Annotated in this window: 59 protein-coding genes, 1 tRNA gene, 1 other RNA gene and 1 pseudogene (1 of these 62 only partly in view); 29 read left to right on the forward strand and 33 right to left on the reverse strand. The window is 66.8% G+C overall.

The features are described 5' to 3' along the window. Positions 1-1,109, forward strand: a 1,109-nt coding sequence (gene tgt / locus ON23_RS00865) for a tRNA guanosine(34) transglycosylase Tgt (RefSeq protein ID WP_039775333.1), incomplete at its 5' end; no start/stop codon positions are given. A 28-nt stretch (positions 1,110-1,137) separates the two neighbouring features. On the opposite strand, the gene ON23_RS00870 is transcribed toward tgt, so the two are convergent. After that, positions 1,138-1,911 carry a queuosine precursor transporter gene (locus ON23_RS00870; RefSeq protein WP_039775335.1) on the reverse strand — a complete coding sequence of 258 codons (774 nt, stop codon included), beginning with the start codon at positions 1,909-1,911 and terminating at the stop codon, positions 1,138-1,140. Between the two features lie 49 nt (positions 1,912-1,960). Here ON23_RS00870 and ON23_RS00875 point away from each other — a divergent pair, with 49 nt between their 5' ends. Then, on the forward strand, positions 1,961-2,500 hold the full coding sequence (locus ON23_RS00875; protein ID WP_039775337.1) for a DUF4190 domain-containing protein: 540 nt from the start codon (positions 1,961-1,963) through the stop codon (positions 2,498-2,500). Between the two features lie 42 nt (positions 2,501-2,542). Here the strand turns inward: ON23_RS00875 and gluQRS are convergent, their stop codons facing one another. Next, entirely contained in the window at positions 2,543-3,463 is a 921-nt protein-coding gene (gene gluQRS, locus ON23_RS00880; RefSeq protein ID WP_039775339.1) for a tRNA glutamyl-Q(34) synthetase GluQRS, read from the reverse strand. Beyond that, a complete protein-coding gene (locus ON23_RS00885; RefSeq protein ID WP_086006815.1) occupies positions 3,460-3,930 on the reverse strand; it encodes a DUF309 domain-containing protein in 471 nt (156 codons plus the stop codon). The genes gluQRS and ON23_RS00885 overlap by 4 nt, the downstream gene beginning before the upstream one ends. A 397-nt stretch (positions 3,931-4,327) precedes the next feature. Here ON23_RS00885 and ON23_RS00890 point away from each other — a divergent pair, with 397 nt between their 5' ends. After that, entirely contained in the window at positions 4,328-4,537 is a 210-nt protein-coding gene (locus ON23_RS00890) for a DUF397 domain-containing protein (RefSeq protein WP_039775343.1), read from the forward strand. 84 nt (positions 4,538-4,621) lie between these two features. Here ON23_RS00890 and qcrB read toward each other — a convergent pair whose 3' ends face one another. Beyond that, the gene (gene qcrB, locus ON23_RS00895) at positions 4,622-6,208 is read right to left on the reverse strand and encodes a cytochrome bc1 complex cytochrome b subunit (RefSeq protein ID WP_039775345.1); all 1,587 of its coding nucleotides are present in this window, start codon (positions 6,206-6,208) and stop codon (positions 4,622-4,624) included. Between the two features lie 127 nt (positions 6,209-6,335). Between qcrB and ON23_RS00900 the strand changes: the two genes are divergently transcribed. Together ON23_RS00900 and helR are read left to right on the forward strand one after the other, a co-directional pair. Next, positions 6,336-7,757 (forward strand): WS/DGAT/MGAT family O-acyltransferase, encoded by a 1,422-nt coding sequence (locus tag ON23_RS00900; protein ID WP_039775347.1) that lies wholly within the window; start codon positions 6,336-6,338, stop codon positions 7,755-7,757. Between the two features lie 209 nt (positions 7,758-7,966). Continuing rightward, positions 7,967-10,168: an RNA polymerase recycling motor ATPase HelR gene (gene helR, locus ON23_RS00905; RefSeq protein ID WP_051041766.1), complete on the forward strand. Its 2,202-nt coding sequence runs from the start codon at positions 7,967-7,969 to the stop codon at positions 10,166-10,168. Positions 10,169-10,184: 16 nt separating this feature from the next. Here the strand turns inward: helR and ON23_RS00910 are convergent, their stop codons facing one another. The 5 genes from ON23_RS00910 to ON23_RS35665 form a co-directional block, all read right to left on the reverse strand. Next, complete coding sequence (locus ON23_RS00910; protein ID WP_143859931.1) at positions 10,185-10,520, reverse strand: hypothetical protein; 336 nt, start codon at positions 10,518-10,520, stop codon at positions 10,185-10,187. Between the two features lie 63 nt (positions 10,521-10,583). Then, positions 10,584-11,585 carry a methyltransferase gene (locus ON23_RS00915; RefSeq protein WP_039775349.1) on the reverse strand — a complete coding sequence of 334 codons (1,002 nt, stop codon included), beginning with the start codon at positions 11,583-11,585 and terminating at the stop codon, positions 10,584-10,586. A 74-nt stretch (positions 11,586-11,659) separates the two neighbouring features. Next, positions 11,660-12,550 (reverse strand): RNA polymerase sigma-70 factor, encoded by an 891-nt coding sequence (locus ON23_RS00920; protein ID WP_039775351.1) that lies wholly within the window; start codon positions 12,548-12,550, stop codon positions 11,660-11,662. Positions 12,551-12,719: 169 nt separating this feature from the next. Beyond that, positions 12,720-12,804: transfer RNA gene (locus ON23_RS00925), tRNA-Ser, on the reverse strand. A 44-nt stretch (positions 12,805-12,848) separates the two neighbouring features. Next, positions 12,849-13,835: a hypothetical protein gene (locus ON23_RS35665; protein ID WP_051041767.1), complete on the reverse strand. Its 987-nt coding sequence runs from the start codon at positions 13,833-13,835 to the stop codon at positions 12,849-12,851. Positions 13,836-13,942: 107 nt separating this feature from the next. Between ON23_RS35665 and ffs the strand changes: the two genes are divergently transcribed. After that, positions 13,943-14,037, forward strand: an RNA gene (gene ffs, locus ON23_RS36455) — signal recognition particle sRNA small type. Positions 14,038-14,162: 125 nt separating this feature from the next. Then, positions 14,163-15,449, forward strand: coding sequence for an aspartate aminotransferase type Ic (locus ON23_RS00935; RefSeq protein WP_039775354.1), 1,287 nt, complete (start codon positions 14,163-14,165; stop codon positions 15,447-15,449). A gap of 51 nt (positions 15,450-15,500) precedes the next feature. On the opposite strand, the gene ON23_RS00940 is transcribed toward ON23_RS00935, so the two are convergent. Continuing rightward, positions 15,501-16,340 carry a methyltransferase domain-containing protein gene (locus ON23_RS00940; protein WP_039775355.1) on the reverse strand — a complete coding sequence of 280 codons (840 nt, stop codon included), beginning with the start codon at positions 16,338-16,340 and terminating at the stop codon, positions 15,501-15,503. Between the two features lie 140 nt (positions 16,341-16,480). Between ON23_RS00940 and ON23_RS00945 the strand changes: the two genes are divergently transcribed. Further along, positions 16,481-17,068 (forward strand): HhH-GPD-type base excision DNA repair protein, encoded by a 588-nt coding sequence (locus ON23_RS00945; RefSeq protein WP_036497177.1) that lies wholly within the window; start codon positions 16,481-16,483, stop codon positions 17,066-17,068. A 15-nt stretch (positions 17,069-17,083) separates the two neighbouring features. Here the strand turns inward: ON23_RS00945 and ON23_RS00950 are convergent, their stop codons facing one another. Continuing rightward, on the reverse strand, positions 17,084-17,839 hold the full coding sequence (locus ON23_RS00950; RefSeq protein ID WP_039775400.1) for an SDR family NAD(P)-dependent oxidoreductase: 756 nt from the start codon (positions 17,837-17,839) through the stop codon (positions 17,084-17,086). A gap of 131 nt (positions 17,840-17,970) precedes the next feature. Continuing rightward, on the reverse strand, positions 17,971-19,122 hold the full coding sequence (locus ON23_RS00955; protein ID WP_039775402.1) for an LLM class flavin-dependent oxidoreductase: 1,152 nt from the start codon (positions 19,120-19,122) through the stop codon (positions 17,971-17,973). Positions 19,123-19,296: 174 nt separating this feature from the next. Between ON23_RS00955 and ON23_RS00960 the strand changes: the two genes are divergently transcribed. Both ON23_RS00960 and ON23_RS00965 read left to right on the forward strand, forming a co-directional pair. Further along, positions 19,297-19,992: a DUF8020 domain-containing protein gene (locus ON23_RS00960; protein WP_039775357.1), complete on the forward strand. Its 696-nt coding sequence runs from the start codon at positions 19,297-19,299 to the stop codon at positions 19,990-19,992. A 240-nt stretch (positions 19,993-20,232) separates the two neighbouring features. Further along, positions 20,233-20,943 (forward strand): DUF8020 domain-containing protein, encoded by a 711-nt coding sequence (locus ON23_RS00965; protein ID WP_210744167.1) that lies wholly within the window; start codon positions 20,233-20,235, stop codon positions 20,941-20,943. A 98-nt stretch (positions 20,944-21,041) separates the two neighbouring features. Here ON23_RS00965 and bla read toward each other — a convergent pair whose 3' ends face one another. Continuing rightward, entirely contained in the window at positions 21,042-22,040 is a 999-nt protein-coding gene (bla, locus tag ON23_RS00970; protein ID WP_039775360.1) for a class A beta-lactamase, read from the reverse strand. 141 nt (positions 22,041-22,181) lie between these two features. Between bla and ON23_RS36625 the strand changes: the two genes are divergently transcribed. The 8 genes from ON23_RS36625 to ON23_RS01010 all read left to right on the forward strand — a co-directional run bounded on the left by ON23_RS36625 (position 22,182) and on the right by ON23_RS01010 (position 31,341). Further along, positions 22,182-23,282 (forward strand): LysR family transcriptional regulator, encoded by a 1,101-nt coding sequence (locus tag ON23_RS36625; protein WP_244970171.1) that lies wholly within the window; start codon positions 22,182-22,184, stop codon positions 23,280-23,282. After that, complete coding sequence (locus ON23_RS39050; RefSeq protein WP_444543683.1) at positions 23,210-24,046, forward strand: serine hydrolase; 837 nt, start codon at positions 23,210-23,212, stop codon at positions 24,044-24,046. The genes ON23_RS36625 and ON23_RS39050 overlap by 73 nt, the downstream gene beginning before the upstream one ends. A gap of 84 nt (positions 24,047-24,130) precedes the next feature. Further along, entirely contained in the window at positions 24,131-25,351 is a 1,221-nt protein-coding gene (locus tag ON23_RS00985) for an acyl-CoA dehydrogenase family protein (RefSeq protein WP_039775362.1), read from the forward strand. Beyond that, positions 25,348-26,778 (forward strand): LLM class flavin-dependent oxidoreductase, encoded by a 1,431-nt coding sequence (locus ON23_RS00990; protein ID WP_039775411.1) that lies wholly within the window; start codon positions 25,348-25,350, stop codon positions 26,776-26,778. The genes ON23_RS00985 and ON23_RS00990 overlap by 4 nt, the downstream gene beginning before the upstream one ends. A 78-nt stretch (positions 26,779-26,856) precedes the next feature. Continuing rightward, positions 26,857-28,236, forward strand: a complete 1,380-nt coding sequence (locus tag ON23_RS00995) for a styrene monooxygenase/indole monooxygenase family protein (protein WP_039775364.1) — start codon at positions 26,857-26,859, stop codon at positions 28,234-28,236. A gap of 186 nt (positions 28,237-28,422) precedes the next feature. Further along, on the forward strand, positions 28,423-29,541 hold the full coding sequence (sfnG, locus tag ON23_RS01000; protein ID WP_039775413.1) for a dimethylsulfone monooxygenase SfnG: 1,119 nt from the start codon (positions 28,423-28,425) through the stop codon (positions 29,539-29,541). Then, positions 29,538-30,779 (forward strand): SfnB family sulfur acquisition oxidoreductase, encoded by a 1,242-nt coding sequence (locus ON23_RS01005; protein ID WP_039775365.1) that lies wholly within the window; start codon positions 29,538-29,540, stop codon positions 30,777-30,779. Before sfnG ends, ON23_RS01005 begins: the two co-directional genes overlap by 4 nt. A gap of 37 nt (positions 30,780-30,816) precedes the next feature. Beyond that, a complete protein-coding gene (locus tag ON23_RS01010; protein WP_036497209.1) occupies positions 30,817-31,341 on the forward strand; it encodes a flavin reductase family protein in 525 nt (174 codons plus the stop codon). On the opposite strand, the gene ON23_RS35670 is transcribed toward ON23_RS01010, so the two are convergent. Both ON23_RS35670 and ON23_RS01020 read right to left on the reverse strand, forming a co-directional pair. Then, positions 31,324-31,950 (reverse strand): hypothetical protein, encoded by a 627-nt coding sequence (locus ON23_RS35670; RefSeq protein ID WP_157170129.1) that lies wholly within the window; start codon positions 31,948-31,950, stop codon positions 31,324-31,326. The genes ON23_RS01010 and ON23_RS35670 overlap by 18 nt on opposite strands. A gap of 154 nt (positions 31,951-32,104) precedes the next feature. Next, on the reverse strand, positions 32,105-32,725 hold the full coding sequence (locus ON23_RS01020; RefSeq protein ID WP_039775367.1) for a DUF8020 domain-containing protein: 621 nt from the start codon (positions 32,723-32,725) through the stop codon (positions 32,105-32,107). 302 nt (positions 32,726-33,027) lie between these two features. Here ON23_RS01020 and ON23_RS35675 point away from each other — a divergent pair, with 302 nt between their 5' ends. Next, positions 33,028-33,708: an LppU/SCO3897 family protein gene (locus ON23_RS35675; protein ID WP_051041769.1), complete on the forward strand. Its 681-nt coding sequence runs from the start codon at positions 33,028-33,030 to the stop codon at positions 33,706-33,708. Here ON23_RS35675 and ON23_RS01030 read toward each other — a convergent pair. Continuing rightward, complete coding sequence (locus tag ON23_RS01030) at positions 33,702-34,559, reverse strand: SDR family oxidoreductase (protein ID WP_039775368.1); 858 nt, start codon at positions 34,557-34,559, stop codon at positions 33,702-33,704. The genes ON23_RS35675 and ON23_RS01030 overlap by 7 nt on opposite strands. A gap of 137 nt (positions 34,560-34,696) precedes the next feature. Between ON23_RS01030 and ON23_RS35680 the strand changes: the two genes are divergently transcribed. From ON23_RS35680 to ON23_RS01055, 4 genes are read left to right on the forward strand one after another with little or no spacing between them, the layout of a single operon-like run. Next, positions 34,697-35,248, forward strand: coding sequence for a DUF3558 domain-containing protein (locus ON23_RS35680; RefSeq protein WP_051041770.1), 552 nt, complete (start codon positions 34,697-34,699; stop codon positions 35,246-35,248). A gap of 24 nt (positions 35,249-35,272) precedes the next feature. Beyond that, a complete protein-coding gene (locus ON23_RS01045; protein WP_039775371.1) occupies positions 35,273-35,656 on the forward strand; it encodes a hypothetical protein in 384 nt (127 codons plus the stop codon). A 5-nt stretch (positions 35,657-35,661) separates the two neighbouring features. Further along, a complete protein-coding gene (locus tag ON23_RS35685) occupies positions 35,662-36,960 on the forward strand; it encodes a hypothetical protein (RefSeq protein WP_051041771.1) in 1,299 nt (432 codons plus the stop codon). Positions 36,961-36,988: 28 nt separating this feature from the next. Beyond that, complete coding sequence (locus ON23_RS01055) at positions 36,989-37,762, forward strand: ESX secretion-associated protein EspG (protein WP_039775373.1); 774 nt, start codon at positions 36,989-36,991, stop codon at positions 37,760-37,762. A gap of 11 nt (positions 37,763-37,773) precedes the next feature. On the opposite strand, the gene ON23_RS01060 is transcribed toward ON23_RS01055, so the two are convergent. The 3 genes from ON23_RS01060 to ON23_RS39725 all read right to left on the reverse strand — a co-directional run bounded on the left by ON23_RS01060 (position 37,774) and on the right by ON23_RS39725 (position 39,151). Next, the gene (locus ON23_RS01060; protein WP_039775426.1) at positions 37,774-37,962 is read right to left on the reverse strand and encodes a hypothetical protein; all 189 of its coding nucleotides are present in this window, start codon (positions 37,960-37,962) and stop codon (positions 37,774-37,776) included. Positions 37,963-38,126: 164 nt separating this feature from the next. Next, complete coding sequence (locus tag ON23_RS35690) at positions 38,127-38,672, reverse strand: hypothetical protein (protein ID WP_143859933.1); 546 nt, start codon at positions 38,670-38,672, stop codon at positions 38,127-38,129. Between the two features lie 242 nt (positions 38,673-38,914). Next, positions 38,915-39,151: an HNH/endonuclease VII fold putative polymorphic toxin gene (locus ON23_RS39725; RefSeq protein ID WP_083903605.1), complete on the reverse strand. Its 237-nt coding sequence runs from the start codon at positions 39,149-39,151 to the stop codon at positions 38,915-38,917. On the opposite strand from ON23_RS39725, the gene ON23_RS01070 reads away from it, so the two are divergent. Both ON23_RS01070 and ON23_RS01075 read left to right on the forward strand, forming a co-directional pair. Next, the gene (locus ON23_RS01070; protein ID WP_167331834.1) at positions 39,107-39,391 is read left to right on the forward strand and encodes a Scr1 family TA system antitoxin-like transcriptional regulator; all 285 of its coding nucleotides are present in this window, start codon (positions 39,107-39,109) and stop codon (positions 39,389-39,391) included. The two genes, ON23_RS39725 and ON23_RS01070, sit on opposite strands and share 45 nt — an antisense overlap. Continuing rightward, positions 39,381-39,626, forward strand: coding sequence for a DUF397 domain-containing protein (locus tag ON23_RS01075; RefSeq protein ID WP_083903606.1), 246 nt, complete (start codon positions 39,381-39,383; stop codon positions 39,624-39,626). Before ON23_RS01070 ends, ON23_RS01075 begins: the two co-directional genes overlap by 11 nt. Before the next feature lie 116 nt (positions 39,627-39,742). On the opposite strand, the gene ON23_RS37650 is transcribed toward ON23_RS01075, so the two are convergent. The 5 genes and pseudogenes from ON23_RS37650 to ON23_RS01085 all read right to left on the reverse strand — a co-directional run bounded on the left by ON23_RS37650 (position 39,743) and on the right by ON23_RS01085 (position 42,894). Further along, positions 39,743-39,961 carry a hypothetical protein gene (locus tag ON23_RS37650; protein WP_143859934.1) on the reverse strand — a complete coding sequence of 73 codons (219 nt, stop codon included), beginning with the start codon at positions 39,959-39,961 and terminating at the stop codon, positions 39,743-39,745. A 70-nt stretch (positions 39,962-40,031) separates the two neighbouring features. Continuing rightward, positions 40,032-40,514 (reverse strand): hypothetical protein, encoded by a 483-nt coding sequence (locus tag ON23_RS37655; protein WP_157170130.1) that lies wholly within the window; start codon positions 40,512-40,514, stop codon positions 40,032-40,034. Positions 40,515-40,518: 4 nt separating this feature from the next. After that, a complete protein-coding gene (locus tag ON23_RS36635) occupies positions 40,519-41,811 on the reverse strand; it encodes an RHS repeat-associated core domain-containing protein (RefSeq protein WP_083903611.1) in 1,293 nt (430 codons plus the stop codon). A 151-nt stretch (positions 41,812-41,962) separates the two neighbouring features. Continuing rightward, positions 41,963-42,415 (reverse strand): annotated as a pseudogene (locus ON23_RS40040) (WXG100 family type VII secretion target); the annotation flags it as partial. A 152-nt stretch (positions 42,416-42,567) separates the two neighbouring features. Next, positions 42,568-42,894, reverse strand: coding sequence for a type VII secretion target (locus ON23_RS01085; protein WP_051041776.1), 327 nt, complete (start codon positions 42,892-42,894; stop codon positions 42,568-42,570). Between the two features lie 295 nt (positions 42,895-43,189). On the opposite strand from ON23_RS01085, the gene ON23_RS01090 reads away from it, so the two are divergent. Together ON23_RS01090 and ON23_RS01095 are read left to right on the forward strand one after the other, a co-directional pair. Then, positions 43,190-43,417: a hypothetical protein gene (locus ON23_RS01090; RefSeq protein ID WP_157170133.1), complete on the forward strand. Its 228-nt coding sequence runs from the start codon at positions 43,190-43,192 to the stop codon at positions 43,415-43,417. 245 nt (positions 43,418-43,662) lie between these two features. Beyond that, complete coding sequence (locus ON23_RS01095) at positions 43,663-43,983, forward strand: type II toxin-antitoxin system HicB family antitoxin (RefSeq protein WP_223273316.1); 321 nt, start codon at positions 43,663-43,665, stop codon at positions 43,981-43,983. 39 nt (positions 43,984-44,022) lie between these two features. Here the strand turns inward: ON23_RS01095 and ON23_RS01100 are convergent, their stop codons facing one another. The 7 genes from ON23_RS01100 to ON23_RS01130 form a co-directional block, all read right to left on the reverse strand. Next, positions 44,023-45,237 (reverse strand): arylsulfotransferase family protein, encoded by a 1,215-nt coding sequence (locus ON23_RS01100; protein ID WP_039775381.1) that lies wholly within the window; start codon positions 45,235-45,237, stop codon positions 44,023-44,025. 86 nt (positions 45,238-45,323) lie between these two features. Then, positions 45,324-48,026, reverse strand: a complete 2,703-nt coding sequence (locus ON23_RS01105) for a fumarate reductase/succinate dehydrogenase flavoprotein subunit (protein WP_039775432.1) — start codon at positions 48,024-48,026, stop codon at positions 45,324-45,326. A 114-nt stretch (positions 48,027-48,140) separates the two neighbouring features. Further along, entirely contained in the window at positions 48,141-48,896 is a 756-nt protein-coding gene (locus ON23_RS01110) for an ABC transporter ATP-binding protein (RefSeq protein ID WP_039775382.1), read from the reverse strand. Beyond that, positions 48,893-49,771: an ABC transporter permease gene (locus ON23_RS01115; protein WP_083903608.1), complete on the reverse strand. Its 879-nt coding sequence runs from the start codon at positions 49,769-49,771 to the stop codon at positions 48,893-48,895. Before ON23_RS01115 ends, ON23_RS01110 begins: the two co-directional genes overlap by 4 nt. Continuing rightward, positions 49,768-51,195, reverse strand: coding sequence for an ABC transporter substrate-binding protein (locus ON23_RS01120; protein ID WP_039775384.1), 1,428 nt, complete (start codon positions 51,193-51,195; stop codon positions 49,768-49,770). The genes ON23_RS01115 and ON23_RS01120 overlap by 4 nt, the downstream gene beginning before the upstream one ends. Positions 51,196-51,250: 55 nt before the next feature. Continuing rightward, the gene (locus ON23_RS01125; RefSeq protein WP_030516520.1) at positions 51,251-51,478 is read right to left on the reverse strand and encodes a 4Fe-4S dicluster domain-containing protein; all 228 of its coding nucleotides are present in this window, start codon (positions 51,476-51,478) and stop codon (positions 51,251-51,253) included. Further along, entirely contained in the window at positions 51,453-52,316 is an 864-nt protein-coding gene (locus tag ON23_RS01130; RefSeq protein WP_083903612.1) for a GntR family transcriptional regulator, read from the reverse strand. The genes ON23_RS01125 and ON23_RS01130 overlap by 26 nt, the downstream gene beginning before the upstream one ends. Positions 52,317-52,790: 474 nt before the next feature. Here ON23_RS01130 and ON23_RS01135 point away from each other — a divergent pair, with 474 nt between their 5' ends. After that, entirely contained in the window at positions 52,791-54,071 is a 1,281-nt protein-coding gene (locus tag ON23_RS01135) for an ROK family protein (protein WP_039775388.1), read from the forward strand. Between the two features lie 48 nt (positions 54,072-54,119). Here ON23_RS01135 and ON23_RS35700 read toward each other — a convergent pair whose 3' ends face one another. After that, positions 54,120-54,332 (reverse strand): hypothetical protein, encoded by a 213-nt coding sequence (locus ON23_RS35700; protein WP_157170134.1) that lies wholly within the window; start codon positions 54,330-54,332, stop codon positions 54,120-54,122. 14 nt (positions 54,333-54,346) lie between these two features. Beyond that, positions 54,347-54,784, reverse strand: coding sequence for a class I SAM-dependent methyltransferase (locus ON23_RS35705; protein WP_245555891.1), 438 nt, complete (start codon positions 54,782-54,784; stop codon positions 54,347-54,349). A 49-nt stretch (positions 54,785-54,833) separates the two neighbouring features. On the opposite strand from ON23_RS35705, the gene ON23_RS01145 reads away from it, so the two are divergent. After that, positions 54,834-54,918, forward strand: partial view of a TetR/AcrR family transcriptional regulator gene (locus tag ON23_RS01145; protein WP_039775389.1) — the start only. 404 nt of this gene lie beyond the right edge of the window; only the first 85 of its 489 coding nucleotides appear in the window; the start codon lies at positions 54,834-54,836; its stop codon lies off the right edge, out of view.

A 54,918-nucleotide genomic window follows, 5' to 3' on the forward strand; every position in this document is an offset into this window, starting at 1 on the left:
TCAAGGCGGTCCTGCCGGAGGCGATGGCCGAGATCGGCGCGCAGGCCTTGCTCGCCAACGCCTACCACCTGTATCTGCAGCCGGGTTCCGACATCGTGGACGAGGCGGGTGGTCTGGGCCGGTTCATGAACTGGCCGGGGCCCACTTTTACCGACAGCGGCGGATTCCAGGTGATGTCGCTGGGCGTCGGCTTCAAGAAGGTGCTGGCCATGGAGGCCGTCGGCGTGCAGAGCGACGAGGTGATCGCGAAGGGGAAGGAGCGGCTGGCCGTGGTCGACGACGACGGCGTCACCTTCCGCTCCCATCTGGACGGTTCGAGCCACCGGTTCACCCCGGAGGTGTCGATGGGGATCCAGCATCGCCTCGGCGCCGACATCATGTTCGCCTTCGACGAGCTGACCACGCTGTTCAATACCCGTGGCTATCAGGAGAAGTCGCTGCGCCGCACGCACGAGTGGGCGCAGCGCTGCATCGACGAACACGAGCGGCTCACCGCAGAACGCGCGCACCGGCCGTATCAGGCGCTGTTCGCGGTGATTCAGGGCGCGCAGTACGAAGATCTGCGCCGCAAGGCATGTCGCGATCTCGATGCGATGCGGGGAAGTGGCGGAACGGGTTTCGACGGGTACGGCATCGGCGGTGCGCTCGAGAAGGCCAATCTCGGCACCATCGTGGGCTGGTGCTGCGACGAACTGCCGCCGGAGAAACCGCGACATCTGCTGGGTATCAGCGAACCCGAGGACTTCTTCGTCGCGATCGAGAACGGCGCCGATACCTTCGACTGCGTCAATCCGTCCCGCGTCGCGCGCAACGCCGCCATCTACGTGGCCGCCGGCCGATTCAACATCAATACCAGCCGCTTCCGCCGCGATTTCACCCCGATCGACGACACCTGCGACTGCTACACCTGCGCCCATTACACCCGCGCCTATATCCATCACCTGTTCAAGGCGAAGGAGATGCTCGCCGCGACGCTGTGCACGATTCACAACGAGCGCTTCACGATTCGGCTCGTGGACGATATCCGCGCGAGCATCGAGGGCGGATACTACGACGACTTCAAGGCGGAGTTCCTGGGACGGTGGCAGGGCCGGATCCGCTTCGACTGAACGGAAAGGCCCTGCCCCCGGTTCCGCGTCAGCTGTAGAGCGCGGGCTTGTCCAGCGGTGCGTAGCTGGGTTCGTGCTTCTTCAGGTAGGCGATGCAGCGGTAGCTGATCGGCATGATCAGCACCTCGCACAGCGTCTTCCACACGAAGCCGATGATCACGTAGTTGATGAACGCGCCCCACGTGTTGATCCCGATGGCGGTCGCCGCGATCGAGCAGAACACCAGGGTGTCACCGAATTCGCCGGCGACGGTGGAGCCCAGCAACCGCGCCCACAGATGTTTCTCCTTGGTGCGCTCCTTGATCAGCACCAGGGTCATCGAGTTCAGGAACTGGCCCACCACATAACCGGCGAGCCCGGCGGCGACGAGCTGCGGCGTGGTCCCGGCGACGGTGCGGAAGGCGTCCTGATTCTCGTAGAACCCGGCCGCGGGCAGTCCGATCGCGATCCAGAAGCAGACCACCATCAGGATCAGCATGCCGAAGCCGTAGTAGATGGTGCGGCGAGCGGCCTTGAAGCCGTACACCTCGCTCAGCACGTCGCCGATCACATAGGCGAGCGGAAAGAGGAAGAACGCGCCGTCGGTGGTGATCGGCAGGATTTCGATGGGTCCGAGGGATACCTCGTGGCCGGTGAAGAACTGCACGCCCTTGGTCGCGCAGATGTTGGAAATCATCAGCGTCGCCGTGAACAAGGTCACGATCAACGTGAAGGGACCCCCCGCGGCCTGCGCGAATGCTGCGTGTTCGACCGCGGGGCGTCCAGACTCCCCGGTCGGTGTCGTTTCTTGTGTCTCACTCACGACCTGTGCACGATACCGGCAACCGGGCCCGGTGGAATAGGCTGGACCGATGACGAATCCCGGCGATTCCGACGAATGGTGGAAACAGTACGGCGGCGAAGGTGTCTCGTCCGATTCGGGCGGCCACCAGTCGGTTCCGCCGACCCCGCCGCAGCAGCCCACCCCGCCGCCCAATCCGCAGGCCGGGTACTCCTCGGCCCCCCATCAGCAGTCGTCTCCCTACCAGCAGCCGACCCCGCCGCCGCAACAGCAGCAGTCCTATCCGAGCTATCCGCAGCAGCAGCCCTACGGTCAGCCCGGTTACGGCGGGTATCCGGCCGCGACGCCGTATCAGCCCTACGGCTACGCGGCGCCGCAGCAGGGCACCAACGGCCTGGCGATCGGTTCGCTGATCGCGTCGATCCTGGGGCTGTGCACCTGCATCGGATCGATCGTCGGGATCATCCTGGGTGTGATCGCGCTGAACCAGATCAAGGAGCGCGGCGGCCAGGGCCGCGGTATGGCGCTCGGCGGGATCTGGGTCGGTGCCGTCGGCATCGTGCTCACCATCGTGTGGGTGATCGTCAACATCGCGGCGGCGAACTGGTAGGAACGGCAGTGCGTCCGGACGGCCGGACGCACGTTCGCCGGATCAGCTGTGCCGCAGCGGATCCGGATGTGCGGGATCCAGAATCCACGGTGCGTGCGGCACCGTCGCCGGAGTGAACTGATCCAGGAGTGCTCGCGGTGTCTCGCCGCGCAGGCCGAGCGAGGCCGCGAGCATGGTGAAAACCTGGCGCGGCGTCTCACCGAGAGCGATTCTGTCGCGCAGGGTCACGGCTCCGTCGCGCTTGGCCAGCCGCGCACCGTCGGTGTTGAGCACCAGTGGGACGTGCGCGTACGCGGGCACGGCGAATCCGAGGACGGTCGCCAGATAGGCCTGCCGCGGTGTCGAGGGCAGCAGATCGTCACCGCGGACGACCTGGTCGAAGCCCTGGGCCGCATCGTCCACCACCACGGCGAGGTTGTAGGCCGCCGTGCCGTCGCCGCGCCGCAGCACGAAATCGTCGACCAGCCCTCGGTACCGGCCGTGGATTTCGTCGTTGATCTCGAATTCCGTTGTCCGCGCGCGTAACCGCAGTGCGGCAGGCCGCCCCTCGGCGCGCTTGGCCGCCCGCTGCGCCTCGGTCAGGTCGCGGCAGGTTCCCGGATAGGCGCCCATCGGGCCGTGCGGTGCGGAGACGGCCTTCTGAATCTCTCTGCGCGTGCAATAACATTCGTAGGTCATTCCGGCCGCATCGAGTCGCTCGATCGCCGCCGCGTAGCGGGCGGTGCGGTCCGATTGCCGCACCACCTCGCCGTCCCAGTCCAGTCCGATCGCGGCCAGATCCTCGAGTTGGCGCTGCTCCGCGCCCGCCCGCACCCGGTCCAGGTCTTCGATGCGCAGCCGGAAATTGCGGGCCGTGCTACGTGCGAACAGCCACGCCAGCAGGGCGGTGCGGAGATTGCCCAGATGCAGATCGCCGGAGGGGCTGGGGGCGAAGCGGCCGGCGCCGGCGGTGTGCGGGATCATCCGCGCAGCCGGGGACACAGCGCGCCCTCCGGAATCTCGCGGCCGGCATCCAGATCCGCCAGCAGACCCTCGGCATGTGCGACGAGCCCGGCCACATCGATGCCGTACGGCGGTGCCGGCGTGGCCGACAACCGGCCGATCGCCCGCTCGAGCAGGGTGCGAGCGCCCTTCGGATTACCGCGCTGGATGTGGGTGAGTCCCACCGCGTACTGGGCCAGACCCTGCCACAGCATCCTTTCCGCGAACGGTCCGTTCTTCCATGCCGCCTCCAGCACCTCGTGTGCGTTGAAGGCCAGTCCCTCGTCCAGGAGGCGTTGGGCATAGTCGAGGGTTTCGCCCGGTGGGAGGTCGAGATCATTCGGAATACGGGCGACGCCCACGCTACCGGGCGGTAGTGGTCGCCCGAACCGGTCTCGAGGACGGGCATTTCGGGCGTGTCCGGCATCGTCGCGATCTCGTTCCACCACTACTCCATGATCCATACCGAGCAACCGCACGGTTTATCCGGGGCGGAGCGTGCACGCGGATGCGGGAATTTTCCGGCGCGGTTTTGTTTAGCGGATCATTCTCCGGTCATTTGGCAATTCTCCCGCTATTAGTGAACGGGAATTCTTTACCGGCAATTCGAGTGATTGAAAGTGAAAAGACGCGGGACAGCGATTGTGGGTGCTGCTAGGGTGCTCTCCCGGGGTCAACGCGAGGGCGCACCATGGCGGTGTGTGCCTCGTGAACCAGTCCGTTCATTGAGCAGTTCGTGCGCTATGACCAGGCGCATCGTGGAGCCGTCGAGTCTCGAGAAGTCCGGGTCCGGCGACGAGGAAAGCAGATTGTCGCGTTATCTACGGTGGTAAAGGAGAGGTTGAGGTGAAGGTTGATTCGGCCGGTGCGGTGTGGCGCAAGAGTAAATACAGCGGTCCCGACGGAAACTGTGTCGAGGTCGCATTTCTGGGCGACGGCAATGTCGGGGTTCGCGATACCAAAGACCGCGGCCGCGGGCCGATTCTGGCTTTCACACCCGGCGAGTGGGATGCGTTCGTCTCGGGTGTGACCGACGGGAAGTTGGGCTCCGCCTGACCTTGGGCGACAGGGTGATGGGCCCCGAGTCATCGCCGACTCGGGGCCTCGGTGTGACACCGATGCCGGTCGCCCCGCCCCGGATCAGTGCGGCTGATCCCGGTGCCCGCGCAGCGTGGCCGTGAGCAGGCGTTCCTGTTCGTGGGCGGCCGCATCCAGTTGTTCGCGCTGCCCGGCCGGATCCGGGCGCAGGAAGCTCCCGCTGCCGGGTGCGCCCGACAACCCCAGGCGATTGACCCGCTTCGGCACGGGGGCGCCCTGATATTCCAGCGGCACCGGCCGCCCGGCGCGATCCACCGGTCCGAGCGGCTGATGGATCTCGATGTACTCGCCGTGCGGCAGCCGGCGCAGGATGCCGGTTTCGATGCCGTGCGCCAGGACGGCCCGGTCCGCACGCTGCAACGCCAGGCACATCCGGTACGCGAGAAAGTAGGCGAGCGGCGGAACGAGCAGCAGCGCGATCCGGAAGAACCACGTCGTGGCATTGAGCGAGATGTCGAATTTCAGCGCGATGATGTCGTTGACGCAGGCCAGTGTGAGGACCAGATAGAAGGCGAGGGCCATCGCGCCGATCGCGGTGCGCACCGGCACATCGCGCGGGCGTTGCAGCAGATTGTGTGACGCACGATCGTGTGTGAGCCGCTTCTCGATCCACGGGTAGCCGATCAGCAGGGCGAACACCAGCGTCATCAGCACCGCCACCGCGAATGCGCTCGGCACGGTGTGCCCGAACAGATACAGCTCCCACGGCGGGAACAGGCGCAGGAAGCCGTCGGTCCACATCAGGTAGAAATCGGGCTGGGTGCCCGCCGAGACGTGGGAAGGGTTGTAGGGACCCAGATTCCAGATCGGGTTGATCTGCAGCACCCCGCCCATGGTCGCGACCACGGCGAGAGTGAACATGAAGAACGCACCCTGATCCAGGACGAAGACCGGCACGATCCGCGTGCCCACCACGTTCTTCTCCGTGCGGGCCGGCCCGGGGAACTGCGTGTGCTTCTGATACCAGACGATGGCGATGTGCGCGGCGATCAGCGCCAGCATGATGCCGGGCAGGAGCAGCACGTGCGCGATGTACAGGCGCGGAAGAATGATCGTGCCCGGGAAGTCGCCGCCGAACATCAACCAGTGCAGCCAGGTGCCGATCAGCGGAATACCCATGGTGATTCCGGCGAATGCCGCCCGCAGGCCCGTCCCGGACAGCAGATCGTCGGGCAGCGAGTAGCCGAAGAAGCCCTCGAACATCGCGAGGATCAGCAACAACGAGCCGATCACCCAATTGCCTTCGCGTGGTTTGCGAAACGCGCCGGTGAAGAAGATGCGGCACAGATGTACGACGATCGAGGCGGCGAAAAGCAATGCGGCCCAATGATGCACCTGCCGCACGAACAGGCCGCCGCGCACCTCGAAGGAGAGGTTCAGTGCCGATTCGTAGGCCCGGGACATCGATACGCCGCGTAACGGCTGATAGGAGCCCTGATACACGACCTCGGTCATCGACGGATCGAAGAACAGCGTCAGATAGACACCCGACAGCAGCAGAATGACGAAGCTGTAGAGCGCAATCTCCCCGAGCAGGAACGACCAGTGGGTCGGAAAGACCTTGTTGATGGATCTTTTGAGAAAGGGCGCCGCGCGGAATCTCTGGTCGGCGCCGTCCGCGATTGCCATGGCACTCACCCCGCCCCGGGTGTATGAGAGTGGTCGAGACTGTCTACTACAGAGCGTAGCACTAGAGTTGACCTGCGTCGATAGTGTCGGTGCGGGAATTGCGGACGGTTGTGGATATCGTCGGCGGGTGGATCTACTGACGCCGCAGGATGCCACCAGGTTCTGGCTGTCGCGCCGAGCCTGCACCGACCTGTTCCTGCTCTACTGCTTCGACGACACCGGGTGGTCCGCAGCCGCGCTGCGGGCGGCGGTGATCGCGCGCAGCGCCGAAATCCCGGAGTTGCGCGTCCGGATCCGCGAACAGCGCTTCGCCTATCCCGCCTGGGAGACAGCGGATTTCGACGACGCGCAGATCGTCGTCCACGCGCCGGAGGAGCCGCTGTGGACGACTGTGGAAGCTTCGCTGGGGGAGATTCTCGGGGAATCGGTCCCGGCGCGGCGATACACCTGGCGCGTTCATCTGTATCGCGGAATCCGGGACGCGCCGGGTGGGCCGGGGCCCGCACTCGTTGTGGTGCTGCAACTGTCGCATGCGCTGGCCGACGGGCGGCGGGCCGCGGGCATCGCGCGTGAGTTGTTGCGTGGTCCGGATACAGCGCCGCGGGGGGACGCCGATGTCAGTGGCGGTTCGGGTGATGCGGGATCGCCCGACGGTTCGGCGGTGAACCGGCGTCCCGGCGGGTGGGCCGGCTTCGGGCACGACGCGGAAACCCTTGCTGTCGAAGCGATGTCGCTGATGTCGTTTCTGCCCGGCATGGCGCGCACGGTGCGTCGAGGTCTCGTCGCGGCACGGGCGGACAGGGAATTGCACAGCCTCGCCGAAGCGGGTGAGATCCCGCCCGCCGCACCGAACTTCGCTCCCACCGCCCTGAACCGCCCGCCGGCGCCGCAACGCCGGGTCGTGCGCGTGATCGCGGGGGAGAACCTGCGCGTTTCCGGCTATACGGTCACGGTCGTCGCGCTGACCGCGATATCCGTCGCGCTGAGTCGCTATCTCGCCGGCCACGGCGAATCCGGCGTCCCGTTGGGCGCGCAGGTCTCGATGGCCTTGCCTGTGACCGCCGACCGACAAGCTGTCCCGCACAACAACTATCGCGACCTCGGCGTCGATCTGTACGCCGCGGAACCGGACCTGCGACTGCGGGCGCGTCGCATCGCCGCGGCGCTGGCCGAACGACGAGTCCGCGCCACCCATCCGCTGCAGTCCGCGGGTGACCGCGTCACCGACGCGATCCCGGCCCCGGTTCTCCGTCGCGATATCGCCGGCTACCCGCTGGACCTGGTACCCGAGCGGATATCGGGTCACACGGTGCTGTCGAGTGTCCACCGCGGCGAGGCGGATCTGTCGATCGCCGGCGGCGCGGTCCGATTCACCGCCGGTTTCCCCGCCCTCGGCGCGGTGATGCATCTGACCCACGGACTGCACGGGCTGGGATCGACGATCACCCTGTCCGTCCACGCCGATCCTCGGGTGGTGGAGGTGGACGACTACGCGGACTCGTTGCGGGGCGCGGTCCGCGAGGTGGCCACGCAGCTCACGGAAGAATGATCCGAAGGATGGGAGAGACGGAAGAGGGCCCCGCACCTCTTTCCATATTCAATATATAGCGGAGTGGGGGGCTTGCGGCAAGGCCCCGGTGGTGCCGCACAATGGCCCGCCGAGGCCGTGTACCTGCGAAAACGGAAGGAGACGCGCAGCGGCCGAGACGGACACAGGTGTCCACATGAACCACGTCGAGCCAGGGAAGTGAGGGACACATGTCGGATCCGGGGTACCAGGACGAGTTGCGTGCCGAACAGGACTACGTGTCCGGGCTCTACGCGCGACTCGACGGCGAGCGCGCCGAGGCGAAGCGCCGCTACAGCGCGGCGTTGCGCGGCAACGGCGGTGCGCTGGTCGATCGCGATGTGGAGGTGCGCACGCTGGCGCGCGAGGTGAAGCGGCTGGACGTGGCCGACAACGGGCTGTGTTTCGGCCGGCTGGACAGCGACTCCGGCGAGCGCTCCTATATCGGCCGGATCGGGCTCTTCGACCAGGACGACGATTTCGAGCCGTTGTTGCTGGACTGGCGGGCTCCGGCGGCACGCGCGTTCTACACCGCCACCGCCGCCAGCCCGGAGCAGATGCGCCGGCGCCGCCAGTTCCATTCCCGCGGGCGTCGCGTCGTCGACTACACCGATGAGATCTTCGGTCGCCCGGGCGCCGGGGAGCGCGGGGATGCGGCGCTGCTCGCGGCGGTCGACGCGCCTCGCGGCGAGGGAATGCGCGACATCGTGGCGACCATCCAGGCCGAACAGGACGAGATCATCCGGCTCGATCATCCCGGCGTGCTGGTGATCGAGGGCGGTCCGGGGACCGGCAAGACGGTGGTGGCGCTGCACCGCGTCGCCTATCTGCTCTACACCCAGCGCGAGCAGATGGAACGTCACGGTGTTCTCGTGGTCGGCCCCAATCCGGCGTTCCTGCGCCATATCGATCGGGTACTGCCGTCGCTCGGCGAAACCAACGTCGTCTTCACCACCACGGGCGATCTGGTGCCGGGCCTGCACGTCACCGCCGAGGACACTCCGGACGCGGTGCGCGTCAAGGGTTCGCTGCGGATGCTGGATGTGCTCGCGGCCGCGGTCGCGGACCGGCAATGCCTGCCGGTGGAACCGCTGACCATCGAATTGGCCGATCTCACCGCGCGCATCGACGCGGCGACCGCGGAATGGGCGCGGGAGGAGGCGCGCACGAGCGGTCTGCCGCACAACGAGGCGCGTGCGGTGTTCCGCGAGATCGTCACCTATGTGATCACCGAGCGCGCGATCGCCCGGATCGGCAAGGGCTGGATCACCCGCGACGACCGGGAGGCGTGGGAGAACCTGCGTGCCGACCTCGTCGCCGAACTCGCCGAGAGTGAGCAGTTCACCGCCGCCCTCGACCGGCTCTGGCCCGTGCTCACGCCGGAAGAGCTGCTGGCCGAGCTGTATTCGTCGCCGGAACGGCTGCGCGCGGCGGGCGCCGACCCGGCCCTGTGGCGTGCCGACGGCGCCGCGTGGACGGTGTCGGATGTGCCGCTGCTCGACGAATTGGTCGACCTGCTGGGCCGGGAGAAGCCGGCGGACGACACCGCGGAACACGAACGCGCGGCCGAAGCCCGATATGCCGCAGGCGTCTTGGAGCTCATGACCGGCCGTGAGGACTCGATGGACGACGAGGACCACCTCTTCGCCACCGACCTGCTCTACGCCGAGGACCTCGCCGACCGATTCGCCGATCGTGACACCCGCGATCTCGCCGAACGCGCTGCCGCCGACCGGGATTGGACCTATCGCCATATCGTGGTCGACGAGGCGCAGGAACTCTCCGAGATGGATTGGCGGGTGCTCATGCGGCGGTGCCCGGGCCGCTCCTTCACCGTGGTCGGCGATCTCGCCCAGCGACGGTCGACCGCCGGTGCGACGTCGTGGGATGCCATGCTCGAGCCCTACGTCCCGGGCCGGTGGCGCTACCGCTCGCTCACGGTGAACTACCGCACGCCGGCGGAGATCATGGCGGTCGCCGCCGCGGTGCTCGCCGAGTTCGCCCCGGCCGTGCGCCCTCCCGAGTCGGTGCGTTCGTGTGGCGTGTGTCCGTGGTCGCGCCGAATCGACGAGAACGAATTGTCCTCCGCCATCGAGGAATTCGTTCGCGACGAGGAGGGCCGCGAGGGAACCGCCGTCGTGATCGGCCCGCCCGGACTGCCCGGCACGGTCCCGGCGTCGGAGACCAAGGGCCTCGAGTTCGATGCCGTCCTCGTCGTCGAACCAGAGCGCATCCTCGCCGACGGACCGCGTGGCGCGGCCGAACTCTATGTGGCCCTCACCCGCGCGACCCAGCGCCTCGGAGTGCTGCACCGAGACCCGCTGCCCGCGGCACTGACCGGCCTGGTCCCGGTCGGCGCGCCCGCGGCGGCCGGAAATCTTCGCTCCGCGTAGCGATGTCGCGGGCCGTCTACTCGGGCGGCCCGCACCCGCCGCGCATGATCAGCGCGTGCGCCGGACACCATTGGGTCACCGGTAATCGACTGCGCCCGTTCCCGGTGCGCAACTCGAATTCCACCAGCCCCAACCACGTTCCGTCCGCCGCTCGCGCCCAGGCATGCAGTCGCCCCGGAATGCGCCCCGTGATCTCGAGCCCGCCCGCCCGCACCGGTCCCGCCACCGCCTCGGGTATGGCCATCCGTGGATACGTGGGGATAGCGGCAGCCACGTCCACCAGCACCGGCATCGGCGGAACCACCACCCGATGCAGCGCGAACTCTCCCTTCTCCGGCCAATGCTCGAACATGTGTTCGATCATAAACCGGAGCGCCGACAAATAGCTCGTGAAATAGCTCGTGGTTTCCGGGTGTCACCGGGCCCGGAATTCCAACGCGGTCCGCCCGTCCGCGACCGGGCCCGAGCTCTGCAGGGCAAGGCCGCACCGCGCACCGAGCTCGGCCAGCTCCGGCACCGTTCGTTCCCGGCCGCCGAAGCACAGCAGCATGAACAGGTCGATCGCCGTACCGGCCCCACGGCCGCGAATCGGTTCGATCACCACGACCGCCCCGTAAGACCCTGCGGCACGGGCACATTCGCCCAGAACGGCCGCCGCGCGCTCGTCGTCCCAATCGTGCAGGATGTCGGACAGCAGATAGGCGTCGGCCCCGGTCGGCAGCGGGTCGAAGAAGCTGCCCGCCACGGCGGTCGCCCGATCGTCGACGCCGGCCGCCGCGAATCGCTCGGTGGCCGCGGCAGCCGCCGGCGCCAGATCCAGCACACGCCCGCGCACACCGGGATGTGCGCGCAGGATCGCCGTCAGCAAGGTGCCGTCGCCACCACCGACGTCGAGAATGCCGGAAAAACGACTCCAGTCGAAGCGATGCGCGATCTGATCCGCGTAAACCCGGAAGCGGCAATTCATCTGGGCGTCGAAGGTGGCGCGCAGCGCGGGCTCGGCCTGCAGATCGGCCCAGAAGTCGCGCCCGTACCTGCGCGAATAGGCGGGTCGTCCGGTGGTGATCGTGCTCAGCAGATCCACGAAGGCCAGCTCGGCGCGTCCGCCCGCGCAGCCGATATCGAGCAGCAGTAGTTCGAACGCGTCGGGGGAGTCCGCACTCATCTGGTCGCCGAGGCTCGTGGGCCGGTAGCGGCCGGACACCTGACGGTCGAAGACGCCGACGGTGACCAGATGGTCGAGCAGTCGCCGGAGTGCGGGAGCGGAGGTGCCGGTGCGAGCCGCCAGTTCTTCGGCGGTCGCACCCGCGGTGCCCGCGTGGTCCACCAGCCGGAGAGTGGCGGCCACCCGGACCGCCATCGGTGTGGCCAGATCGGCCAGGGCGAGGATCGAGGCGGGGCGCTCCGGCGAACTCACCGGCCCAGACTATCCGCCGCTGTGGGAGCCGGCACCGAATGTCGTTGTGACGCAGGAACTATGCGTGCTCACCCTCAGCGGCTGACCGTGATCTGCTGTTCGACGCGCGAGAGCTTCTCCGGATTGCGGACCACGTAGAGGCCGGTGATGCGACCGTCGTCCAGCCGCATCGCCACCACGTCGTCGATCCGTCCGTCGATCCGCACGATCAGCGCGGGGCAGCCGTTGATCTGCACCGCTTCGACGGTCGCCTCGGCGCGCAGCCGTGGCAGTCCGGTACGCAGGGCGCGCGCGACCCGGTCGGCGCCCGCGATCGGGCGCAGGACCGCCTGCACCACGCCGCCGCCGTCGCCGAGCAGCACCACGTCGGGGGCCAGCATGTCGACGAGATGCTGGAGGTCGCCGGTTTCGATGGCTTGCTGGAAGGCTTCGACGGCCCGGCGGGATTCGTCGGCGGACACCACCCCGCGAGGCCGGCGCGCGGCGACGTGAGCCCGTGCGCGGTGGGCGATCTGGCGCACCGCCGCGGGTGTCTTGTCGACGGCCGCGGCGATCTCGTCGTAGCTCAGATCGAACACCTCGCGCAGCACGAACACCGCGCGTTCCGTCGGTGCGAGGGTTTCCAGGACCAGCAGCATCGCCATCGACACGCTGTCGGCCAGTTCGACGTCCTCGGCCACATCGGGCGCGGTCAGCAGCGGCTCCGGCAGCCAGGGGCCGACGTAGGACTCCTTGCGGCGCCCGAGCGTGCGGAGCCGGGTCAAGGCCTGGCGGGTGACGATCCGGACCAGGTACGCACGCTGGTCACGCACCTCGTCGAGGTCCACGTCCACCCATCGCAACCAGGTCTCCTGCAGGACGTCCTCGGCGTCGGCCGCCGAACCGAGCATTTCGTACGCAACCGTGAACAGCAGGTTGCGGTGGGTGACGAACGCCTCGGTGGCGCCGTCGATGCGCTCGCTCATGGGTGGCTCCTGTCCGTGGACTCTCGACTCCGGCACACACGAGACGCTTGCCGGTCCCTCGATGTGACACCACCAGAAAGTGATCCGCGTCACTGTGCTGCTGAGTGAGTGCCCCGACCACCGACGAACAGAAACGCCCGCTACCACTCGGGTAGCGGGCGTTTCGCGGCGGAGGATAGGGGATTTGAACCCCTGAGGGCGTTAACCCAACCCGCGTTCCAGGCGAGCGCCATAGGCCACTAGGCGAATCCTCCGCAGAGCAATATACCGGGTGGACCCCCTGGAACCGCAAACCGGGCTATTTGTGCAGGCCGGCGAGGGCCTTCTTCAACTGGTCCTTGCACGTGGTGCCGACGTCGTCGCTGTTGATGCTGCCCTCGGCCTGAATCCGCAGTTCCACCTTGACCGAGACGTTGGAGTCCAGGGCCGCGCAGGTGTAGTCGAGGGTGACGAAGCTCGAGTAGTTCTGCTGGTAGGCCGCGTAGTAGGCCTGGCTGCCGATGCCCGCGATATCGCCGGAGGTGCGGCCGCTGCCGGTGGTCTTGGTGTCGTAGTTCTTCCAGCTGTTGAACTGCGGATCGCTGTATTTGCTCTGGAAGTCGGCCTCCAGGTCGAGATCGGAGCCGTCGGTGCCGTACTTGCCGGCGCCGTCGTAGCGGGCGCGGCAGGTGAGGTTGCCGCCGCCGAAGCTGGAGTCGGGTGCGCGTTCGGTGTGCTCGGGCGCGTCCTTGGGGGTGGGCGCCCACTTGCGCAGCACCGTGGTATCGATGAGCGAGCAGGCGTCGGTGACATTGGCCATCGAGTAGTTGCCGTCGACACCCTTCTTGTCGCCGAGCGGACCCTTGCCTCCGCTGCCGCTACCGCCGGTGAGCGCGATCACGCCGATCACGATGCCGATCACCACGACCAGGCCGACCACGCCGCCGACGATCCACGGCGCGTTGTTCTTCTTGGGCGGCTGGGGATAGCCCGGCTGTTGGCCATAGGGCGGTGGGAACTGTTGCTGTGGGAAATTCGGCACGGACGGCGGCTGCTGTGCGTAGGGCTGCTGCTGTGCGTAGGGCTGCTGTGGTGCGCCACCGTGATAGGCGTCGAAACCCGCCCCCAGAACCGTCGGATCCGTACCGGTCACGGGTCCGGGCCGCCCACCCATCACGGTCGGATCGGTACCGGTGAGCGGCTGCTCCGGAGCCGCCGGCGTCGACCACCAGTGCACGGTTTCGTTGGGCGGATGACCCTGTCCCTGATACTCGGGCCCACCGTGCGGTGGATTACTGCCTGTCACGTCTTTCCTCCGGTCCTGGCGCGGAAGCCCCCTCGAAAAATGTCGCAGGTGATCGTATCGACTCCGCCCGGATTCCACTCGAGTGGACAGTTGTGACTACACTGGCCGACGGATCCCGCGCGGCGCGCATCCTGTGAACTCCCCCAGGGCCGGAAGGCAGCAAGGGTCAACGGGCTCTGCCGGGTGCGCGGGGTCCCCTTACTTTCTCGGGGGAAATCCTCTTCACTGCCACGGGGCGCATCAGGCGGGTAACGTGGTCGGCTGGGTCCGCGCCAGAAGCGCACGATCCGTCAACCTGTTACCTCGCTGCTTGAAAGGCTGCTCAGGATGCCCCGGCAAACGCAGATCGGTTTGATGAGCCATGCGGAACTCGTATCGGAACACGAGACGCAGACCGCGAACTACGCGAAGCTCCAGACCGAGAAGCTCACGCTGGATCTGACGAGGGGTAAGCCCTCGCCGGAACAACTCGATCTCTCCACCGGCCTGCTCGCCCTGCCGGGCGCCGACGACTACCGCGACGGCACCGGCACCGACTGCCGCAACTACGGGGGCCTGCACGGACTGCCGGAGTTGCGCGCGATCTTCGGTGAACTGCTGGGCATTCCGGTCGAGAACCTCCTCGCCGGCAACAACGCCAGCCTGGAACTGATGCACGACGTGATCGTGTTCGCGATGCTGCACGGTACGGCCGATTCGCCGAGCCGCTGGGCCGACGGGCCGATCAAGTTCCTGTGCCCGAGCCCGGGGTACGACCGCCACTTCGGTATCACCGAATCGCTCGGCGTGGAGATGATTCCGATCGCCATCAACCACGACGGCCCGGATGTGCACGCCATCGCGGAACTGGTCGCGTCCGACCCGCAGATCAAGGGTCTGTGGGCGGTTCCCAACTATTCCAACCCGACCGGCGTGAACTTCTCCGAAGAGGTTGTGCGCGAACTGGTTTCGATGCCCACTGCGGCGCCGGACTTCCGCCTGTTCTGGGACAACGCGTACGCGGTGCACCCGCTGACCGATACCGCCGCCCCGGTGTTCGACGTTCTCGGACTGGCGGCCGCGGCCGGAAACCCGAACCGGCCCTTCGTCTTCGCCTCCACCTCGAAGATCACCTTCGCCGGGTCCGGCGTCAGCTTCTTCGGCGCGTCCACCGAGAACCTGACCTGGTACCTGAAGTACGCCGCGAAGAAGAGCATCGGCCCGGACAAGGTGAACCAGCTGCGTCACCTGCGCTTCTTCGGCGATGCCGAGGGTGTGCGCCGGCATATGCAGGCCCACCGCGCGCTGCTCGAGCCGAAATTCAAACTGGTGCTGCGGATCCTGGAGGATCGTCTGGGCGCCTCGAAGGTCGCCTCCTGGACCGAGCCCAAGGGTGGCTACTTCATCAGCCTGGATGTGGTCGAGGGCACGGCCGGGCGAGTGGTGGCGCTGGCCAAGGAGGCCGGAATCGCCCTGACACCCGCGGGTTCGGCGTTCCCCTACGGAAAAGACCCGGAGGACAAGAACATTCGCATCGCGCCGAGTTTCCCGTCGCTCGCCGATCTGGAGAAGGCGATGGACGGTCTGGCGACCTGCGTCCTGCTCGCCGCGACCGAGAAGCTGCTGGAGAAGTAGAGCCGGCGCGGACCGGACAGCCGTGATGTGCGGCTGTCCGGTCGTGACTGGCTACCGCGGCTTGTGCGCCAGCACCGCGAACATCGTCACCGAGAGGTGAATGTCACCGGTGCGCGCACCGGCTTCCAACTCCGCCAGCAATTCGCGCCGCTGCGCCGCGGTGATCGCCCCGCGCGCCTCCGCCATCCCGGCGATGCGGGCCACCAGCGCGCCGGCGCCGGCGCTCGCGTCCTGCACCAGCGCATGCGAGCCGATATCGTCGACGACCAGTCCGGCTCGGGTGAGCAGGCCGGGCAGGCGCCGTCCCGAGAACGGATTGGTGGTGTTGGTGATGAGGGTTTCGATCACCTCGCGCACGACCCGCCGGTCGCCGGGATGCACGATGGCGGTGCCCCAGTCGCTGTCCATGACTACGACGCGTCCGCCCGGTTTCAGCACCCGGGCGATCTCCCGGGCGGCGCGCTCCGGGGCGGTCAGGTGCTGGAAGACGCGCTCACACAGGGCGACGTCGAAGGTCTCACCGCCGAACGGCAGCCCGTAGGCGTCGCCGGGGACGAACCGGGCCGGCGAATCGTGCTGGGCCGCACGGTGTTCCGCCCCGGCCAGCAGATTCGGATCGGGTTCGACGCCGACCGCGTCACCGGTCGGGCCGACGGCATCGGCGAAGACCAGCACCTCCGAGCCGGTGCCGGAGCCGATGTCGACCGCGCTTTCGCCCGGAGCGACGGCCAGGGCGTCGTGCGCCCAGCGGCGTAGTCCGCGAATTCCGGGAAGTGCGGCCTGCAGATCGTGCACGTCGATGAGTTGGTCGCGGCCCGCGCGATCGAAGCGGTCCGGCCTCAGTCCCGAGGGTGAGGAATTGTCTGCCGAGGAGCTGTGTGTGGGCGCCATATCTTCCACCGTGGGTGTTGCCGAAGTGTCGGGCATGAAGATTCACCCTACGCGCGCAGAAAATCTACGGGTGGGTAGACATGTGAGTCCGGTCACGCCGGTCGGTAGGCGGATATTCGCCCGTCTGCCATGATCGATACATGGTGAGCCGCAAAGTGTGCCTCGCGCAGGAACCGGAGTCGGACAAGCTGTTGTCGGAGGACGACTTCGCCCTCTTGACCGGGATGCTGCTGGATCAGCAGTTCCCCCTCGAACATGCTTTCCGCGGTCCGAAGAAGATCGCCGACCGCATGAACGGCTTCGATATCCACCGGATCGCGGAGGCCGATCCGGAGGAATTCGAGGAATTGGGCGCGACCCCGCCCGCCATCCACCGCTACGGCCGGTCGATGGCCCGGCGCACTCAGGAACTGGCCCGATACGTCGTCGAACACTACGACGGCATCACCTCCGAGATCTGGACGCGCGACGATCCCGACGGCAAGGAAGTGCTGCGCCGGCTGAAGGAACTGCCCGGCTACGGCGACCAGAAGGCACGCATCTTCCTGGCTCTGCTGGGCAAACAACTCGGTGTGCGCCCGGCAGGGTGGGAGAAGGCCGCCGGTGCCTACTCGGAGCCGAATTCGCGCCGCTCCGCCGCCGATATCGTCGACAACGAGTCGCTGCTCGAGGTGCGGGCCTTCAAGAAGCAGATGAAGGCCGCCGCGAAGGAAGCCAAGGCGAAGTAGCTGCCGCCGATCCGGCTATTGCGCGGTGTATCCGCCGTCGACCAGGTGATAACTGCCGGTGATGAACGTGGCCGCGTCGCTGGCCAGGAATGCGACCAGCCCCGCGACCTCCTCGGGGGTGCCCAGCCTGCCCAGGGCGTGCTTCTGAGCGAGGAACGCCTGGGTTTCGTCGTCGAGGTTCGCCCCGAGCAGCGGCGTCTGGATGAATCCGGGCCCGACAGCGGTGACCCGCACCCCCTGGGCCGCGTATTCGAGGGCCGCGTTCTGGGTCAGGCCGAGCAGGCCGTGTTTGGCCGTGACGTACGCCGACGAATTCGCGAATCCGACGCTGCCGAGAATCGACGCCATATTCACGATGGCGCCACCACCGGCGGCCGCGACGGCCGGAAGTTGTTCGCGCAGTGCGTAGAACACACCGTCGAGGTTCACCGACAGCACCTTGCGCCAGCCGTCCAGCGAATAGTCACCGATCAGGGCGCTGTCGCCGCTGATGCCGGCGTTGTTGACCGCGATCCGCAGCGGACCCAGTTCGCCGGCCGCCGCGACGCTGCGCCGGACGGTTTCCGGATCGGAGGCATCGCCGGCGAAACCGGCCGCCTGCCCGCCCGCACCGCGAATCTCCTCGACCACGGTGTTCGCGTTGTCCTCGTCGAGATCGAACACCAGGACCGCGGCGCCGCTGCGCGCGAGTTCGTGCGCGACCGCACGTCCGATCCCGGAACCGCCGCCGCTGACTATTGCCGCACGGTTGCTTACGTCGTATACGGCCATGATCGACACCCTCTCCGAGACATCGGTTAGCTCATGTACGGGGTTCTGATCGCTCGTCAACGAGTGTAGCTGTGAGTTAGCGACCGTATGCATCGCCCGGTGAGCATGCCGAGAGGGTGACCTGCGGGCGACTAGCTGCTGCTCGCGGCCGCGGTGGCGAACGGTGTTGTGGTGACGCGGTTTTCGCGATGGGCGGGCGGCTGCCACAGTCCGCGGCGCTGCAGGATCGGCAGCACACCTTCGCCGAACCAGTACGCCTCCTCCACATGCGGATAACCGGAGAGGATGAACTGCGTGATGCCGAGGCGGGAGTATTCGATCAGCCGCTCGGCCACCTCTTCGTGCGAGCCGACCAGCGCCGTTCCCGCGCCGCCGCGCACCAGTCCGACACCGGCCCACAGGTTGGGCGCGATCTCGAGCCGATCGGTGTTGCCACCGTGCAGTTCCAGCATCCGCCGCTGGCCCTCGGATTCACTCTGGGCCAGATTCGCCTGCACCCGTTCGATATCCGCGGGGTTCACCGCTTCCAGCAGGCGATCGGCCTCGGCCCAGGCCTGCTCCGAGGTGTCGCGGGAGATGACGTGGATGCGCAGGCCGTAATCGAGAATGCGGCCCTCGTCCACCGCCAGCCGGCGGATCCACTCCAGCTTCTTGCTCACCGCGAACAGCGGCTCACCCCAGGTGAGGTAGGTATCGGTGTAGCGGGCGGCCACGGGTCCGGCGGCCGCGGAGGAACCGCCGAAGAACACCGGGGGAATCGGATCCGGCCGGTTGTTCAATTGCGCGTTGCGCACCCGAAGGTGTTTGCCTTCGAAGGTCACCGGAGCGTCGGACTCCCACAGCTCGCGCACGATGTGCAGGAATTCACCGGTGCGCTCGTAGCGCTGTTCCTTGTCCAGGAAGTCGCCGTAGGCCTGCTGTTCGTGCGGTTCGCCGCCGGTCACCACATTCAGCAGCAGCCGTCCGCGTGAATGCCGCTGGAAGGTTCCCGCCATCTGCGCGGCGAGGGTGGGGCTCACCACGCCGGGCCGGAAGGCGACCAGGAATTTCAGGGTTTCGGTGGTCTCCACCAGCATGGCCGTCGTCAGCCAGGCGTCCTCACACCAGGCGCCCGTCGGTGTCAGCACCGCCTCGAAGCCGTTCTCCTCCGCCGCACCCGCGATCTGGTTCAGATAGCGCAGCGAGGCCGGACGGTCGCCCGACATCGAGGTGCCGTGACCACCCGCGACCAGATTGCGGGAGTCGCCATAGGTGGGAAGAAACCAGTGGAACGAAAGGCTCATTTCGGACATGATGGCCGACGGCCGGAAGATTGTCACCGGTTGTAATCGGGCTGGTTCTTAATCTGGCCCATCCGCATCGAACGCCCGCAAACTCCACCGATGCCGTGTGTCTGTGCCGGACACGGCAACCTGTGCTGCCGCGTGCCGGCAGTCGGAAAGTCGAGGAATCAAGCAGTGAAGATGAGGAAATTCGCCGTGCTCACGGCGCTGGTCGCGACGACGTTGGGTGCGCTGGCGGGGACGGTTCAGGCCGCTCCGGCCGTCGACGACGGCGTGGTGAACTATCAGGCGAGGACCACCGAGAACGCGGCGATCGTTTCGACCGACGCCGGGTCGCTGGATGTCGAGGACGGCGTCTTCAAGATCAAGGCCGCCAACGGAACCACCGTGGCCGGAACCCCATTGACATTCCGGGTCGACGATTTCGAGTTCCCGATCGCGGCGGACATCTCCGGCCGCACGGCGACGCTGACCCCGCAGTTCGATCTGCAGCATGCGGTCTACAAGCCGGTCGCGCTCCCGTTCGAGGACAGCGCCCCGTGGAAGACCCCCTACGAGCGTGAGGTCGCCGCCTTCACTCGCCTCAAGGACACCATCGCCACCGGCGCTGCCATCGGCACCGCGGCCGGCGGTATCGGTGGCGCGGTCATCGGCTGCATCGCCGGCGCTGCCCTGGGTGCCGTCGCGACCGGTGCGCTGCTGACCCTGTTCGGCGCCGGCCCGCTGGGTGGCTGTGTCGCCGGTGCCGCCGCTGTCGGCTTCCTGGGTGTGCTGGCCGGTCAGATCTTCGTGACCGCTCCGGTCGCGATCGGCGCCGTGATCCAGTACTTCTCCACCATCAACGAGCCCTTCAAGGCCCCGGCCAAATGAAGCGGTTACCGGCCACACCCCTGAGCCGGTAATTATTTCAGCGGTCGAATTAAAGGGACCTTCGCACTTTCGGGTGCGAAGGTCCTTTTTTAATTTGTGAGATTCAATTTATTTTCCGGCTTCGGGGAATTCGAATCGACCTGGTTATTAACCTCGTCGCTTATTGGCATTCATCACAAACTGGATAAGGCCGCTCCGGCGGAATGCAATGCAATGAGTGATGAGGAAAAAGCAGTGAAGATGAGGAACTTTGCCGTGGTCGCGGCCACGGTGGCCGCCGCCGTCGGCGTGACCGCCGGCACCGTGAACGCCGCGCCCGCCGCATCCGACGAGGGTGCCGTCAACTACCAGGCAACGACGAACGAGAAGTCGACGATCATATCCACCGACGCCGGTTCGCTGGACGTGGAAAATGGTGTTTTCAAGATCAAGGCCGCCAATGGGACGACCCTGGCCGGAACCGAATTGAAGTTCCGGGTCGACGATTTCGAATTCCCGATCGCCGCCGATATCGCCGGTCGCACCGCCACCCTGACCCCGCAGTTCGATCTGCAGCACGCGGTCTACAAGCCGGTCGCGCTCCCGTTCGAGGACCAGGCGCCGTGGAAGACACCCTATGACCGGGAAGTCGCGGCCTGGACCCGCTTGACCAGCACCATCACCGCGGGCGCCACGATCGGCACGCTGGTCGGTGGTCTCACCGGCGGAGCGGTGGGCTGCTTGCTCGGCGGCATCGCGGGTGCGACCGTGGCCGCGGCCGCCATCGTCGGCCTGTTCGGCGCCTTCCTGCCGGCCGCCGTGGTCGGTTGCATCGGCGGCATCATCGCCGTCGGTGCGCTGGGCACGCTGGCGGGCCAGCTGCTCGTCACGGCACCGGTGGCGATTCTGGCGGTCGCCCAGTACTTCACCACCATCAATGCGCCGTTCAACCCTCCGGCTCCGGCCAAGTAGGGGAGAGCGGATCCCGCCGTGCGCCTCGGGTCGATCGGCACCGACCCGAGGCGCACGGCTTTGCGGAAAACCCGGTAGCGCACGGTGATTCGGCACGCTCAGCGCGGAATCGCAGTGCCGTCCAGGGTGGCGATCGCGATCGTGGCGGCACGGGCGATCGCCGCGTTGTCGTATTCGGCGTCCGGCCGATCGCGGGTGGACAGGATCGTCAGCACGATCGGCGCGCGTCCGGGCGGCCACGCCACGGCGATATCGTTGCGCGTTCCGTAGTCGCCGGCGCCGGTCTTGTCGCCGACCTGCCAGCCCGCCGGCACCCCGGCCCGGATCAGCGCGGCACCGGTGGTGTTGGCACGCAGCAGACCGGTGAGCACGTCGCGATCGTCGGCGGCCACCGACGGGTCGAGCACGTAGTGCCGCAGATCGGCGGCCAGCGCGCGCGGCGTACTGGTGTCGCGCTCGTCGCCGGGCAGGGCCTCGTTCAGCGTGGTCTCGGTGCGGTCCATTCGCGTGGTCGAATCGCCGATGGCGCGCAGCCGCTGCTGCAACCCCTGCGGACCGCCGAGTTCGGCGAACATCAGATTGCCGGCGGTGTTGTCGCTGAACCGCACCGCGGCGTCCATGATCTCCCGCAGCGTCATGCCCTGGTCGACATGCTGTTCGGTGACCGGTGAATTCGGCAACAGATCGGCCCGGGTGTAGGTGACGCGGCGGTCGAGTTCGGCGGGCGGGAGGGTGCTCAGCAGCGCGCCCGCGGCCAGCGCCTTGAACGTCGAACAGTAAGGAAACCGCTCGTCCGGGCGGTATTCGACGGCTCGCCCGGTTCCGGTGTCGAGCGCGTACACGCCCAGTCGGCCGTGCAGGCGAGCCTCCAGATCGCGAAATTCGGCCAGCGACTCGTCGGCGAGCGGCACCGTCGAGGTGGGCCCCGGGGTCGATCCGGCCGGGGTCGATCCGGCCGAGGTCGATCCGGGCGAGGTCGATCCGGGCGAGGTCGATCCGGGCGCGGCACTTCGATCGGCACCGCAGGCGCTCAGCGGTATGAGGGTGGCAGCGGCCGCGACCAGCACGGCCGAGCGGGTGAAGCGAGGGGGCGTCATGGGCGTTCCTTGTGGATCTGCGTTCCTTGTGAATCGATGGCGGTGAGCGCTCGCAGCAAGAGTGTCAGCCCTCGCGCATGCTGTCCAAGACACCTGTGCCGGTATCCATGCCGATTCGGCATAGACTGCGCGATCGTGGATATGGTCGCCGCCTGTAAGGCGTTCGTCGCGGTGAGCGGTCTCGGGAGTTTCACCGCGGGCGCGGCCGCCGCGCAGATCCCGCAGTCGGTGGCCAGTCGCCGGATCGCGGCGCTGGAACGGCACTTCGGCGCGCGGTTGCTCGAACGGACCTCGCGCACCGCCACATTGACCTCGTTCGGCCGCGATATGTTGCCGTCGGCGCGACGGCTGGTCGAGGCGGCCGAGGCGCTGGAGGAGCATGCCGAGCGGGCCCGGCAGCGCCCGTTCCGATTGGCGCTGCCCGCCATCTGCGGCCCGGTGCCGCTGGCCGGGCTGGTCGCCGAATGCCGCCGAGCTCGGCTTCGGCTCGAACCCGAGCCCGCCGACCCCGGCCGGCGCGCGGAACTCACCCGCACGCACGAGGTACGTGCCGCGATTCTGGCCGTGCCCGCCGATCGCGGCATCTGGCGCGTGCCGTTGGGCCTGGCCGACGCCACGGGCCCGCACAGCACGCCGATCTACCTGGAAACCCTTCGGGTACTGCGGCTTCCGGAACGGCAACGCCGGCGCAGCGTGTGGATACAACCCGAGGACGACGTGCCGCACATCCGCGACCGGATCATCCGGCTGCGCGATTCACTCGGCCTGCGCCCGGCCCAGGTGGTGGTCGCGCGGTCGCTGGTCACCGCGGTCGCCGAGGTCCTCGACGGCACCGATCTGCTGGTGTGCTCGCCCGCCCAGGCCACCGAACTGGGCCTGCACTGGCGGCCGATCGGGGAGTTGGAGCTTGCCAGGGGCTACGACATCGCGGCGGGTTCACGCGAGGACGCGGACCGGGTTCGCGCACTGGGCGCCGAACCGATCGGCCGCTGTCTCGGTGTGCCGGACAACGACCTCGGCCGCAACGATCTCCGCCGCAACGACCTCGGCCACAACGACTTTCGAACTACCGACGCATACAACGAGGAAAGCGGACCATGGGCGTCTCGACCGCACTGCGACGCGCGCGCACGGAACTGCGCGACGCCGGACTCGACGGCTCCATCCTGGTGCGCGATCTCGACACCGGTGACGAGCTGGGCCTCGACGCCGAACTCGAATTGCCGATCGCCTCCCTGGTGAAGGTGCCGCTCGTACTGGCGACGATGGAACGGGTGCTGCGCGGCGAGATCGACCCGGCGACCCCGATCCGGGTACTGCCCGGCCGCAGTACGGTGGCGGGCCCGACCGGGTTGAGCAGATTTCGCCATCCGGCCACGGTCGCGGTCGAGGATCTGATGTATCTGAGCATCGCGATCAGCGACGGTGGCGCGACCGACGCCCTGTTCGAGCTGACTCCGCCCGACGCGGTGACCGCCGAATTACGCCGCCTGGGCCACGAGGGCATCGCGGTGCGGCATCTGGCCGACGATCTCGTGCGGACCCCGGCCGAGCAGTTCGCCCCCGCGGACGGTCACCTCGCTCACGCCCTGGCGATCGAGGCCGCGACGGCCGGACGCGGGCATCCGGTCACACAACTCGACATCAGCCATGCCAACACCGGCACCGCGCGGGCGTTCGTCGATCTGCTCGCCGAAGTGTGGCGGCCGGTGCGGGCCCACCGCGACGCCGCGGCGAGAGTGCGAGAGTTCTTGTCGGACAACCTGTTACGTCAACGACTCGCCCCCGACTTCAGCTCCGACGCCACGCGCTGGTCGTCGAAGACGGGCACGCTGCTGAATCTGCGCCACGAGGCGGGCGTCGCCGAACACGCCGACGGGCAAACCCTCGCCGTGGCCGTGCTGACCCGATCGCGGGTACCCGCCGTGGTGCAACCCGGCGCGGAGGCCGCGATGGCGACGGCGGCGCGAATCCTGCACGACGAACTGCGCATGCGACCCTCCTGAGGGTGACCGCGGCGTGTGACGGATAGTTATGTTCCCGCTGCGTGTAACGGGTGAGCGAATCCCGCCGCCGGGTCATCGTCGGGTATGGCCTCCACAGCACCGCAGCAGATCTCCGATCGCGACCTCGACGACATCTTCGGCCCTGTTTTCGACCGCATCGCCGCCGGGGCGGTGGCACGCGAGGTCGATCGACGCCTGGCCTACGAGGAGGTCGACTGGCTGCGCCAAGCCGGCTTCGGCGCGTTGCGGGTGCCGGCCGAATACGGCGGCTTCGGCGTCAGCGTGCGCCAGCTGTTCCGGCTGCTGATCGACCTCGCCGCCGCGGAATCCAATCTGCCGCAGGCACTTCGGGTGCACTTCTCGTTCGTCGAGGATCAGCTGCTGGCCGAGCCCGGTCCCGCGCGGGAGCACTGGCTGCGCGCGGCCGGATCCGGTGCCCTGGTGGGCAATGCCATCACCGAACCGGGCATCGGCGCGGTCGACCGCTACCGCACCCGGCTGACCCGCGGCTCCGGCGACGACTGGCTGCTCAACGGCACCAAGTACTACAGCACCGGTTCGCTGTACGCGGACTACATCCTCGCCGCGGCCGATCGCGACGGGGAGCGGGTATCGGTACTGGTCGACGCCAATGCCGACGGGGTGCGGCAGAGTGACGACTGGGACGGTTTCGGGCAGCGGCTGACCGCCAGTGGCACAACGGAATTCAACGATGTGCGGATCACCGAAGAGCGGGTGCTCGGCCCGGGTTACGGCGCGCCCGGCCGCACCTACGCCACCTCGTACCTGCAGCTGGTGCAGTTGGCGGTGCTGGCCGGCATCGCGCAGCGGGCCGAATCCGACGTGCGGGCCTGGGTCGCCGACCGCACGCGCAGTTACACCCACTCGGTCGCCGATCTGCCCCGCCACGATCCCCTGGTCCAGCAGGTGATCGGGAAGCTGTCGGCCGCGGCGTTCTCCGCGCGAGCCAGTGTGCTGGCCGTGGCGGACCTGCTGGACGACGTGCTGGCCGCCGGCGCTCAGGACGACGCGGCGCTGGACGCGGTCGAATTGGCCTCGGCCCAGGCACAACTCGGTGTGATCGACACCGTGCTGACCGCGACCACCCAGCTGTTCGAGGTCGGCGGCGCCTCGATCACCTCCGAAGATCTGCGGCTGGACCGGCATTGGCGCAATGCGCGCACCATCTCGGTGCACAATCCCGCCGTGCAGAAGGCGCGGGCGATCGGCGATCACCTGCTCAACGGAACCGACCTCCCGTACGCGTGGAGCGCCGGCAGCCGCGAGGCCCAGGTGCGGTCATGACCCGGCGGATCCGTTTCAACGCCTTCGACATGCACTGTGTGGCGCACCAGTCCCCGGGACTGTGGCGCCACCCCGAGGACCAGTCGCACCGCTACAAGGAGCTGAGCTACTGGACCGAATTGGCGAAGCTGCTGGAACGCGGCCGCTTCGACGGGATCTTCATCGCCGACGTGCTGGGCATCTACGACGTGTACGGCGGCAACGACATCGCCGCGCTGCGTCAGGGCGCGCAGGTGCCGGTCGCCGATCCGCTGCTGCTGGTCTCGGCGATGGCGGCGGTGACCGACCATCTGGGCTTCGGCATCACCACCGGCACCGGGTTCGAGCATCCCTTCCCGTTCGCCCGGCGGCTCTCGACGCTGGACCATCTGACCAACGGCCGCTTGGGCTGGAATGTGGTGACCGGATATCTGCCCTCGGCCGCCGCCAATATGGGTGAGTCCGAACATCTCGACCACGACGAGCGTTACAACCACGCCGACGAATATCTCGAGGTGCTGTACAAGCTCTGGGAAGGTTCCTGGGAGGACGACGCGGTCGTGCGCGACCGGGCGCAGGGCATCTACGTCGATCCGGCGAAGGTGCATCACATCGGCCACGCCGGAAAGCACTTCACGGTGCCGGGTATTCACTTGTCGGAGCCCTCGCCGCAGCGCACCCCGGTGATCTATCAGGCCGGCGCCTCACCGCGTGGGGTGGCCTTCGCCGCCGAGAACGCCGAGGCGATCTTCGTCGCCGCGCCCTCGAAACGTGTTCTGGGACAGACGGTCACCCGCATTCGCGACGCACTGGAGGCGGCCGGCCGCGACCGCTACGCCGCCCGGATCTACGCGCTCGCCACCATCATCACCGACGCCACCGACGAAGCGGCGCAACGCAAGTACGACGAATACCGTTCGTATGCCAGCGTCGAGGGCGGTCTGGTGTTCATGTCCGGCTGGATGGGTATCGACCTGTCGCGCTACGACCTCGACGACCCGATCGGCGAGGTGAACAGCAATGCGATCCTGTCCGCCGTCGCCGCGTTCCAGGAATTCGACGACGACGGCCGGGAATGGACCGTGCGGGATATCGCGGCCTGGGCCGGCATCGGCGGGATGGGCCCCGTCTTCGTCGGATCGGGGGTGTCGGTGGCGGATCGGCTCCAGGAATGGGTCGACGAGACCGATATCGACGGCTACAACCTGGCCTACGCGATCACTCCGGGCACATTCGAAGACATTGTGCAGCACGTGATTCCGGTGCTGACCGAGCGTGGCGCCTACCCGAGTGAGTACGTCCCGGGCACCCTGCGCAACGCGCTGTTCGGCGCGGGCGACCGGCTGCCGGACGACCATCGCGGAGCGCGCTACCGGCTCGGCGGACCGGGTTCGACGGCGCTGCCGGACGAACAGGTGCGACCACAGGCGGGCGTCGCCGCGACCTGACCGATAGGCGGTGCGCGACATCGATTCCCGGTGATCGCAACTGTCAACGAAAGCCGCTGGCAAGCGCACTATTTCGTTATGACGAACCAGAATTCGAAACGCACCGCCGCCATCGTCGGCGCCGGCATCGCCGGTGTCACCGCCGCTCTCGGACTGCAGCAGGCCGGGTTCGACGTCACGGTCTACAGCGATCGCGATCAACGCGGTCTGCGTGACGACATCCCCGCCACCGGAACCGCGCTCATCTTCGGTGAGGCCCAGGCCGCCGAAACCGCCCTCGGACTCGACACCTACGTGAATCGGGCCCCGCAGCACACCGGACTCAGTGTGCGGATCGCGGGACCGGGGCCGGAACGGCCCGAATTGATCGGATTCGACGGCGATTTCGACGGCTTCGTCGGCGTCGCGGTCGACACCCGGCTCAAGGTCGACGAGCGGCTGACCGCCTTCGTCGCGGCCGGTGGCCGCTTCGTGGTCGAGAAGGTGACACCGGAGAGCCTGGACAGCATCGCCGCAGCGCACGATCTGGTGCTGGTCGCGACCGGTAAGGCCGGTTTGGCCGAGCTGTTCCCGATCGACACCGAGCGCACCGTCTACGACGCGCCACAGCGCAGCCTGCTCACCGTCACGGTGACCGGATTGGGTTACGAGCCAGAGGTTTTCGCGCATCGCAGCACCTCCGGCGGACAGCACAGCGGATTCTCCATCTTCGCCGAGCAGGGTGAGGCGTGGTGGGGTCCGTATCTGCACAAGGACGCCGGGCCGAGCTGGGCCTTCCTCGGCTGGGCACGACCGGGCAGCGAATGGGAGAGCCGGTTCGCCGCCGCCGATTCCGCCGAGTCGGCGCACCGCATCGTCACCGAGCTGTATCGCGACTACATCGACTGGGATCTGCCGGAAGTGCTGGCCACCAAGGTGATCGCCGAGGACCCGCATTCCTGGCTGAAGGGCGCGGTCCGTCCGGTGGTCCGGCACGGCGTCGGCCGGACGGCGGGCGGGCATGTCGTGGCGGCGCTCGGGGACACCGCGGTCGCCTACGACCCGATCGCCGGACAGGGCGCGCAGAGCGGACTCATCCAGGCGCAGCGGCTCGTCGCGGCCGCCTCCGCACACGAGGGGCCCTTCGACGCCGAGTGGATCGAGGAGCAGTACAACGCCTTCCTGCTGGCCCGCTCCGATGCCGCCGCCAAGGTGACCCGCCTGTTCCTCGGCGATCCGGAACTGGCCGAGATCGGCAACCGGTTCTTCGCCGCCGCGGCCGTCGACCCGCGCGTCGCGTCGGTGCTGGTGAGCACGCTGCACAAGCCACAGCCGCTGCTGCAGATCAACTCCCTCGCCGACGCCGACGCGCTGCTCGAGCAGATCACGGGTGAGGGTGCCGACGAGTTGGTGGCCCGGTTCCAGCCCGCGGGCCGATTCGAACGCTCCGGGTACGGCTCGGCGGTCGCGTCGGCATGACGGCGGGTGCGCGCCGCTGATCCGATCCTGAGGATTCAAACCCTCGTCCCCGCCGGTCAGCGGTGTTGAAGTGGAGGTGCGCCGGGTGCACGGTTGCCGCGCTCGGCGCACCGACCACGGAGTGCGTACCGAACAGCCCGGCCGTCGGCGCGACCGGGTGGAGATGTCCCAATCACAGGAGTGTCGATGACCACCGAGAAGATCGCCGAGCAGACTCAGTTCGCCTACTGGGTGCCCAACGTCAGTGGCGGGCTCGTGACCAGCACGATCGATCAGCGCACCGGCTGGGATTTCGAATACAACAAGAAGCTGGCGCGCACGGCCGAGAACAACGGCTTCGACTACGCCCTCTCCCAGGTGCGCTACACCGCCTCCTACGGCGCGGAATATCAGCACGAGTCGACATCGTTCAGCCTCGCCCTGCTGGGCGCCACCGAGCGGCTGAAGGTGATCGCGGCCGTGCACCCGGGGCTGTGGCATCCGGCGGTGCTGGCGAAATTCGGGGTCACCGCCGACCATCTGTCCGGCGGGCGCTTCGCGATCAATGTCGTATCCGGTTGGTTCGGCGGGGAGTTCACCGCGCTCGGGGAGCCGTGGCTCGAGCACGATGAGCGGTACCGGCGCAGCGCCGAATTCCTCGAGGTCGTCCGCAAACTGTGGACCGAGGACGAGGTGAACTACGCCGGTGACTTCTACCGGATTCGCGACCTGACGCTGAAGCCCAAGCCGCTCAACACCCCGGAGCGGCCGAATCCCGAACTGTTCCAGGGCGGGAACTCGACGGCGGCGCGGCGCAACGGTGGCCGCTACGCCGACTGGTACTTCTCCAACGGTAAGGATTTCGACGGCGTCACCGAACAGATCGAGGACGTGCGCGCGGTCGCGCGCGAGCACAACCGCGAGGTCAAATTCGGCCTGAACGGATTCATCATCGCCCGCGACACCGAGGCCGAGGCCCGCGATACCCTGCGCGAGATCATCGAGAAGGCCAACCGGCCCGCCGTGGAGGGTTTCCGCGACGCGGTGCAGCAGGCGGGCGCCTCCACACGGGACGGCAAGGGTATGTGGGCCGATTCCAGCTACGAGGATCTGGTGCAGTACAACGACGGCTTCCGCACGCAGCTGATCGGCACTCCCGAGCAGATCGCCGAGCGGATCGTCGCCTACCGCGATCTCGGCGTCGACCTCATCCTCGCCGGCTTCCTGCACTTCCAGGAGGAGATCGAATACTTCGGCGCCAAGGTGCTGCCGCTGGTCCGGGAGTTGGAGGCCCAGCGCGAACCCGAATTGGCGGCGAGTCGATGACTGCCGTCGCCGCCGCGCGGATCACCTCCGCCGCCCAGGCTCACGAGACGGCCGCACGCCTGGCCGCGCAGTTCGCGGTCGATGCGGCCCGGCGCGACAGCGCCCGCGAGTTGCCGCACCGGGAACTGGATCAGCTGTCGGCCAGTGGGCTGCTGGCCGTCACCGTGCCGGCCGAATTCGGTGGCGCGGATCTGGCGCCCGCACAGGTGGCGGAGGTGTTCCGGCTGCTGGCGGCGGCGGATCCGAATATCGCGCAGATTCCGCACAGCCATTTCGTCTACCTGAATCTGTTGCGGCTGGCGGGAACTCGCGCCCAGCGGGAACGCTATTTCGGGCGAGTACTCGCCGGTGCGCGGATCGCGAACGCGCAGTCGGAGCGCACCAGCGCGACCATCGCCGAAATCGGCACCACCGTGCGTCCCGCAGACGGCGAATTCCGGATCGATGGAACCAAATTCTATTGTACGGGTTCACTTTTCGCGGACCTGCTGGCAGTGCTGACCCGCCTGGACGATCCCGACGGGCGCAGCGGTCTCGATCCCGGCGAGTACATCGCCTTCCTGCCCGCCGACACCGCCGGCGTGACGATCGTCGACGACTGGAACGGCATCGGCCAGCGCACGACGGGCAGCGGGACGGTGACATTCGATGCGGTGCGAGTGACCGCTGACCAGCTGATTCCGCGGGCGGCGGCGGTGCGCGCCCCCACCGGTTACGGCGCCTTCGCGCAGTTGCTGCACGTCGCGATCGATGTGGGCATCGCCCGCGGTGCGCTGGACGCGGCCACGGACTTCGTACGCACGAAGAGCCGCCCGTGGTTCGAGGCCGGGGTCGATCGGGCGAGTGAGGACCCACTGGTGATCCAGCGCATCGGCGAGCTGGCGGTCACTGTGGCCGCCGCCGAGGCGACCTTCGAGGTGGCGGGCCGGACGGTGGATCACGTTGTCGCGCAGACGAACAGCGGCGACCTCGACATCGAGACCGCCGCCGTGCTCGCGGCGGAGGCATCGATCGCGGTCGCCACCGCCAAGATCACCTCGGACCGGGCCGCGAACGAGGTGTCCGCCGCCCTGTTCGAGGTGAGCGGAACCCGCAGTGCCGCCGCCGATCTCGATCTGGACCGGTTCTGGCGCAATGCCCGCACACATACGCTGCACGATCCGGTGCGGTGGAAGTACCAGCACATCGGGCGCGCGGTGCTCAACGGCACCCCACCCCCGTTGCACGGCGTCGTCTGATTCGACGATCGCGAAGTGAGCCGAGAAGTGGGTAACCATGTCTGATCTGATCGAAATACCCTCCGACAGCACGGGTTTGCGTCGCGCGTTCGCGCACTTCCCCAGCGGTGTGGTCGCGGTCTGCGCGGAATTCGACGACGTGCCCGCCGGGTTGGTGGTGAGCACCTTCGTGCCCGTATCCCTGGATCCGCCGCTGGTGTCCTTCTGCGTGCAGAACAGCTCGACCACCTGGCCCAAGCTGGTCGGCGCCCAGCGCTTGGGTCTGAGTCTGCTCAGCGCCCACCAGGACGAGGCGGCGCAGCGGATGAGCAGCCGCCACGGTGACCGCTTCGGCGATGTCGATCTGCATCGCGGAGAGGGCGGTTCCATCTTCGTCGGCGGCGCGGCGGCCTGGTTGGAGGGCACCGTGCACACCCAGGTGTCGGCCGGCGACCATCAGGTCGTGCTGGTGCAGATCACCCGCCTGGCGACGCGTTCCCAGCACGAACCGCTGGTCTTCCACGGCAGCCGGTTCCGTCGCCTGCATCCCGGCGCCGATCCGGCCTCAGCCGAGGTCGCGTAAGCCGTCCGTTCCCGGCCGCGAGGGCCGGAAACAGAGCCGCCGCCGCGGCCCGGGATCGGGAGCGGTGTGATCGAGCACCGAGGAGGCGAGCCCGCGCGCTCGCATTCCCGCGCGGTCCATGTCCTGGCTCAGCGCGTCCAGGTGAATCAGCGTGTGCCGCAGCAGTATCGGGCCGATATCGGCCGGTTCGACGCACGCGTCGTGATAGGCCCGCACCGCACGGGGATCCTCGGTGAGTGCGGCGATTCCGCCCAGGCGTACCCGTTGCGTCAATCCGGTCCAGATCCGCTCGTCCTCCGCGTTGCGCAGATCCCGCCAGCCCCCGCGGTAGTCCAGGTCGCGGATGATCGCGTCGGCCGGTTTGCCGGTCCGGGTCTCACCGACCACCGCCCAGAGCGCCAGCAGCCAGCTCAGGGCCCAGAGAACGGTATCCGGCTCGCTGCGGTACAGCGTGTGCAGATCCGACCACGCCTCGTACTGGGTGAGCAGATTGGCCCAGTCGAAGACGAGGGTCTCGACCTCACGCAGCAGCGGAGCGGGCAGGTCGTCGTCCGAGGGCCGCACGATCTCGACCGCGCGCCCGGACACCGGATCGCGCAGTTCGACCATATCGGTCTCGCCTGTGGCGACCCATCTATACGGTTCCCCGGCCATCCTTCGGATTGAGCCACGAATTCGCCGGGGGTGCAAGCAAAAACGCCTGAGAATTCGCCGAAACCGGTGTCGCGGCGCGGCGCGGTCCGCCCCGCGACACCGGCGCGGATCAGGGCTGGCCGCTGACGACCGCGTTGACGGCGTCCAGGAACGGCTGGCCGCCCATCGCGTATCCACCCGCGATGGCGCCGACCACCATGCCGATCGGCCCGGTGATGATGCTGAAGAAGCCCATCCCGAGTACGGCGCCGATCAGGCCGCCGAGCACGCCACCGGCCACCAGGCCGACGACGTTCTGATTGATTTCGTTGGTGAGCCGCGCCATCGAATTGATCGGCTGCATCTCGCCGATATCGGTGGCGGTGGCCTTGGGTTCGAGCACGACCTTGTGCCCGTCGTCGCTGATGTGTTGCGCGACGTGAACCGTGCTGCCGGCCATCCGGTACGTCAGCGGCACCGTGACGAGGTCGGTGCCGTTGTCGGACTTGAGGGCGACTGCGGTCGCATCCTTGTCGACCTCGAATCGCCCGTGCTCGACGACAGTGGTCAGGACTCGCGAAAAGTCGCTGAGCACAGCGTGGTAGGTGACTCCGCGGTCGGTTCCGGAGGTGGTGATCTCCTTGGCGGCGGCCGGTGGTGCGGCCGGGGGACTGGCGTTCACGGTTCCCGCGGTGATCCCGACCGTGGCCACCGCCAGGATCGAGGTTGCGGCGAACGTGCCGAACTTCATTCAGGATTCCTTCTCACGAGACTTCCGGCCGAACGGTCCGGACGGAAGCTGACAATAACGCGTCGAGCGCTTTTTGCCAGACTCGGGAATTGCGAAACCTCCACGGCGGCAATGTTGCACGATTGTGATCGTCGCGAATTAGTGAAAAAGAAAGATTTCTATTTTCCGACCTCGGGCTCGCGCCGATGTCTCGACGCGAACGCCCGGATCGTGTAAGCATTTGCGAGGTCTGCAAATCCGCAAGTGTTCTTCGATCATCGTTCGGGGTGGTTCGAAGTGTTACCGCTCTGGAGGACGAGTACGTGTCGCGCCGACGTGTTCAAGCCGGTGTCACCCTGACGGGTTTCGTGATTGCCGCCGCGCTGTCGGCGGCTTGTCTGATCGCCGCCGCGCTATCGTTCACCGCCGGGCGGCATCATTCGGACGAAACCCGCGCCGCGGCAGCGGTATCACCGACCACCACCGTCGCGCCCGTGGCCGCCGAGGCGCCGGTCCAGCCGACCGGCACCAGCGTCACCGCCGCGGCCTCGGACGAGCCGCTGGTGCTGAACAAGGGCGCCGATCAGAAGCATCAGGGCGAGACGGTGGCCGTCGGCGATTGTGTGGCCGCGGTCGTCGCCACCCCCGACGCCGGCGCTCCCGTCCAGAAAACCGCCTGTGCGAGTACCGATTCGCGTTACAAGATCACCGCGAAGGCGGTCGCGGGCGCGCACTGCCCGGCGGACGCGGACCGCTCGGTGGCCGAGACGCTGCCCGGCGGCGCCACCGACACGCTCTGCCTCGACTTCAACTGGGTCACCGGCAGTTGTATGAATATCGCCGACGGCAGCCCCACTCCCGTCGACTGTGCCACCGCCGCCCCCGGCCGGGTGCGTGTGGTGGAAATCAAGAACGGCACCACCGACGTCAACAGCTGCTCCGACGGTGATCGCGGATTCGTCTACAACGAAAGGCGTTTCGTGGTCTGCGTGACGCACTACTGAGTGCCGCGCGCGGGTGCCGGCAGCAGCTTCCCGAACTCGCGGTTGGCGATTCGCGCCACCACCTCGTACGGCCAGGCGAACTTGCGGGCGAACCAGTACCCGATGCGGATATCGGCCGAGGTATGCACCAGGAAGCGGTTGTTCCGGACACCGGCGATGATCCGGTCGGCGACCTTTTCCGGCGTGACCGCATGCCCCTCGAAAAGTTTCACCATCCGCCGCACCCGCGGATCGTCGCGATCCACACCGACGATCTGCACGGTGCCCACCAGCGGCGTGCGCACCGCCCCCGGCACCACCAGGCTCACGCCGATGTCGTGGCGCTCCAGGTCGAATCGCAGCACCTCCGACACTCCGCGCAGCCCGAATTTCGCGGCGCTGTAGGCGGCATGCCACGGCAGCGCGAGCAGTCCCGCGGCCGAGGAGACATTGACCAGATGCCCTCCGCGCCCCGCCGCCACCATCGGCGGCACGAAGTTCTCGATGATGTGGATCGGGCCCATCAGATTCACATCGACCATCGACTTCCAATGCCGGTGTTCGAGGTTCTCGACCGTGCCCCAGGTGGCGATGCCGGCGATATTCATGACCACGTCGAGGCTGCCGTACTCGTCGTGCACGCGTTTCGCCCACGTGGTCACCGCCTCGTAGTCGGAGACGTCGAGCACCTGCGCATCGAGCACCTCACCCCCGGCGCCGCGGATCCGGGCGGCCGTCTCGGCCAGCCCGTCGGCGTCGATATCGGTCAGCACCAGCCGCATCCCCGCTGCCGCGGCAGCAATCGCGGTCGCCCGGCCGATCCCGCTGGCCACACCGGTGATCAGGCACTTCCGGCCGGTCAGATCTTTCATCGCGGTCTCCCCTTATTTACGAACACTGATGTTCACAATAGAGGTTTTTCCTCGCCGCGCTAGGCACCCTAGGGGGGCGTCTCGACCACCCCGTCCGGTTGAACCGATTTGATAAAGTCGCCCGACCAGGTGCAGGCATGATCAACCGAAGGGGGCGGACGGTGGCTGCTCGCCGACTCGCTTTAGTCCTGCTGGCGGCGGTCGTGCCGGTGCTCGCCGCATGCAACGGCGCGGACGACGGGGGGAGCGGGTCCACGACCAGCGCTGCGGCGGTGAAGTTGTGGAACCCTTGTACGCAGATTCCGGACGATGTGTTGCGAAAGACGGGGGTGGATCCTGCGACGAAGGAGAGCGGGATCGCGGGGGTGCATCAGAGCGGATGGGAGATCTGCAACTGGAAGGGGAAGCAATACACCGTCAACGTGCTCTCCGGGAAGCGGTCGGTGCAGGAGATCGAGAACAAGGACGGCAACGTCGACTTCCGAGACGTGGCGTTCGCGGGCCGGCAAGGGCGGCAGTTCCGCGTCGAAGGTGCGAGCAAGAACGACACCTGCGATGTGGTTTTCCCTGCGGCGCAAGGCATCTTTCAAGTGATGATCAGCAACAGCGCCATCGTCGACAACCCTGGCGATCCCTGCGTGACGCTCGGTAAGGTCAGTGAGCAGCTGGTTCCGTTGTTTCCGAACTAGGCCGTAAGGGGAGGGTGTTTTCACATGGCTGGAGCGGAGTCCACACAGTGGCAACAGCTGGCCGAGCAATCTCGTTCTGGCGATCTGTTGTTGGACAACGAGTCCGTAGCGCGCGAGTGTCTCACGGCGTGTGATCAACGGCTCACAGATCTTCAGGGCATGCTCGACCTGGCACGCCTTGCGCAGGCCGTCTCCGGCTTCGGTGACTTCGACATGGGCCACGCCCTCGAAGGCGGCTACCTGAAACAGGCCACCGGCGAGCCGAATTCGGTCGACCAGGTCATCAAGGACCACATCGAAACCGTCAAGAGCATGCGCGAGGTGATGGCGCAGTCCATCAAGCACCTCACCGGCCAGGATGTCGGCAACGCCGCGCAGATAGCAGCCACCGACCCGGCGGGCAGGTAGTCGTCATGAGTTATTTGCCGGAGGGGTTCGGGTCGTTCGTCGGTGAGGTTCTTACGAACTGGACGCAGGGGCGCGATCCCTCGCACATCCAGAATCCGTACGAACTACAGGGCAAGTTCAACACCACGCGCGACGGCGTCCGAAACGACGCCCGCGCAATCGGTTTCGAGGGCGATTTCCGCACGCCGTCGGTGCAGACCACCGACAACTTCGAACGGCACGATCTCGCTACCCTGCGCGAGAAGGTCGACAAGATCGACCTGGAGGCGGTCAACAACCTCGAGGATGCCTGGAACAAGATCGGCACCCAGGAAACCACCTCGTTGACGACGTTCCAGCAGGCAATGAGCAAGGCCACCAACGAGGGCATCTGGCGCGGCCAGTCCCGCAATGCCGCGGCGAAGGCGGTGACCGACTACACCTCGCAGGCGTCCAAGGTCGCCAAAGCCGCCGCGTTGACCAGTAACAAGCTGGCGGAGCTGGCGACGGGCCTGGCGCCGACGAAATCGCTGGTGCCGCATGTGCCGAGCCACCGGTCCGGAGTCAGCAACGCGGTGAATCTCGTTGTGGGCAAGGGCTGGCGAGACGATGTCACGGCGTACAACAACGCGTATACCGAGGCCAAGCGAGTGTTGACCACCGTCTACGCCCCGGTCGTCCACGAAAGTGACACCGGCGTCCCGGTCATCCCGAAACCGAACACGCAGGATCCGGCCGGGCCGGGCGACCAGCCGCCGCCGTCCTCGTGGCGCCCGGGCGGCAACGGTCCCGGACCGTCCGGCCCCGGCGGTACGCACGACACGAACCAGCCCAAACCGGGTGATCAGAACCAGAACGGCCAGGGTTCGAATTCGCAGACATCGCAGACGAATCCGTCCGGGAACGGCCAATCGGACGGCTCGCAGAATGCCGGCGATCAGGCCCGCACCGATCCCTCGTCGGCGACGACCCCGTCCGGTCTCGGCCCGAGCTCGCTCGGCTCCTCCGGTTCGTCCCTGCCGGGCGGTAGCGGTCTCGGCGGTGGCCTCGGCGGGGCCAACGGCCCCAACGGACACGGCAGCAGTGTGCCCGGCGGAGTCCAGCCCGGTGCGCTGGCCGGAGCGGGCGGACGCGCCGCGGCCTCGGCGGCTCGGGCTGGCGCCAGCGGTATGCCCGGCATGGGTGGCGCCGGGCGCGGCAAGGGCGACAAGGAAGAAGAACGCACCAAGAGCGTCGCCGACTACCTGATCAACCAGGAGAACGGTGACGAGTTGACCGGTATCCCGCAGCTTCCGAAGACCGTTCCTCCGGTCATCGGCGAGTAGTGGCGGTTGTGGGCAGGAGTTCGGTGCGATGAGTGACAGAAGATGGCGGTTCGATGCGGCCGAGTTCCGAGTGCTGTGGGATGCGACGGGACGCGATGTGCTGCCGTACCCGCTGGCACACCGGTTCACCGCCGAACCGACGCTGGAGGATGTGAACCGCACGCGACAGCGCATCGCGCAGGTCCTGCTGCCGCAATGGGACGAGGATCTCGACCGTGCCATCCAGGTGCTGTTCGATCCCGAGGTCCGCATCGAGATCGCGGGGTTCCGCGGGCGCGGCCGCGAACACCGGATCCGCGTCCACGCCGCCGTGCGGGATCGTCACGGCGTGATCGCGGTGCAGGAGCCGGGACCGGAGGATACGGTCGGCGGCGCGGTACACCTCTCCTTTCTCGAATCCGATCGGGTTGCCGCCGCGGTGATCGCGCAGCTGCCCGAATGTGCTGAGGGACAAGGCAAACCGCTGAACATCCCGGTCGAAGATCTGGAAGCCCCCGCAGCCCACGTGCGCGATCCCTGGGTCGTCGGACCGAAGGAACAGCTGGCCCGCTTCCTGAAACGCCCGACCACCGCGAACTTCCACATCGCCGCCTACCCGTGGGGCAGCCCCGACAATCGGCATACGCAGGGCCGCAAAGACTTTCAGATCACCGATTTCCTGGACGACGGCCGGTACGCGATCTTCGGTGACCGCATCCTGCGCATCAAACCGACCGATTCGAGGCGAATGACCGCACAGGTGCGGGACATGATCACCCGCACCACCGCGGAGGTACGCGAGGGAGTGCATCCGCGCCCCTGATCGGCGGATTCTCACTCGTCGAGCCACTGCTCGATGTAGTCGAGAGTGGTTGCGGCATGGATTATTTCGCCGTCCTCCGCGTCCAGCAGCGTCCACGCGCCGGGCAGCGCTCGCTCCCGAACCAGTCGGTAGCCGGCCTTCTCGGCGCGGGAGCCGAGTGCGCGCAGTCGTGCAACCCGAATATCGACGAGCCGATTCACGAAAGTTCTCAGCTGCTTTTCCTCGCGGTGCTGGGCTAACGTTAACCTCAACTCTCCGCTGGTCACTGCTTGGTCGTATTCCGCAGATCGAGTCTTGCAGTCTCCGTCATTTTCTCTCGTCTTCAGCAGTTCAGTTAGGGTGCTCATCGACGCCTGTGGCCAAGCTACTGTGCACCGTGAATATTTAGACCGTGACGTTCAACAAACTGGCGCCAAGAATGCTCGATTTCTTTCTCCGACCCCGCCGGTTGCATATTGGAATCGAACAGTGGGATAAGCGCTTCGCGTATTTCTGGGATCGTAACGCCGGTTGCGCCATGTAACGCTGATATGAACGCAAGCGGCACGCGCGTCGCGATAGAATTCGTTTCCCTGAGGTAATCGAGCACTTCGTTGAACGTTGCGCCGCATTCGATCATGGATCGAAGTGTCCGCTCGCGGTTCGTTTCAGATGACTTTTCGGCCCGAGCGATCAGATGGTCATTTTCGGCGAATTCATGCGTAATTATCCAGTACTCGTACTCTTCCTCGGTGAGGTAGCAGAGCTTGGTGCCGCTCAGCGAGAGAACGCCGAATTCGTGATTGCCGCTGACGCGGAAGACGCGCGCTGGAAGATCCACGCCAGTCGAGTCGGCGACGGCCACCCAAGTGCCTGCTGGGAAACCTGGAAGTCGGATCAAGAATCTGCCATCGACGGAAACCATCTTCATTCTTGATACTTCGGAGTCCCAAGCCCGATTGAGATCTGAAATAGCCGTCGGACTATTTATAGGAACCGTTCTCGATGGGCGGACTTCTCCGCCTGCGACCAGTCGCCAGATTTGCTCGGGTAGCGGCAGCTCTGAGTGGGTGTGGGAAATCGGCATCAGCCCTGCGGCCTCGAGCCTGTCCAGGTCTTCGCGATCTATCGGATTGATTGCTCTCACCCTTCGTTGCGGTCGTGCCGTCAATTTTAGCGCCTGTAAAAGAAGTGGTGGTCGCCGCCAGGTTTGTTTATCGCGCCGTAACGCTCGAAACTGTTTGTGTAGCGTTGACGCGATCCAGGCTCTCCTGGGCTGTTATCCCACCCGAAATTTACTAGGTTGCGTCCAGGGCTGTCCTTGGGCTGACCGGCGTGAAAGTGAGGGCCGGCCGGATCGTGCGTATGCTCGACAATAACGCGCGATCCCTGGGGAGTCTCGAACTGCATCCGGGAGTAGTGGTTCAATCGTTCACTCTCTTCGAGTTTCCCAGCCTCTCCCCAGGCCGTAGTCCAGAGCCGCCCGTTGTTTTTGTCGAGGGCTTCACGGGCGCGCTGTTCCTCGAAGATGATGCTCTGTTCGGGCGTTACGGGGCGGCTGCCGACGATTTGCAGCAGGTAGCGTTGAGTCGAGACGAGACAAGGCTTTTGATGCGCGGGATTGCAGAGGAGTACGCGGGTGACGAGTGACTCGGCTGGGCCCCGCTGGGTCAAGAGCAGTTACAGCCAGGGAGGCGGCGACTGCGTAGAGGTCGCCTACCTCGGCGAGCACACCGTCGGAGTACGCGACTCCAAGGACCGAACCGGGCCGACCCTCGTCTTCACCCCCGCTGAGTGGGACACCTTCACCACCGCCCTCGTGGCCGGCCAGTTCGAGGGCTCCACCGCCTGGGGCCTCCAGGCGCGCCGGAGTCGTAGTCTCTAGCGGAGCCGCCGTCCCCTGGCCTTCGTCATCGTCATCCACACGACCACCGTCGACGCACGCCGTTTCGAAAACTGGGCCCGTGCTTTGAACCGGCAGCCGATGCGTGCGGAACATCCCTATTCAGAAAAGTACTCTTCTGCAACAGCAATCGCAAAGCGAACGAAGGCTACATCAGCTTGCCCGTGAATGCTCACATGTAAATCTCCTCGCGATTCATCCTGTTCGCCGACAATCACAATGGGACTGGTCGTACCCTCTTTTCGGAATTCCAACTCATCGCACTCGTCGCTGACGTTAGCAATCGACGTAACGGATATCCTGCGTCCGTCGAACACTCTTGAAGTCAACATGAAGCTCGCCGGTACGTAATATTTCGATAGGTATTTTATCGAACTACTTGCGTATTCATAACTGAATATTCCAAACGCAACCTTCGAGTAGAAGTTCGTCAAAGTCCTCCGCGATCACAGCTATACGAGCGCCAGAGCTGGCTGTGAAGTTCTGGAAGTCATGAAATTGTGGACCGCTCAGAGCTAGCTCTTCGCCTCGGTTGGCTACGGAGGCTTCAAGGTCGCTGAATCGAATGGTGCTCGGGATTTTGTGAATTTTTGAACTGACGATTTGCGGTAGAGTGATGTCCCAGCGTAACCGGTGAACCGAGATTATCAGACTGAAGCAGCGCCATTCTCCCGGCCCTTCTCGGGTGAATCCCGTTTCAATCAGCCCATAATCCCTGCGCATTGTCGTTTTGTGCTTGTTCATGTCTTCCACGTAGGAATCGGCGCCGAATATTTTGTCGAACGCACTGGAAGGCGACTCGAGGGATAATCCAAAGATCGAGCGATTTAAAATCGTGTTGGCGAGGAAGTCGACGATGGTGTCTGCCATGTAGTTACCCCATCTTTTCGAGTGCGCGTATCAGGAAGTGCATCTCGGCGGCTCTATTGCTTGAATTTCCCCAGTTGTGGGCATTCATTTCGGTCATAGCGGCTCGTGATTTCGCAATGAGGTCTGTGCGTAAGTCGGGATTGGAGTGTAACTCATCAAGGACGCGGCTCAGCTGTGCTGAATTCGGAACACCATTCGACATGCGCAATCCTTCGACGCCAATCGTGCCGTCATGGCGGGCAAAAACACGAACCTCTTTTCCGCCGATGTGGACATGAGCACCCTTTGTAGCCCAGTCGCTATCCATAGAGGATACGCGTACTGGACAGTTCGGAATCAAGCCGAGCGGATCTGTCCAGCAAATCGGATTGTAGGGATAGCTTTGGGGGTTCGGTGCAGGCAAAAGACCGAGAGGGTCTTGGGTGGAAAATCTGCCAGTACCGGGATCGTAGTACCGGTTGTAGTTATAGTTGAGTCCACTTTCCGGGTCGTGAAGCTGGCCAGGGAAGCGTAAAGGGGTGGACGTGGCGCCCCTCCACGATCCTGACCCCCACAGGTCGGTATCGACGGTGGCGATTGCGACCGCTGCTGTGGGGTCCATTAGATCGATGGGAGTGCCGACGAGGTCGGTCACGATGGCGACGAATTCCCGGTCCACTCGATTGATGGTTGATTGCGCCATAGGTATGTCGCTGCCCGGGTTGTAGGTCCAGAGGGCGGCTGCCGTGCCCGTAGTCTGCTCGATAAGACGCGTGGACTCCCAGGTGTAGTCGATACGTTCGATGGAAGTCCCCCCTTCGGTCAAGTGCTGCTTTGCAATACGGCGACCGAGCGCGTCATACGTGTATCTCCACCACTCCTTCCCCGGCGTATACACATCCGTCAGCTGATCGAACCCGTTGTACCGGAAGTGCCAGATGTCCGGCTTGCGCGAAAGCCGCGTGACTTCCTTCCGGATCAAACGCCCAGCCGCGTCGTAGAAGTAGCGGGTTCGGCCGTTGCGGATCAGGAGGTTGTTGCGGTATTCGCGGCGGCCGTTCGGGGTCTGGCCCGGATTCCGCGGCGTGCGTGCCGCTGCCCTGATCCTTGTCCGCTTGCTGGTGCGGATCGTTCTTGGGTTTACCGGTCGCACCGTCGTCCGGATCGCCCGAACCGTCGTGCGAGGTGCTGTGAGTGTCGGCGCCGTCGTCGTGTGGTTTGCCGTGTTCGCTCGGCGAATCCGGTTTGTGCGAACTCGGATGTGTGTCGGCCGGCGACTTGGCGTGCGGTTTGGCTCCGTCGATCTGTGTGCCGCCACGTCCGCGCTTCAGCGCCTTCATGATGTCTTCCCACGCGCCCTTCAGCTTGTGCAGCAGCGGCGTGAGCTTCTTGAAGGTCGAGGCGAGTTTGCGGAACAGTTCGGCGATCGTGGTCAGCACCTTCGCCACGAACGTGGTCGCCTGCGCGGCCACCAACGGAGTCGCAACGCCCAGCGTGCACACCTCTTCGGCCGCCCACGCGGCCAGCCGGCCCACGGCCTGAGCGATGAGGTCGCGCACGGTCTGGCGCACGAATGCCACCACGCCCCCGGCCATCTCGATCGCCGACGAGGCCGCCGACGCCGCGTTCGATGCCGCGGTCAGCAGTGCGTTCGTCTCGGCCGCGTGGGTTCGGTACGCATCCCCGGCGCTGCCGATCCAGTCGGCCACGTCCTGATCGACGGACTTCTTGTGATCGTCGGCGACCTGCTCGATGTGAGTGGAGACGTTCTCCCATGTCTTGGCGTAGGCCTGCACCGTATCCGGATCGCCGGCCACCCAATCCAGCGCTTCCTGCAACGGTTCGACGTGCTCCATCAGGAATCCGACGCCATAGGAGGCGAGCGTGCCGAGCGGGTCGACCGCCAGCGACACCGCCTCCATACCGGCGCCGAGCACCGCGAGACCGCCGTCGACCCAGGAGCCGGAGGAGATCGCGTCGTGGATGTCGGCAACCGATTCCGCGACCCCGATACCCGTGTACCACTTGGTGGAATCCTCCCGCTGCGCGATCAGCGGGTTGTCGGCCTCGGTCGTCACCAGGTGGCCTCGGGCCGCACCGAACCCAGATCACTCGCATTCGTCGAATCGGTGTTCTGCAGCGAGGTCGCGACCTGTTCGAGTGTGCCCGCATCCGCGTTCAGCGCGTCGGCGGCGGTTTTGATCGCCTCGAGCCCGTCGTCTTCGACCGTGTCGAGGAACAGCGGCGGCAGGAACGAGCACAACTTCCCGAACGCATCCGTCGGCACCGAGACCGCCTGCCCCGCCTGCAACGCGACGCTCAGTGAATCACTCACGCCCTGAACATTTTTCGCGTGAGTGCGAATCTTGTCCGGATCGACCTGGACCTGTTTGCTGCTCATCGTCCCGGCCGGCCCGGTGTGTGGTAGCTACCGGATGCGCTCACGTCGCGCCCGCCCCTTCGTCCGAACCGCGCAACCCTGGTCGAGCAGGGGCGCACAGCGAATATAACGAACGGAGACGGGAATTTTCGATCCGAGATCTCGAAGCGGTCGATGCCGGAACGTTGCCCGGTCCACGGTGTCTTCGACCTCTGACATCCCTTTGCGCAAGTGTTTTCGAAAATCGGCTGTAACGCATCGCGCACAGCGAACGACGAGTTACTGCAATCACAACAACGAGCGAGGGGTAATTTTTGTGAGCATCATCCGATTTGCCTTCTCTGCGTTCGCCGCTGCCGCGGTGATCTGTGTCGGTGTGGGCGCCGCCGAGGCTGCCGCTCCCGCGGTCGCCATCGACGACACGACGACCACCGATCCGTCGACCGGTACGGGTAGCGCGGCTCTGCTGCCGTCGCTACTACAGGCGCTGGCCTCCGGTAGCGCCCAGTCGGGCGGCACCACCACCACGGGGGCCAACGGCTGAGCCGCTACCGCGGCAAGCGGCCCCCGCACCCGAAACGAGGGCGCGGGGGCCGCTTTCGGTTCACCGTCGAGCAAGCCGCTGGTTCGGCCGAGCGTGCAGTACTGCGAAGCGACTTACCAGAGTGATATCATATGCGATATCGTCCGCGGCATGACGGCCCGCGTCAATATTCAGGCTGGTGGCGCGAAGGCGAAGGCGTACCAGGTCAGGCAGGTACTGACCGCGATCGCGAAGAAGGAGGCGTTGTGAACCACTACTCGTATCGCGTGATGTGGTCGCCTGAGGACGGGGAATGGGCGGGTACCTGCCTCGAATTCCCGTCTCTGTCACATTTGGATGGCGATCCGCTCGACGCACTGCGGGGCATCGCCGACCTGGTGGAATTCGCGGTGGCGGACCTGGAGGCGAATGGCGAGCCGGTACCGGTGCCGTTGGCCGATCGCACGTACAGTGGCCAGTTCCTGGTCCGCACATCCGCCGATATGCACCGGCGATTGACCATCGAGGCCACCGAGCGCGGGATCAGTGTCAACAAATGGGTCAACGAGAAGCTGGCCAGTGCCTGAAAACTGTCCGGACGTGACGCGCGTGGTCGTGGTCGGCTCTCAATTCGGTGTCGGCGCCCAATCTGCCGGGAAGGCGCGATAGGTGCCCAGGGGCAATCGGGCGTCGTAGACCATGTCGCCGGTCGGGCCGAATTCCGAGATGTGCGGTGCCATACCCCAGCCCACCAAAGTGTTGCCGTTGGGCAGTGGCTGAGCGTCGCCCATGGCGAAGGCGGTCAGGCCGTCGGGGTGGGTTTGGTTGCGTACCAACGTGGCTCGGTGGTCGGCGGGATCCAGGTGGATCCACTGCACGCTCGACACGCCCAGCGTTTGGAAGCCGCTGGAATTGTTGTTGAACAGGCGCAGGGTGCTGGGATCCGCGAATTCCGCATCGTGCTGGAAGGCGAATGCGACGCCGGGGCCGAGGTCGAACGTCGAATGCAGTCCGCCGAGTTGCCAGTTGATCGCACCGGTGTGGATGTCCACGTCGTAGACGGTGGAGGTGTCGCGCATCGAGATCACCAGGTTGCCTTCGGGATCCAACGCAATCGAATTCATGTGGTACGGGTCGTAGGTGTCGCTGCCGGGGAGTTTGCCCGGTGTGGTGGTGTCGGTGAGCGGGACGTGCTCGGCGGCGCTCCAGCGCAACAAGACTCGCTTGGTCGCCACGTCGACCACCGTGGCGACGGTGTCGTACATCGTGCCGTTCTTCGGGCCACCGATCGCGGACAGATCGGCATCCACCTCCTGGTACGACGTGATCAACGCTCGGCCGTCGGGTGTCAGGCGGAATTCGTGCACGTCGCTGGGAGCCCCTCCGGCGTCGAGGGTTTCGATGACGTTGCCGTGTTCGTCGGCGATGTAGTCGGCACCCGAACCGTGCCCGCCGACGGTCCCGCCCTGCCACCACGTCAGCACCCGCTTGCCCTGATACGTCTGGGTGCGGAAATTGGAGACGTCCTGCCCGGCGGGCGGGGTGTAGCGCCAGACCTCGTGCCCGGCCTTGTCCACGACGATATTCGCCGGCGCGGTCGCCGGTACGTCCGACAACGCCTTACCGGCCCCCGGAACCAGAGCCGCCGCACTGACACCGTTGCTGTAGTAGATGTAGCCGGGCGCGGCGCCCGGAGTATTCACATCCACGGTGTATTCGGGTGCGCCGATCGGGAAAGTCGGCAGCGGCGCCGCGCTCGCCGTCGACGCCGCACCGACCCCGACCGAGGTCGCGACCAACGTTGCGGCGACGCGCCGAAGATTCCTCGCGATCCGGGTCATCAGTGTTCCTTTGCTGAATCGACCGACAGTTGCGCCGAGCGTAGACCCGATTTCCGAGGAGGTGATGAAGGCGGCCCCGTACTCGCTCAGGCCGCCTCCAGGGTGCGGCGGGCGTAGGCGCGGACGTCGGCGTCGGTGTCGGCGAGGACGACCTGGAGAGCGGCTCGGACGGCCGCGTGGTCGGGCCAGTGGGACAGCGTCAGGACGGAGGCCTTGCGGACGTCCGGGTGGGGGTCGGTCAGGGCCGATTCCAGGGCGGCGGCCGCGGATTCGGGGCCCAGGCCGGCCCAGCCGCGGGCGCCGCCCTCACGTACCTGCCAGGCCGAATCCTTCAGTGCCGCAGCCAGAATCGCCGCGTCGGACGAATCGCCGAGGCGGGCCAGCGCGGCCAGGGCCGCCGCGCGGACGAGCGGATCACGGTCGCCGACCAGGGCGCGGACGGTGTCGGCGCCGCCGGCGCCGACCTCGGCCAGTCCGCGAGCGACGGCCACTCGCACCTCCCGGTTTTCGTCGAATGCCGCCGCGGTGAGTGCCGACCAGTCGTCGAGGGAGACCAGCGCGCGCACCCCTTCGATGCGCACGCGGTGATCGCTGTCCACCACGGCCTTGCCGAACAGATCCGCCGAGCCGCGGCGCTGCGCGCGCAGCAGGTCCACTACCGCGGCGCGCACGAGCGGATCGGGTGATTCGGCGTGTGCGATCAATTGTTCTGCGGGCGGGAGGATTTCGATCAGCTCACGCAGGCCCGAGACGGCGGCCGCGCGCACCGCGGCGTCGTGGTCGCCCAGGGCGGCGATCAGCGAGTCGGCGAATCCGTCGGGCGTGCCCTCGGTCAGCACCGACAGGGCCGTGGCTCGCACCCGCGGGTCGGTGTCGTCGAGGTAGTCGCGGAGTTCGGCCACCGTCGGGCCGTCCAGGCTGAGCAGAATCGCGATCCGGGGGGCGGCGGAGTCGTCCGCGGCAGCGGGGATCGTGATGCCCGGCCGGGGTGCGGTGCCGGTGGACGCGCCTGCCGTGCGGGGTGGGCCGGCGATCAGCTCCGGCTGCGCCACCGCGACCGGCTCGAGGTCGGCGCGCGGCAGATCCTCCCATTCCGGTACCGGCACGAAATACGGCGCGACCGGACGCTTCAGGAATTCCATCTCGCCGTCGGCGCCCTTGCGCAGGTTCAGGTGGTAACGCCAGTCCTCGTCGTTGCGTTCGGGCAGGTCGGCGCGGTCGTGGTACAGACCCCAGCGCGATTCGGTGCGGGTGAGTGAGGAACGCGCCGCCATTTCGGCGCAGTCGCGGATGAAGTCGACCTCGGCGCAGCGCATGAGTTGGTGCGGGGTGTCCGCGCCCATCTCGGCGATCTCCTGCCGCATCCGCTCGAAGGTCTCCACCGCCAGCGACAGTTTGGTCTGCGTCTTCGGCGGAGCCACGTAGTCGTTGACGAAACGCCGCAACTTGTATTCGACCTGCTGCTGCGGCGGGCCGTCGGGATGGCGCAGCGGGCGGTAGATCAGTTCGTGCGCCGCGGCCAGCTGATCGGAGGGAAGTGATTGCGGCGCGGCCACTTCCGGAAGAGTCGACGACGCGTGCTCGCCCGCCAGGTCACCGTAGACGAACGCGCCGATCATGTAGTTGTGCGGCACGCACGCCAGATCGCCCGCCGCGTACAGACCCGGCACCGTGGTGCGCGCATGTTCGTCCACCCAGACACCGGACGCGGAATGTCCACTGCACAAACCGATTTCGGAGATGTGCATCTCGATGTCGTGGGTGCGGTAGTCGTGGCCCCGGTTGGCGTGGAAGGTGCCCCGGGTCGGCCGTTCGGTGGTGTGCAGGATGCCCTCGAGCGCGTCGAGCGTCTCCTCGGGCAGATGCGAGACCTTCAGATAGATGGGCCCCCGCGCGGACTCGATCTCCCGCTTCACCTCCGCCATCATCTGCCCGGACCAGTAGTCGGAGTCGACGAAGCGCTCACCGGCGGCGTTCACCTGATATCCGCCGAACGGGTTCGCGACATACGCGCAGGCCGGTCCGTTGTAATCCTTGATCAGCGGATTGATCTGGAAGCATTCGATGCCGGACAACTCCGCCCCGGCGTGATACGCCATCGCGTACCCGTCGCCCGCATTGGTGGGATTCTCGTATGTGCCGTACAGATATCCCGACGCCGGCAGACCCAGTCGCCCGCACGGGCCGGTCGCCAGGATCACCGCCTTCGCGCCGACCGCCACGAACTCCCCGGTCCGGGTGTTCAGCGCGGCCGCACCGACCGCGCGTCCGTTGTCGGTGAGGACCCGCACCGGCATGAGCCGGTTCTCGATCCGGATCCGTTCCCGCATCTTGCGTTGCCGCAGGACGCGGTAGAGGGCCTTCTTGACGTCCTTGCCCTCGGGCATCGGCAGCACATAGGAGCCCGAGCGGTGCACGCGGCGCACCGCGTACTCGCCGTAGGCGTCCTTCTCGAATTTCACGCCGTAGCGTTCCAGCCGCTGCACCATGGCGAAACCACGGGTCGCGGTCTGATACACCGTGCGCTGGTTGACGATTCCGTCGTTCGCGCGGGTGATCTCGGCGACGTAGTCCTCCGGCTCCGCCTTGCCCGGGATGACGGCGTTGTTCACGCCGTCCATGCCCATGGCCAGCGCGCCGGAGTGACGCACGTGCGCCTTCTCCAGCAGCAGAACGTTCGCGCCGTTCTCCGCGGCGGTGAGCGCGGCCATGGTGCCGGCGGTTCCGCCGCCGATCACCAGCACATCGCAGTCCAGCCGCACAGTGTCGGACAGCTCGGGAATCTTCATCAGCACACTCCACAGAGGTGAATAGTCGGGGCGACATCGCACGCCGGGCCGGGCGACCGGAACGGCGCCGCCGTGGCCCGGTCGCCGAGGGGGTGCCTCGTTCGGACGACCGGGTCAGGCGGCGGCCGGCTGGGTCGAATGATCGAGGGCGGCGAGGATTTCGGCGCGCTCGGCACTGCGGTCGACATCTTTGACGCGCGGTTTCGGCACCGTCAGCAGCGATCGCAGTGCCCGGTCGGTACCGCCGAGGACCGCGACCCGGTCGCCGAGGGTCAATGCCTCGTCCACATCGTGGGTAACGAACACGACCGTGGTCGGATGTGTCTGCCAGGTCTGGATCAGCAAGCGCTGCATGGTGATCCGAGTCGGCGTGTCGAGGGCGCCGAACGGCTCGTCCATCAGCACCGCCCGCGGCGCGCCCGCCAGACCGCGGGCGAGCTGGACGCGCTGGCGCATACCACCGGACAGGCTCTTGGGCAGGTAGTCGCCGAAGCCGGTGAGCCCGACCTCCTCGATCCAGCGTTCGGCCTGCGCCGCTCGGCCGGCCCGCGGCACGCCGCGCAACTTCAACGCCAGGTCGATATTGGAACGTACTGTGCGCCACGGCAGGAGCGCGTTGTCCTGGAAAACCATCGCCCGATCCCGCGAGGGGCCGGTGATCTCGTCACCGTCCGCGAGTGCCCGCCCGGAGCGGGGCGGCAGCAGACCGGCCAGTGCGCGCAGGACGGTGGACTTCCCGCATCCCGACGGCCCGGTCAGCACCAGGATCTCACCGGCGCGGATATCGAGTGTCAGCTCGTCCAGCACGGGAGCGCCACCGTAGCGCAGTTCGACCTTGTCGAGCCGCAGACTCATTGCGGTGCCGGTCATTTCGAAACCTCCTGCGCCCGCGGCAGCCAGCGAGTGGCGCGCCGCCCCAACAGTTCGATGGCCGCCGAGGTGGCGAAGCCGAGCACGCCGATGGTGATGATGCCGACGAACACACCGGGATAGTCGACGATGGTGTACGCCTGCCAGGTGCGATAGCCGACGCCCAGACGCCCGGAGATCATCTCGGCCGAGACCACACAGATCCAGGCCACGCCGATCCCCACCGACAGGCCGCTGAACACGCCCGGCAGGCTGCCGGGCAACACCACCCGCACCAGGACGTCCCAGCGGCTGCCGCCCAGCGTGCGCACCGATTCCTCCCAGATGGTCGGCAGGGCCCGCACCGCGTGCCGCGTGCTCACCATGATCGGGAAATAGGCGGCGAGGAAGGTGATGAAGACGATGCCGGCCTCGTCGGTGGGAAACAGCAGAATCGCCACCGGCACGATCGCGATCGCCGGAATCGGCCGGGCCAGCTCGGTCAGCGGTCCGAAGATGTCGGCGAACCAGCGGGAACGCCCCAGCGCCACGCCGGTCGCGACGCCGATCACGGCGGCCAGGCCGAACCCGCTGAGAATGCGGATCAACGACTGCCCGAGATCCAGCCAATAGGTATCGGTCTGCAACTGCAGCCGCAAAGTGTGCACGATCCGGGTAACGGTCGGCAGCGTATCGAAGCGCACCCACAACCGAATGTGGTTGGCGGTCAACAACTGCCAGGTGACGAGCGCGAGGACGACCGACGCCACCCGCACCAGCCGCGACGTCCACAACCGCGCCGTGGGCACGCCCGCGGTGGCGCCGCGTTCGGCGACGGCGGTGGGAGCGGCGGTGGCCGGAACCGGCGCGTCGACGGGCAGGGTGGTGGCGCTCATGACCGCACCTCACCGATCGCCTGGTCGTAACTCACCGCGACCGCACCGGGATGGCGGGCCTGATACCGCTGCACCGCACTGGGGGTGATGAAGGGCAGATACGTATCGCCCTCGCGCACCCACTGCGCCTTGTCCGCGAACCAGCGAGTGCCGAGTTCCGCATCCGGCACGTACGCCGCGCGGATCTTCTTCCCCTGGGCCCGAGCGGCTTTCACCGCCCGCAGCAGATCGGTCGGGCTACCCGCCGGCTGGGCGGTGGACTGCCCGTCGAACCAGATCTCGCCCGCGAGGGCCGGATCGGAGACCGGTTTGCCGGTACTCGGGTCGGTGCCGGTGATCGGCGCCGGATTGGCGAAGTTCGCCACTGCCGCATCGTAGTTCGCACCGCGCTCGGCGAAGACCTTGCGCAGTGGGGCATCGTCGACGAACTTATCGATGTCGAAATCGGCGAAATCGCCGATCGACTTCAGATACGGAACGTCACCCTTGAATGCCTGAACCAGCTGCGGCTTCAGGGGAGTGTCGAATGAGGTTCCCCCGGGTCCGTTGTAGAGGTAGACGACCTCCGCCGGCAGTCCGGAGTTGTCAGCGACCAGCTGCGCGGCTTCGAGCGGTTTCGCGTGCAGGAAATCGGTGGCGTCAAGTTGCGCCTGCAGGAATGCATCGAGCACCTCGGGATGGGATTTCGAATAATCACGACGTGCCACCACTCCGTGGAACGTCGGCACGTTCAATTCGGCACCATCGTAGAGCAGCTTCGCCTTGTCCTGATAAACGAGCAGGCCGGGCCATGCGACGAACTGCGAAAGTGCCTGCACCTGACCGGATTCCAGTGCCGACGCGCCGATCTGCGGTTGCTGATTCAGCACGTCCACACCGTGGGCCGGATCGATGTTCGCGCGGCTCAGCGCCTGGCGCAGTGTGCCGTCACCGGCGGAGCCGACGCTCGCGGACACCTTCTTTCCGGCGAGGTCCGACAGCGTCGTCGCCGTCGAATTCGGCGCGGTGACAACCATGTTCAGCGATCCGCGCGGCTGGTAACCGGTGATCGAGACCAGTTCGGTGGCCGAACGCTCACTGGCCGAGGTCCGGGAACCGTTGATCAGCAACGGATAATCGCCCATCGAACCGATATCGATCTTCTCCGCGACCATCTGCGCGGTGATCGGCGCCCCGGTGTCGTAGTCCTGCCATTCGACCTGATACTTCGGCCCGCCCTTCGCGGTCAGGTCGTTCAGGCGCTTCTCCAGGAAACCCTTCGCGCGCAGCAGAGTTCCGGCGGTGACGGTATTGATGGTTTTGGACTGATAGCCGACGACCACCCGGACGGTGTCCCCGGATCCGGTCTGCTCGAGCGAGCATCCGGCGGCCAGGGTGGCGATCAGGGCGGCGGCGGCCAGTATGCGGGCACGACGGTACTTCATGGTATTTCCTCGAAATCGGGCCGAGGCCGGCCACTGAGAGATTCCGCTGCGCGATTCAGCGCAGCAGATACGGCATGTTCACGGTCACGGCGCCGGTGGGACAGCGTGCCGCGCACGGACCGCAGTACCAGCATTCGTCGACATGCATGAACGCCTTGCCGTTGTCCGGATTGATCGCCAGCGAATCCAGCGGGCAGATCTCCACGCACAGCGTGCACCCTTCGATGCACAGCGATTCGTCGATGGTTACCGGGACATCAGCCCGCTGATTGACCGACGCCATGGCGGCTCAGCCTCCAATCGTTGCTTTCCGTGGTGCGAAGCAAACTGTCGCGCAGGGTGATCCGATCACCACGCATGCGTATGTACTCCAGGTCCACCGGCCGCCCGTCGGCGAGGTAGGTCAGTCGCTCCAGCAACAGCAGGGCACTGCCCTCCGGGGCCTGCAGGGTGGCGGCGCTGTGGATATCGGCGGTGATCGCCTCCACCGCCAGATCGGCCGACCCGAGCGACTGGCCGCTGATCTGTTCGATGAGTCCGAAGATGTCCTCGGATCGCAGATCGCAGTCGAGTACCTGCTCGCCGATGTCCGGGGCCAGATAGGTGTGGTCCAGGCTGAGCGGGAGATCACCCAGATAACGCAGCCGTTCCAGGTAGACCGCGGATTCGCCGGGTTCGAGGCCGAGCCGACCGGCGACCGCGGGCGGCGGAGTGAGGCGCAGTGCCGCCCGCACCTCGTTGCGCACCTCGCCGTGGCCGCGCAGCGTTTCCTTCAGGCCGCGCAGGCTGTCGAGGCCGTGATCGTATTTGCGTTGTGCCACATAGGTGCCCACCCGGGGAACGCGGCCGATGAGACCCTCGTCGCGCAGTAGTGCCAATGCTTCGCGCACCGCGTTACGGGACACCGCGAATTCCGCGGCGAGTTCGGATTCGGTGGGCAAGGGGTCCGGGCACTGTCCGGTGTGGATCTGCTGGCGCAGGACGTCGGCCACCTGGCGGGCCCGATCGGCCTTGCGAATGGTGCGGGCGCCGGCGCCGGGCGCCGTCGTCTCCGCCCCGGCGGCCGGGTGGTCGGCAGCGGCGCCGCGCTGCTGCCGCAGGGGTACCGGATCGGCCGTCATCTCCACCTCCTAACGCTTGTGACCTGCGGTTTCCGAGCGTAACGGGGGTGTGGTGGCAGGGGTGCCGCCCGCACGGCCGGCAGCGGCGGGGTGTGCGGTTATCCGCCGCCCGCGCGGATGGCCGACCTGCTGAAATCGGGGCGATCGAAGGTAATGCGCCACCTGCGGCGATGCGGGCCCGCATTCAAATCAGTGTGAGCGCAATATGTGCTGTGACCATTCGCTGGCGCGGCGCGGAATCGGGATGTTACCGTTTTACACATGTCTTCCAGCCGTTCGAACCGCACACGGGTCACCTACGTGACCGTGGCGCTCGGTGTGCGGCTGCCGCGGCAGCGGGAACTGTGTTGTTCCCGGCCGCGCAGCTGAGACCGCTCCAGTCGTCCGTCTGTCGACCCTTTCGGGCCCTTCTCGCTGCCTTGTTGCCGATGTAGTTCCGTCTCTTCACGAGACTTTCGACAAGGACTTCGCCCCATGACGAGCCCCACCCTCGAACGACAGTCTTCCCCCTCTCGTCCGCGGCCGGTACGCAGTGTGCCGCGGCCGGTGGTTCCGCCGGAATTGCGGATCACCGACAACCCGGCGGCCGCCGTCCTGCGCGCCGCCACCCGCGGGCCGATCTTCCGCGACAATGCCGCTCAGACAACGGGTTTGAGCATCGCGACCGTGAATCGCCAAGTGTCGGCGCTACTTTCGTCCGGCCTGTTGCGAGAACGCGCTGATCTCACCGCATCCGGTGCGGTCGGGCGCCCGCGCGTGCCGTTCGAGGTCGAGACCGATCGCTTCGCCACGCTGGGCGTCCACATCGGTGCGAATCTCACCCGGATCGTGGCCGCCGACCTGTCCGGCCGCATTCTGGGCGGGCTGGAGATCGCCACCCCGCAGGCCGCGCAGGACGCGGCCATCACCATCATCGCCCGCAGCGCGAAGGCGTTCCTGGACCGATTGCCGCGGCGCCGGCCGCTGTGGGTCGGTGTAGCGCTGGCCGGACGGGTCGATCCCGTCGCCGGCGTCGTGGATCATCCCCGCCTGGATTGGCGGTCGGCGCCGGTCGGCCCGATCTTCGCCACCGTGCTGGACCTACCGGTTTCGGTCGCCGCCCACGTGGAGGCGATGGCCGCCGCCGAGCTGCTGCTCACCACCGGGACACCGGACCGGTCCGGTGCCCAGGACCGGCCCGGCAGCAGCCTCTACATCTACGGCCGGGAGACGGTCGGCGTCGCGGTCACGCTGCACGATCGCGTCTACACCCCGGCGAACGGCCCGGGTTCGATCGCGCATCTGCCGACCGGATCCGATATCGATTGCTCGTGCGGCCGGCGCGGCTGCTTGGAGGCCACGGTCGGTGAGGCGGCGGTGCTGGCTCGCGCCGTGCGCGCCGGCATCGTGCCGAAGCGGGAGGCGCCGCGGAAGCCGGTGATCGCCGAGCTGTACAAGGCCGCCGAACAGGGGTCCGCCCCGGCTCGCGACATGCTGTTCGAGCGGGCCGAGATCCTCGGCAACACCGCGGCACTGGTGCGCGACATGTTCAACCCCGATCGCGTGGTGCTGGGCGGACAGGCCTTCACCGGCTACCGGCCGGGACTCGAACGAGTCGTGCAGGCCTTCGGTCGCGCCACCACCCTCGCCCCGGCCGACCTGCGGATCAGCCGATTCGGCGGGCGGGTCCAGGAGCATGCCGCGGCCGTCACCTCGCTCAGCGTCTGCTACGCCGATCCGCTGTCGGCACTGCGCCGGGCCACACGCTCGCGCTGAGCCGACGCCTACGGTCGGGGTGGTACGGGCCACCCCGACCGAGGTCGTTCAATCGGGCTTGACGCCGGTCAGCACACCCGTGGACGGCTTGATCGTCCGATAGTCGAGATCCTGAAAACCCGTCTCCTGCAGTGCTTTCTGATACCGTCTGATATCGACCGCGGCAGGATCCATATGCCTGCTGAGCCGTTTCGTCAGCTGTCCGTGCACACCCGCGGGTGCCAGATCGGCCAGCAGCACTCGTCCTCCGGGCCGTAGCACCCGCCACATCTCCGTCAGCGCGCGACCGCGGTCCGCCTCGGGATGTGGTGCATACCGAACGTGCACGTGACCACGTCGAACGCCGCATCCGGCAGCTCCAGCGACTGGGCCACGCCGTAGTCGAAGCGGCAGTTCGCCCGGCCACCGGCGCGCGCGGTGGCGTAGTCGACCATTTCCCGCGCGGCGTCGACACCGACGACTTCGCCGCCCGCGCCGACACGGTCGGCCAGCGCGAACACCAAGGTGCCCGGGCCGCTGGCGATATCGAGTGCGCGCCCGGCCGGCCGGACGCCACTGGCGGCGGCGAGGGCCGCCGCGTGCCGGCGGCGTCTGCCGCCGAAGAAGACATTGGTGAACGCGCTGTAGCCGCGCGGGTTGGTGATCAGGATGCCATGGGGGTCTTGTTCGATTCGGAACATGTGTTCATGATCTGAGGCAAGTGCCTGCTCCACCAGGAGCAAAAGCACCGAATCCGTTCGATTCCGCACATCCGGAGGCACAGTGTCCGAGAACGATCGCCGCGTCCGACGGACCCGGAGCACCCTGCATCGTGCCCTGATCGAGCTCATGATCGAACGGCCCTACG

Origin of the sequence: Nocardia cerradoensis NBRC 101014, from assembly GCF_000308535.1 — a bacterium.
In the GTDB taxonomy this organism is placed as follows: Bacteria; Actinomycetota; Actinomycetes; order Mycobacteriales; family Mycobacteriaceae; genus Nocardia; species Nocardia cerradoensis.

Coding starts and splice junctions, on each gene's coding strand:
- ON23_RS00875 (WP_039775337.1), top strand. CDS start 1,961: ATGACGAATCCCGGCGATTCCGACGAATGGTGGAAACAGTACGGCGGC.
- gluQRS (WP_039775339.1), bottom strand. CDS start 3,463: ATGATCCCGCACACCGCCGGCGCCGGCCGCTTCGCCCCCAGCCCCTCC.
- qcrB (WP_039775345.1), bottom strand. CDS start 6,208: ATGGCAATCGCGGACGGCGCCGACCAGAGATTCCGCGCGGCGCCCTTT.
- helR (WP_051041766.1), top strand. CDS start 7,967: ATGTCGGATCCGGGGTACCAGGACGAGTTGCGTGCCGAACAGGACTAC.
- ON23_RS00910 (WP_143859931.1), bottom strand. CDS start 10,520: ATGTTCGAGCATTGGCCGGAGAAGGGAGAGTTCGCGCTGCATCGGGTG.
- ON23_RS00920 (WP_039775351.1), bottom strand. CDS start 12,550: ATGAGCGAGCGCATCGACGGCGCCACCGAGGCGTTCGTCACCCACCGC.
- ON23_RS00935 (WP_039775354.1), top strand. CDS start 14,163: ATGCCCCGGCAAACGCAGATCGGTTTGATGAGCCATGCGGAACTCGTA.
- ON23_RS00940 (WP_039775355.1), bottom strand. CDS start 16,340: ATGGCGCCCACACACAGCTCCTCGGCAGACAATTCCTCACCCTCGGGA.
- ON23_RS00945 (WP_036497177.1), top strand. CDS start 16,481: ATGGTGAGCCGCAAAGTGTGCCTCGCGCAGGAACCGGAGTCGGACAAG.
- ON23_RS00950 (WP_039775400.1), bottom strand. CDS start 17,839: ATGGCCGTATACGACGTAAGCAACCGTGCGGCAATAGTCAGCGGCGGC.
- ON23_RS00955 (WP_039775402.1), bottom strand. CDS start 19,122: ATGAGCCTTTCGTTCCACTGGTTTCTTCCCACCTATGGCGACTCCCGC.
- ON23_RS00965 (WP_210744167.1), top strand. CDS start 20,233: ATGAGGAACTTTGCCGTGGTCGCGGCCACGGTGGCCGCCGCCGTCGGC.
- bla (WP_039775360.1), bottom strand. CDS start 22,040: ATGACGCCCCCTCGCTTCACCCGCTCGGCCGTGCTGGTCGCGGCCGCT.
- ON23_RS36625 (WP_244970171.1), top strand. CDS start 22,182: ATGGTCGCCGCCTGTAAGGCGTTCGTCGCGGTGAGCGGTCTCGGGAGT.
- ON23_RS00985 (WP_039775362.1), top strand. CDS start 24,131: ATGGCCTCCACAGCACCGCAGCAGATCTCCGATCGCGACCTCGACGAC.
- ON23_RS00990 (WP_039775411.1), top strand. CDS start 25,348: ATGACCCGGCGGATCCGTTTCAACGCCTTCGACATGCACTGTGTGGCG.
- ON23_RS00995 (WP_039775364.1), top strand. CDS start 26,857: ATGACGAACCAGAATTCGAAACGCACCGCCGCCATCGTCGGCGCCGGC.
- sfnG (WP_039775413.1), top strand. CDS start 28,423: ATGACCACCGAGAAGATCGCCGAGCAGACTCAGTTCGCCTACTGGGTG.
- ON23_RS01005 (WP_039775365.1), top strand. CDS start 29,538: ATGACTGCCGTCGCCGCCGCGCGGATCACCTCCGCCGCCCAGGCTCAC.
- ON23_RS01010 (WP_036497209.1), top strand. CDS start 30,817: ATGTCTGATCTGATCGAAATACCCTCCGACAGCACGGGTTTGCGTCGC.
- ON23_RS35670 (WP_157170129.1), bottom strand. CDS start 31,950: ATGGTCGAACTGCGCGATCCGGTGTCCGGGCGCGCGGTCGAGATCGTG.
- ON23_RS01020 (WP_039775367.1), bottom strand. CDS start 32,725: ATGAAGTTCGGCACGTTCGCCGCAACCTCGATCCTGGCGGTGGCCACG.
- ON23_RS01030 (WP_039775368.1), bottom strand. CDS start 34,559: ATGAAAGATCTGACCGGCCGGAAGTGCCTGATCACCGGTGTGGCCAGC.
- ON23_RS35680 (WP_051041770.1), top strand. CDS start 34,697: ATGATCAACCGAAGGGGGCGGACGGTGGCTGCTCGCCGACTCGCTTTA.
- ON23_RS01045 (WP_039775371.1), top strand. CDS start 35,273: ATGGCTGGAGCGGAGTCCACACAGTGGCAACAGCTGGCCGAGCAATCT.
- ON23_RS35685 (WP_051041771.1), top strand. CDS start 35,662: ATGAGTTATTTGCCGGAGGGGTTCGGGTCGTTCGTCGGTGAGGTTCTT.
- ON23_RS01055 (WP_039775373.1), top strand. CDS start 36,989: ATGAGTGACAGAAGATGGCGGTTCGATGCGGCCGAGTTCCGAGTGCTG.
- ON23_RS35690 (WP_143859933.1), bottom strand. CDS start 38,672: ATGAAGATGGTTTCCGTCGATGGCAGATTCTTGATCCGACTTCCAGGT.
- ON23_RS01070 (WP_167331834.1), top strand. CDS start 39,107: ATGCTCGACAATAACGCGCGATCCCTGGGGAGTCTCGAACTGCATCCG.
- ON23_RS39725 (WP_083903605.1), bottom strand. CDS start 39,151: ATGCAGTTCGAGACTCCCCAGGGATCGCGCGTTATTGTCGAGCATACG.
- ON23_RS37655 (WP_157170130.1), bottom strand. CDS start 40,514: ATGGCAGACACCATCGTCGACTTCCTCGCCAACACGATTTTAAATCGC.
- ON23_RS01085 (WP_051041776.1), bottom strand. CDS start 42,894: ATGAGCAGCAAACAGGTCCAGGTCGATCCGGACAAGATTCGCACTCAC.
- ON23_RS01100 (WP_039775381.1), bottom strand. CDS start 45,237: ATGACCCGGATCGCGAGGAATCTTCGGCGCGTCGCCGCAACGTTGGTC.
- ON23_RS01105 (WP_039775432.1), bottom strand. CDS start 48,026: ATGAAGATTCCCGAGCTGTCCGACACTGTGCGGCTGGACTGCGATGTG.
- ON23_RS01110 (WP_039775382.1), bottom strand. CDS start 48,896: ATGACCGGCACCGCAATGAGTCTGCGGCTCGACAAGGTCGAACTGCGC.
- ON23_RS01115 (WP_083903608.1), bottom strand. CDS start 49,771: ATGAGCGCCACCACCCTGCCCGTCGACGCGCCGGTTCCGGCCACCGCC.
- ON23_RS01120 (WP_039775384.1), bottom strand. CDS start 51,195: ATGAAGTACCGTCGTGCCCGCATACTGGCCGCCGCCGCCCTGATCGCC.
- ON23_RS01125 (WP_030516520.1), bottom strand. CDS start 51,478: ATGGCGTCGGTCAATCAGCGGGCTGATGTCCCGGTAACCATCGACGAA.
- ON23_RS01130 (WP_083903612.1), bottom strand. CDS start 52,316: ATGACGGCCGATCCGGTACCCCTGCGGCAGCAGCGCGGCGCCGCTGCC.
- ON23_RS01135 (WP_039775388.1), top strand. CDS start 52,791: ATGACGAGCCCCACCCTCGAACGACAGTCTTCCCCCTCTCGTCCGCGG.